Origin of the sequence: Sphaerotilus natans, from assembly GCF_900156335.1 — a bacterium.
GTDB lineage: Bacteria > Pseudomonadota > Gammaproteobacteria > Burkholderiales > Burkholderiaceae_C > Sphaerotilus > Sphaerotilus natans.
Map to the genome: position 1 here is coordinate 168,014 of NZ_FTMZ01000006.1, position 49,270 is coordinate 217,283.

Annotated in this window: 48 protein-coding genes (1 of these 48 only partly in view); 32 read left to right on the top strand and 16 right to left on the bottom strand. The window is 69.4% G+C overall.

Annotated elements, in window-relative coordinates; all coding sequences use genetic code 11:
* The 6 genes from BW996_RS07955 to BW996_RS07980 all read left to right on the top strand — a co-directional run.
* Positions 1–597, top strand: partial view of a TRAP transporter substrate-binding protein gene (locus tag BW996_RS07955; RefSeq protein WP_037484665.1) — the 3' portion only. 372 nt of this gene lie to the left of the window's left edge; 597 of the gene's 969 nt are visible here — the last part of the coding sequence; the start codon falls outside the window, past its left edge; it ends in the stop codon at positions 595–597.
* Positions 598–613: 16 nt separating this feature from the next.
* Positions 614–1,102, top strand: a complete 489-nt coding sequence (locus BW996_RS07960) for a TRAP transporter small permease (RefSeq protein WP_037484667.1) — start codon at positions 614–616, stop codon at positions 1,100–1,102.
* Entirely contained in the window at positions 1,093–2,385 is a 1,293-nt protein-coding gene (locus BW996_RS07965) for a TRAP transporter large permease (protein WP_037484669.1), read from the top strand. Before BW996_RS07960 ends, BW996_RS07965 begins: the two co-directional genes overlap by 10 nt.
* Positions 2,386–2,407: 22 nt before the next feature.
* Positions 2,408–3,238, top strand: a complete 831-nt coding sequence (locus BW996_RS07970) for an NAD-dependent epimerase/dehydratase family protein (RefSeq protein ID WP_175619099.1) — start codon at positions 2,408–2,410, stop codon at positions 3,236–3,238.
* A 1-nt stretch (position 3,239) separates the two neighbouring features.
* On the top strand, positions 3,240–4,202 hold the full coding sequence (locus BW996_RS07975; protein WP_037484671.1) for an SMP-30/gluconolactonase/LRE family protein: 963 nt from the start codon (positions 3,240–3,242) through the stop codon (positions 4,200–4,202).
* Positions 4,203–4,346: 144 nt separating this feature from the next.
* Entirely contained in the window at positions 4,347–5,309 is a 963-nt protein-coding gene (locus tag BW996_RS07980; protein WP_051632200.1) for a sugar kinase, read from the top strand.
* A gap of 19 nt (positions 5,310–5,328) precedes the next feature.
* Here the strand turns inward: BW996_RS07980 and BW996_RS07985 are convergent, their stop codons facing one another.
* Together BW996_RS07985 and BW996_RS07990 are read right to left on the bottom strand one after the other, a co-directional pair.
* Positions 5,329–6,336: a porin gene (locus tag BW996_RS07985; protein ID WP_037484673.1), complete on the bottom strand. Its 1,008-nt coding sequence runs from the start codon at positions 6,334–6,336 to the stop codon at positions 5,329–5,331.
* Between the two features lie 271 nt (positions 6,337–6,607).
* Entirely contained in the window at positions 6,608–6,979 is a 372-nt protein-coding gene (locus BW996_RS07990) for a cupin domain-containing protein (protein WP_051632201.1), read from the bottom strand.
* Between the two features lie 201 nt (positions 6,980–7,180).
* Between BW996_RS07990 and kduI the strand changes: the two genes are divergently transcribed.
* From kduI to BW996_RS08050, 12 genes are all read left to right on the top strand, one after another.
* Complete coding sequence (kduI, locus tag BW996_RS07995; protein WP_037484675.1) at positions 7,181–8,017, top strand: 5-dehydro-4-deoxy-D-glucuronate isomerase; 837 nt, start codon at positions 7,181–7,183, stop codon at positions 8,015–8,017.
* Positions 8,018–8,153: 136 nt separating this feature from the next.
* Positions 8,154–8,924 carry a 2-dehydro-3-deoxy-D-gluconate 5-dehydrogenase KduD gene (gene kduD, locus BW996_RS08000; RefSeq protein ID WP_037484677.1) on the top strand — a complete coding sequence of 257 codons (771 nt, stop codon included), beginning with the start codon at positions 8,154–8,156 and terminating at the stop codon, positions 8,922–8,924.
* A 62-nt stretch (positions 8,925–8,986) separates the two neighbouring features.
* On the top strand, positions 8,987–9,871 hold the full coding sequence (locus tag BW996_RS08005) for a carbohydrate ABC transporter permease (protein WP_037484679.1): 885 nt from the start codon (positions 8,987–8,989) through the stop codon (positions 9,869–9,871).
* Positions 9,868–10,779: a carbohydrate ABC transporter permease gene (locus tag BW996_RS08010; protein ID WP_051632202.1), complete on the top strand. Its 912-nt coding sequence runs from the start codon at positions 9,868–9,870 to the stop codon at positions 10,777–10,779. The genes BW996_RS08005 and BW996_RS08010 overlap by 4 nt, the downstream gene beginning before the upstream one ends.
* A 32-nt stretch (positions 10,780–10,811) precedes the next feature.
* On the top strand, positions 10,812–11,960 hold the full coding sequence (locus tag BW996_RS08015; protein ID WP_037484681.1) for an ABC transporter ATP-binding protein: 1,149 nt from the start codon (positions 10,812–10,814) through the stop codon (positions 11,958–11,960).
* A gap of 72 nt (positions 11,961–12,032) precedes the next feature.
* Entirely contained in the window at positions 12,033–13,328 is a 1,296-nt protein-coding gene (locus BW996_RS08020; protein ID WP_051632203.1) for an ABC transporter substrate-binding protein, read from the top strand.
* Positions 13,329–13,347: 19 nt separating this feature from the next.
* Positions 13,348–14,703: a pectate lyase family protein gene (locus BW996_RS08025; RefSeq protein WP_206539526.1), complete on the top strand. Its 1,356-nt coding sequence runs from the start codon at positions 13,348–13,350 to the stop codon at positions 14,701–14,703.
* Positions 14,704–14,730: 27 nt separating this feature from the next.
* On the top strand, positions 14,731–15,879 hold the full coding sequence (locus BW996_RS08030) for an oligogalacturonate lyase family protein (protein ID WP_037484683.1): 1,149 nt from the start codon (positions 14,731–14,733) through the stop codon (positions 15,877–15,879).
* 25 nt (positions 15,880–15,904) lie between these two features.
* On the top strand, positions 15,905–17,410 hold the full coding sequence (locus BW996_RS08035; RefSeq protein ID WP_076458828.1) for an MATE family efflux transporter: 1,506 nt from the start codon (positions 15,905–15,907) through the stop codon (positions 17,408–17,410).
* Positions 17,407–18,255: a DNA-binding transcriptional regulator KdgR gene (gene kdgR / locus BW996_RS08040; protein ID WP_051631385.1), complete on the top strand. Its 849-nt coding sequence runs from the start codon at positions 17,407–17,409 to the stop codon at positions 18,253–18,255. Before BW996_RS08035 ends, kdgR begins: the two co-directional genes overlap by 4 nt.
* 67 nt (positions 18,256–18,322) lie before the next feature.
* The gene (gene ilvD, locus BW996_RS08045) at positions 18,323–20,182 is read left to right on the top strand and encodes a dihydroxy-acid dehydratase (protein ID WP_037476971.1); all 1,860 of its coding nucleotides are present in this window, start codon (positions 18,323–18,325) and stop codon (positions 20,180–20,182) included.
* Positions 20,183–20,216: 34 nt separating this feature from the next.
* Positions 20,217–20,555 carry a YnfA family protein gene (locus BW996_RS08050; RefSeq protein ID WP_037477009.1) on the top strand — a complete coding sequence of 113 codons (339 nt, stop codon included), beginning with the start codon at positions 20,217–20,219 and terminating at the stop codon, positions 20,553–20,555.
* 9 nt (positions 20,556–20,564) lie between these two features.
* Here BW996_RS08050 and BW996_RS08055 read toward each other — a convergent pair whose 3' ends face one another.
* On the bottom strand, positions 20,565–21,758 hold the full coding sequence (locus BW996_RS08055) for an aldo/keto reductase (protein WP_037476973.1): 1,194 nt from the start codon (positions 21,756–21,758) through the stop codon (positions 20,565–20,567).
* Between the two features lie 16 nt (positions 21,759–21,774).
* Positions 21,775–22,632, bottom strand: coding sequence for an aldo/keto reductase (locus tag BW996_RS08060; RefSeq protein WP_037476974.1), 858 nt, complete (start codon positions 22,630–22,632; stop codon positions 21,775–21,777).
* Positions 22,633–22,772: 140 nt separating this feature from the next.
* Here BW996_RS08060 and BW996_RS08065 point away from each other — a divergent pair, with 140 nt between their 5' ends.
* Positions 22,773–23,732 (top strand): LysR family transcriptional regulator, encoded by a 960-nt coding sequence (locus BW996_RS08065; RefSeq protein ID WP_037476976.1) that lies wholly within the window; start codon positions 22,773–22,775, stop codon positions 23,730–23,732.
* A gap of 19 nt (positions 23,733–23,751) precedes the next feature.
* Here BW996_RS08065 and BW996_RS08070 read toward each other — a convergent pair whose 3' ends face one another.
* The 4 genes from BW996_RS08070 to BW996_RS08085 all read right to left on the bottom strand — a co-directional run bounded on the left by BW996_RS08070 (position 23,752) and on the right by BW996_RS08085 (position 26,799).
* The gene (locus BW996_RS08070) at positions 23,752–24,750 is read right to left on the bottom strand and encodes a PDR/VanB family oxidoreductase (RefSeq protein ID WP_037476977.1); all 999 of its coding nucleotides are present in this window, start codon (positions 24,748–24,750) and stop codon (positions 23,752–23,754) included.
* Positions 24,747–25,775, bottom strand: coding sequence for a Rieske 2Fe-2S domain-containing protein (locus BW996_RS08075; RefSeq protein WP_037477012.1), 1,029 nt, complete (start codon positions 25,773–25,775; stop codon positions 24,747–24,749). The genes BW996_RS08070 and BW996_RS08075 overlap by 4 nt, the downstream gene beginning before the upstream one ends.
* Positions 25,776–25,883: 108 nt before the next feature.
* Positions 25,884–26,393, bottom strand: coding sequence for a MarR family winged helix-turn-helix transcriptional regulator (locus BW996_RS08080; RefSeq protein ID WP_051631392.1), 510 nt, complete (start codon positions 26,391–26,393; stop codon positions 25,884–25,886).
* A 13-nt stretch (positions 26,394–26,406) separates the two neighbouring features.
* Positions 26,407–26,799 carry a winged helix-turn-helix transcriptional regulator gene (locus BW996_RS08085; RefSeq protein ID WP_076458838.1) on the bottom strand — a complete coding sequence of 131 codons (393 nt, stop codon included), beginning with the start codon at positions 26,797–26,799 and terminating at the stop codon, positions 26,407–26,409.
* Positions 26,800–26,880: 81 nt separating this feature from the next.
* Here BW996_RS08085 and BW996_RS08090 point away from each other — a divergent pair, with 81 nt between their 5' ends.
* Positions 26,881–27,744: an SDR family oxidoreductase gene (locus BW996_RS08090; RefSeq protein ID WP_037476980.1), complete on the top strand. Its 864-nt coding sequence runs from the start codon at positions 26,881–26,883 to the stop codon at positions 27,742–27,744.
* Here BW996_RS08090 and BW996_RS08095 read toward each other — a convergent pair.
* From BW996_RS08095 to iolG, 5 genes are all read right to left on the bottom strand, one after another.
* Complete coding sequence (locus BW996_RS08095; protein WP_051631386.1) at positions 27,717–29,171, bottom strand: FAD-binding oxidoreductase; 1,455 nt, start codon at positions 29,169–29,171, stop codon at positions 27,717–27,719. The two genes, BW996_RS08090 and BW996_RS08095, sit on opposite strands and share 28 nt — an antisense overlap.
* A 37-nt stretch (positions 29,172–29,208) precedes the next feature.
* Entirely contained in the window at positions 29,209–29,994 is a 786-nt protein-coding gene (locus tag BW996_RS08100) for an SDR family oxidoreductase (protein WP_037476982.1), read from the bottom strand.
* Positions 29,995–30,038: 44 nt separating this feature from the next.
* Positions 30,039–31,079: a Bug family tripartite tricarboxylate transporter substrate binding protein gene (locus BW996_RS08105; RefSeq protein ID WP_051631387.1), complete on the bottom strand. Its 1,041-nt coding sequence runs from the start codon at positions 31,077–31,079 to the stop codon at positions 30,039–30,041.
* A 91-nt stretch (positions 31,080–31,170) separates the two neighbouring features.
* Complete coding sequence (locus BW996_RS08110) at positions 31,171–32,217, bottom strand: Gfo/Idh/MocA family oxidoreductase (protein WP_037476983.1); 1,047 nt, start codon at positions 32,215–32,217, stop codon at positions 31,171–31,173.
* Positions 32,218–32,234: 17 nt separating this feature from the next.
* Positions 32,235–33,230 (bottom strand): inositol 2-dehydrogenase, encoded by a 996-nt coding sequence (gene iolG, locus BW996_RS08115; protein ID WP_037476985.1) that lies wholly within the window; start codon positions 33,228–33,230, stop codon positions 32,235–32,237.
* Between the two features lie 267 nt (positions 33,231–33,497).
* Here iolG and BW996_RS08120 point away from each other — a divergent pair, with 267 nt between their 5' ends.
* Both BW996_RS08120 and BW996_RS08125 read left to right on the top strand, forming a co-directional pair.
* On the top strand, positions 33,498–34,337 hold the full coding sequence (locus BW996_RS08120; protein WP_037476986.1) for a TIM barrel protein: 840 nt from the start codon (positions 33,498–33,500) through the stop codon (positions 34,335–34,337).
* A 25-nt stretch (positions 34,338–34,362) separates the two neighbouring features.
* Entirely contained in the window at positions 34,363–35,529 is a 1,167-nt protein-coding gene (locus BW996_RS08125) for a LacI family DNA-binding transcriptional regulator (protein WP_241461787.1), read from the top strand.
* Here the strand turns inward: BW996_RS08125 and BW996_RS08130 are convergent.
* On the bottom strand, positions 35,478–36,371 hold the full coding sequence (locus BW996_RS08130; RefSeq protein WP_051631389.1) for a MurR/RpiR family transcriptional regulator: 894 nt from the start codon (positions 36,369–36,371) through the stop codon (positions 35,478–35,480). The genes BW996_RS08125 and BW996_RS08130 overlap by 52 nt on opposite strands.
* Positions 36,372–36,491: 120 nt before the next feature.
* Positions 36,492–37,547, bottom strand: a complete 1,056-nt coding sequence (locus BW996_RS08135; protein WP_037476988.1) for a LacI family DNA-binding transcriptional regulator — start codon at positions 37,545–37,547, stop codon at positions 36,492–36,494.
* Between the two features lie 147 nt (positions 37,548–37,694).
* Between BW996_RS08135 and BW996_RS08140 the strand changes: the two genes are divergently transcribed.
* The 6 genes from BW996_RS08140 to BW996_RS08165 all read left to right on the top strand — a co-directional run bounded on the left by BW996_RS08140 (position 37,695) and on the right by BW996_RS08165 (position 44,384).
* The gene (locus BW996_RS08140) at positions 37,695–39,218 is read left to right on the top strand and encodes a sugar ABC transporter ATP-binding protein (protein WP_051631390.1); all 1,524 of its coding nucleotides are present in this window, start codon (positions 37,695–37,697) and stop codon (positions 39,216–39,218) included.
* Positions 39,219–39,265: 47 nt separating this feature from the next.
* Positions 39,266–40,285 (top strand): ABC transporter permease, encoded by a 1,020-nt coding sequence (locus BW996_RS08145; protein WP_241461788.1) that lies wholly within the window; start codon positions 39,266–39,268, stop codon positions 40,283–40,285.
* Positions 40,286–40,389: 104 nt separating this feature from the next.
* Entirely contained in the window at positions 40,390–41,307 is a 918-nt protein-coding gene (locus tag BW996_RS08150) for a sugar ABC transporter substrate-binding protein (protein ID WP_076458829.1), read from the top strand.
* Positions 41,308–41,493: 186 nt separating this feature from the next.
* Entirely contained in the window at positions 41,494–42,444 is a 951-nt protein-coding gene (locus tag BW996_RS08155; RefSeq protein ID WP_037476993.1) for a sugar phosphate isomerase/epimerase family protein, read from the top strand.
* A 21-nt stretch (positions 42,445–42,465) separates the two neighbouring features.
* Complete coding sequence (locus BW996_RS08160) at positions 42,466–43,482, top strand: Gfo/Idh/MocA family protein (protein WP_037476995.1); 1,017 nt, start codon at positions 42,466–42,468, stop codon at positions 43,480–43,482.
* Between the two features lie 14 nt (positions 43,483–43,496).
* On the top strand, positions 43,497–44,384 hold the full coding sequence (locus BW996_RS08165) for a MurR/RpiR family transcriptional regulator (RefSeq protein WP_051631391.1): 888 nt from the start codon (positions 43,497–43,499) through the stop codon (positions 44,382–44,384).
* Positions 44,385–44,414: 30 nt separating this feature from the next.
* Here the strand turns inward: BW996_RS08165 and BW996_RS08170 are convergent, their stop codons facing one another.
* Positions 44,415–45,458, bottom strand: coding sequence for a LacI family DNA-binding transcriptional regulator (locus tag BW996_RS08170; protein ID WP_076458830.1), 1,044 nt, complete (start codon positions 45,456–45,458; stop codon positions 44,415–44,417).
* 155 nt (positions 45,459–45,613) lie between these two features.
* Between BW996_RS08170 and BW996_RS08175 the strand changes: the two genes are divergently transcribed.
* From BW996_RS08175 to BW996_RS08190, 4 genes are all read left to right on the top strand, one after another.
* Positions 45,614–46,543, top strand: coding sequence for a TIM barrel protein (locus tag BW996_RS08175; RefSeq protein WP_037476999.1), 930 nt, complete (start codon positions 45,614–45,616; stop codon positions 46,541–46,543).
* A gap of 36 nt (positions 46,544–46,579) precedes the next feature.
* Positions 46,580–47,755, top strand: a complete 1,176-nt coding sequence (locus tag BW996_RS08180; RefSeq protein ID WP_037477001.1) for a Gfo/Idh/MocA family protein — start codon at positions 46,580–46,582, stop codon at positions 47,753–47,755.
* A gap of 124 nt (positions 47,756–47,879) precedes the next feature.
* A complete protein-coding gene (locus tag BW996_RS08185; RefSeq protein WP_037477003.1) occupies positions 47,880–48,899 on the top strand; it encodes a Gfo/Idh/MocA family protein in 1,020 nt (339 codons plus the stop codon).
* A 98-nt stretch (positions 48,900–48,997) separates the two neighbouring features.
* Positions 48,998–49,270: sugar phosphate isomerase/epimerase family protein (locus tag BW996_RS08190; protein ID WP_139330797.1), on the top strand; the 273-nt coding region annotated here is incomplete at its 3' end.

The following is a 49,270-nucleotide window of genomic DNA, read 5'->3' on the forward strand; positions in this document are numbered from 1 at the left end:
GAGATCCTGAAGTCCTGCGAGGAGCAGGGCTTCGTCGGTCTGGCCTTCTACGACTCGGGTGCGCGCTCGCTCTACGCCAAGAAGCCGATCCGCACGGTCGCCGACGTCAAGGGCATGAAGGTGCGCGTGCAGCAGTCGGACCTGTGGGTGGCGCTGGTCGGCGCGATGGGGGGCAACGCCACGCCGATGCCCTTCGGCGAGGTCTACACCGGCCTGAAGACCGGCCTGATCGACGCGGCCGAGAACAACGTTCCTTCGTACGACAGCGTCAAGCACTACGAATCGGCCAAGTACTACTCGAAGACCGAGCACTCGATGGCGCCCGAGATGCTGCTGATGTCGAAGATCGTCTGGGACAAGCTGCCCAAGGCCGATCAGGACCTGGTGCGTGCCGCAGCCAAGGAGTCGGTCGCCTTCCAGCGCCGCAAGTGGGACGAGCAGGAGGCGAAGTCGCTGGCTGCGGTCAAGGCCGGCGGCGCCGAGATCATCGAGGTCGACAAGAAGTCCTTCCAGGCGGTGATGGGCCCGGTCTACGACAAGTTCATGACCACGCCCGACCTCAAGCGCCTGGTCAAGGCCATCCAGGACAGCAAGTAAGGCGAGGCGCAGGACCATGTACACCAAGTTCTGCGCCGGGCTGTCCCGGCTCAGCCTGATGCTGGCGGTCGCCGGCCTGATCGCCGTGGTGCTGTGCGTGCAGTACCAGGTGATCGGTCGCTACGTCTTCAACGACACCCCGACCTGGGCCGAGGCGCTGTCGATGCTGCTGGTGCTGTTCGTCACCGCGTTCGGGCTGGCGGTGGGCGTGCGCGATGCCGGCCACATCGGGCTCGAATCGATGGTGGCGCTGCTGCCGCAGGTCTGGCGTCATCGCATCGAGCTGCTCATCCACGCGCTCGTCGGTCTGTTCGGTGCGCTGATGGTGCACGGCGGGTGGCGCTGGATGGCGGCCAAGTGGGGCGAGAAGAAGCCGATGCTGCCGGTGCCTGACGGCATCGACTATCTGCCACTGGTCATCGCCGGCGTGCTGATCGTGCTGTTCTCGATCGAGCACATCATCGCGCTGCTGCGCGGAGAGGACGTGGTGCCCGCATGGAACTGACCATTCTCGCGGTGAGCTTCACCGTGCTGCTGCTGCTGGGCGTGCCGGTGGCCTTCGCCATCGGCCTGTCGTCGGTGGCGACGATCCTGGCGGCGGGCCTGCCGATCGCCGTCGTCTTCCAGAAGATGGTCGGCGGCATGCAGGTCTTCAGCTTCCTGGCCATTCCCTTCTTCGTCTTCGCGGGCGAGCTGATGCTCTACGGCGGCATCGCCGAGCGCATCGTGCGCTTCGCCAACAGCCTGGTTGGCCATGTGAAGGGCGGCCTGGGCATGAGCAACGTGCTGGGCTGCACCATCTTCGGCGGCGTGGCCGGCTCGCCGCTGGCGGACGTGTCCGCGATCGGCTCGGTGATGATCCCGCTGATGAAGAAGGACGGCTACGACGCCGACTATGCGGTCAACGTCACCACCCACGCGGCGCTGGTCGGCGCCATCATGCCGACCTCGCACAACCTCATCATCTTCACGCTGGCGACGTCGGGCATCGCCTCGGTCAGCGTGCTGAGCCTGATGCTGGCCGGGCTGGTGCCCGCCATCCTGCTGACGCTGTGCAATCTGGCAGCAGCCTACTGGGTGGCGGTCAAGCGCGGCTATCCGGTGCGGCCGGGCGGCTTCGGCGGTTGGGCGGCGGTGCTGGCGGCCTTCCTGGCCTCGCTGCCGGGGCTGCTGGTGGTGGTGATCATTCTCGGTGGCATCCTGTCGGGCGCGTTCACCGCGACCGAGTCGGCCTCGATCGCGGTGGCCTGGGCCCTGCTGATCACGACGCTGGTCTACAAATCGCTCACCTGGGACAACTTCCTCAAGGCCTGCGCCAAGGCGTGCAAGACCACTGGCGTGGTGCTGCTGCTGATCGGCATCTCGGCGGCCTTCGGCTACTTCATGGCCCTCTACGAGGTGCCGCAGAAGACGGGCGAGCTGATGCAGTCGATCTCGACCGAGCCGTGGGTGATCTTCCTGATGATCAACCTGCTGCTGTTCGTGCTGGGCACCTTCCTGGACATGGCCGCGACCATCCTGATCTGCACGCCGATCTTCCTGCCCATCGCGATGCAGTTCGGCATGGACCCGGTGCAGTTCGGGATCATCATGCTCATCAACTGCGCGCTCGGCCTCAACACCCCGCCGGTGGGCTCGGTGCAGTTCGTCGGCTGCGCCATCGGCGGCATCTCGGTCGGGCAGGTGATGCGCACCATCGGGCCGTTCTACGGCGCGCTGGCGGTGTGTCTGCTGCTGGTGACCTATGTGCCGGCCTTCTCGCTGTGGCTGCCCGGCCTCTTCAAGTGATCGCGTCCCAGGAATTCCCCCGATGCTGAGTTGTCCTGTTTCCCCGATCCGCTTCGGCCGGATCCTGCTGACCGGTGCGGCCGGCTATCTCGGCCGCGAGATGCGCCCTCGCCTGAAGGCCTACTGCGACCAGCTGCGCCTGAGCGACCGCGAGCCGATGGCTCCGGCCACCGAGGGCGAGGAGACGATCGTCGCCGACCTGGCCGACCGCGCTGCGGTGCTTGCGTTGCTCGAGGGCGTCGATGCGGTCGTGCATCTCGGCGGCGTCTCGACCGAGCAGACCTGGGAGGCCATTCTCGACGGCAACATCGTCGGCATGGTCAACCTCTATGAAGCCGCGCGCCGCCATGGCGTCCGGCGCATCGTCTTCGCCAGCTCCAACCATGTCACCGGCTTCTATCGCCAGGACGAGGTCATCAGCCCGCGCGACCCGGTGCGCCCGGACGGCTTCTACGGCCTGTCCAAGGCCTTCGGCGAGAACCTGGCCCAGCTCTACTGGGACCGTCACGGCATCGAGACCGTCAGCATCCGCATCGGCTCCTCGCTGCCGGCACCGACCACGCGGCGCATGCTGGCCACCTGGCTGAGCCTGGACGACACCGAACGGCTGATCGTCACGGGGCTGACCGCGCCGGTCGTGCGCCACACCGTCGTCTACGGCATGAGCGACAACGCCACGAGCTGGTGGGACAACACCTCGGCCCGTCATCTCGGCTACCGTCCGCAGGATCGCTCCGAGGTGTTCCGGCATCAGCTCGAAGCCGCCCAGCCGGTGCTGGACCGCGACGATCCGGCCGTCGTTCACCAGGGCGGCAAGTTCGTCCAGGACGGTCCCTTCTTCCGGGGCGAGTGACATGACGGAGCCGCTGTCGCTGCGCTATCCCGATCCCGCCATCGAGATCCTGCACCCGGATTTCCTGAAGCTGCGTCTCTACAGCGCCAGTGTCGAGCGGCTGGCCACCGGGCTGCGCTGGGCCGAAGGACCGGTGTGGTTCGGCGACGGGCGCTTTCTGCTGCTGTCGGACATTCCGAACGACCGGGTGCTGCGCTGGGACGACTGCTCCGGCGCGGTGAGCGTGTTTCGCCAGCCTGCGAACAACGCCAACGGCCACGCGCGCGACGCGCAGGGGCGGCTGCTCACCTGCGAGCACCTGAGCCGTCGCGTCACGCGCACCGAGCATGACGGCCGCCTCACCGTGCTGGCGGATCACTTCGAGGGCGCCCGGCTGAACTCGCCCAACGACATCACGCTGTGCCGCCGCGACGGCGCGGTCTGGTTCACCGACCCGGATTTCGGGCTGCACGGCCACTGGGAAGGCGAGCCCGGCACGCCGGAGCGACCGCACGCGGTCTACCGGATCGACGCGGCGAGCGGGCGCATCGACTGTGTGCTCGACGATCTTGCGGGGCCGAACGGGCTGGCGTTCTCGCCGGACGAGTCGGTGCTTTACGTGATCGAAAGCCGCGCCGCGCCGCACCGTCTGATCTGGGCCTGGGACCACGCCGCCGACGGCACGCTGTCGAACAAGCGACTGCACGTCGATGCCGACGGGCCGGGAGCGCTGGACGGCATGGCTGTCGACGTGGCCGGCAATCTCTGGTGCGGCTTCGGGACCAGCGGCGCACCCGGCACCGAGGCCGCCGCTCTGGACGGCGTGCGCGTCTACGACCCGACAGGTCGCCCGATCGGCCACATCCACCTGCCCGAGCGCTGCGCCAACCTGTGCTTCGGCGGTGCCAAGGGCAACCGGCTGTTCATGGCCGCGAGCCATTCGCTGTACGCGCTGTACGTCAACACCACGGGTGCGGTGCGTTGAGCAGAGCCTGACGCATTTCCCTCGGCGCCTGCTGCCGGTCCTGTGCCCTGGCCCTGCGCCGGGGCATTTTCGTCGTGAAGCCGCTTGCTGCTGCTGCACTCGCTCTTTAAAATGAAATCATGTTTCATTGAATTTGGAATAAACATGATTTCCCCGCAATCCCAAGCCTTCCGTGCGGTGCTGTTCGGCGAATGCATGCTGGAACTGCAGGGCCAGGCCTTCGGCGCGATGCAGCAGTCGTTCGGCGGCGACACGCTGAACACGGCGGCCTACCTGGCGCGCTGCAGCGCCAGCACCGGACTGGCGGTGGATTACGCCACCGCGGTCGGCGAAGACCCGCTGAGCACGGAGCTGCTGCGGCGCTGGGCGCAGGAGGGCATTGGCTGCACGCTGGTGCACCGGCATCCCCGGCGGCTGCCGGGCCTCTACCAGATCCAGGTCGACCCGCAGGGCGAACGCACCTTTCTCTACTGGCGCGACCAGAGTGCCGCGCGGGCCTACTTCGACGAGGCGCTCACTCCGCTGGAGGCGGCGGCCGACACGATCGACCTGCTCTACTTCAGCGGCATCAGCTTGGCGATCCTCGACGGCGACGGCCGCGACCGGCTGATCGCGCTGGCCGAGCGGCTGCGCGCACGCGGCGCACGGGTTGTCTTCGACAACAACTATCGGGCCCGCCTGTGGCCGGACCGCTCGATTGCGCAAGCCTGGTACGACCGCGCCTACCGCACGAGCACGCTGGCCTTGCTGACGCTGGACGACGAGATGCTGCTGCGCGGACTGAGCGGCGAGGCGCAAGGCCTGGACTTCGCCCATGCCCTGCCGGTCGAGGAGGTGGTGGTCAAGCGCGGGGCGCAGCCGAGCTGCGTGCGCATGAATCGCCAGGGCTGGACCGAGGTGCCGACCGTGCCGGTGGAGAGGGTTGTGGACACGACGGCCGCAGGCGATTCCTTCGGTGCGGGTTATCTGGCCGCCCGGCTCCAGGGGCTGGCGCCGGCCGAAGCGGCTGCGGCGGGCAACGCGCTGGCCGCCCGTGTCATCCAGCACCGCGGCGCCCTGATTCCCCATGCGGCGATGGCCGACCTGTGCGGCCGGCCATCGGTGTGAAACACACCGGCCGTGTGGATCAGAAGTTGTAGCGCACGGCGGTCTCGTACTGCATCACCCCGTTGTCCACGGTGCCCTTGCGATAGCCATGGTGCGCCAGTGACAGGTTCAGCGACACCTGCTTGCTCAGCGGGTAGTGGTAGCCCAGACCCAGTCGGCGTTCGGCTGCACTGCCCAGCGCCGCGTTGTCATCGCGCTTCTGCCACGACACGCGCACTTGGCCTGGCCCGGCCGGAATCTGCGCTCCCAGCGTGAGAACGGTCTGCTCGCCGTTGTTGGCCACGTTCAGGTCGCTGGACTTCGCCCAGATGCCCATCAGCTTGACCACCTTGAAGTCATACGTGCCGGCCAGTGCCAGGGTCTTCCAGTCGTCGGTGGCACTGGCGTCGGTCTGGTAGGTGACCGAAGCCAGAACGGGGCCCTGAATGTAGTCGGCCTGAATGCCGGACACCCGCTTGCGCTGGGTCGCCGAGGCTTCGGACACCGCAGCGCCGAACGAGAACCCGCTCCAGCGCGGTGCCTGGTAGTACACAGTGTTGTCCCACTTGGCGACCAGCTTCGCGCCACGGCTGCCGTTGGAGGCCAGGCTGTCCCCCCCAAAGGCTTCGTAGCGGCCGGCGATGCCGTTGTTGTCGCCAGGCGAGCTGATGCGGCCCAGCGTGATCGAGCCGAACTGCTTGTGCCCGATGCCGACGAAGGCCTTGTCCTTCCACATCACGCCGTCCTGCACGCCGGTATCGGCCTTGAAGCGGTGTTCCAGGTTGAAGAAGGCGCTCAGACCGCCGCCCAGATCTTCCGTGCCCCGGAATCCCAGACGGGCGGTGGAGCTGTCCTGCACCATGGCCTTGGTGTCTTCGCTGCTCTTGATGTCCTGGGCGTAGCGGCCTGCGCCCAGATCAACACGGCCATAAACGGTGACATTGCTGCCGCTGTTGGCGGATTGAGCCAAGGCAGGCAGGGCGGCGGTCAGTGCCAGCGGCAGAGCGAGCAGGGTCAGGCGGGCCGTGGGGCGAACGAAGAGGGTCATGGTCTGTCTCCAGAATCAATCGATGAATGAATCGACGGCGGATGCGCTGCAGGGCACGCACGCAGTCAAGCGCCGGCAGCGATCCAGGGCGAAGCCCGGGCGAAGGTCGTCCTGAAGCCGGAGGGCCTCATGGGACAGTCCATCGGGGGCGAGGGGGATGCGCCGTGGCGTCAGACCACAGACCAGGCCTCCGCGCCGGCACCCAGCAGGGATGCCGGACACTCACACCCGCAGCAGGCGGGATGGAGCGAGCGGAAGCGGGAAACCCGCGTCAGGCGAAGAAGTCGTCCCGCCGCGGTGAAAACATGTCGATGAGCTGGCTGGCGGGCTCCAGGGCGATGGCCTCATGCCAGACGGTCTTGGGGGCGACAAAAGCATCCCCGGCGCGCAGGACGCGGCGTGTCTGCCCCACCAGCACGTCGAACGAACCGGTCAGGACGTACACCACCTGATCGTGCAGCTCGTGCGCGTGGGCCGTGCCGACACCGGCGCCCTGCTCGAAGCGCACCACAGCGCCCAGCAGTTCGGGTGTGTGTCCCAGGATCTTGCGTTCGATGCCAGGCGCCACCTGTTCCCAGGGGTGGTCTCCATCCAGGAAGAACGCAGGTGCAGGGTCGATGGACGGGGTGTCAGGAGGGTTCATGGTGTCAGCTTGATCAGCTTCGTTTTCAAAACGACGTTCCAAAAAAATTGCAATTTGCTTGCATGGGTGGCATTATAAAGGACATGGAAAAAAATGAAACAGCAGTTCATTAATAAAAGAGCGCTGTTTCTGGAAAACACCGAGTCATCGACTGACGACCACTTCACCCCGCGCACGGGGCATCTCGACAAGGAAACGATCTTGGACATCCGCCAGCCCATCCACAGCGACCACGCCAAGACCCTGGACACCACCGGCCTGCGCCAGCAGTTCCTGCTGGACACGGTGTTCCAGCCCGGCGGCATGACGCTGACCTACAGCCACATCGACCGCATCATCGTGGGCGGCATCCAGCCCGCCGAGGCGCCCGTGGTGTTCTCGCCCGAGCTCGGCAAGCACACCGGCACCGAGTTCTTCCTGGCCCGCCGCGAGATCGGCCTGATCAACATCGGCGGCGACGCGGTGGTGACGGTGGATGGCATGCGCTTCGAGGTGCTGCGCGAGGAGGCCCTCTACATCGGCGCCGGCGCGCGCGACGTGGCCTTCGAGAGCGTGAGCGCTGCCGATCCGGCCAAGCTCTACTTCAACAGCGCCCCGGCCCACACGAGCTACCCGACGCGCAAGATCACGCTGGAGCAGGCCTCGCCCGAGACGCTGGGCGAACCGAAGACCAGCAACCGCCGCACGATCTACAAGTACATCGTCCCGAACGTGCTGCCGACCTGCCAGCTGCTGATGGGCATGACCAAGCTCGAAGAAGGCAGCCTCTGGAACACCATGCCCTGCCACACGCACGAGCGGCGCATGGAGGTGTACTTCTACTTCAACATGAAGTCCGACGCTGTGGTCTTCCACATGCTGGGCCAGCCGCAGGAGACCCGCCACCTCGTGGTGCGCAACGAGCAGGCCGTGATCAGCCCGAGCTGGTCGATCCACTCCGGCGTGGGCACGCAGGCTTACACCTTCATCTGGGGCATGGTGGGCGAGAACCAGGTGTTCCCGGACATGGACCACGTGAAGATGACCGAGCTGCGCTGAGCCTGCGCGGTCCCTCCCGCGCCCCAGGCCCCTGACGGGCCGCCCCGAACCCGATCCTCCGACCTGTCGCCGGTGGCCTGATGCCGCTGCGAGGGGGCGGTCTTGTCCGAAAGTCCCTCGAGCCATGACTTCCGCCATGTCTTCCACCTCCGCCGCCGCCTTCGACCTCACCGGCAAGGTCGCCCTCGTCACCGGCTGCGATACCGGCCTGGGTCAGGGCATGGCCCTGGCCCTGGCCCGGGCTGGCGCCGACATCGTCGGCGTCAACATCACCGAGCCCAGGGACACCATCGTCCGCATCGCCGAGACGGGCCGTCGCTTCATCGACGTGCGTGCCAACCTGTCCGATCTGTCGGTCATTCCCGATGTGCTCGGCCAGGCGGTCGCGGCGCTGGGTCGCATCGACATCCTGGTCAACAACGCCGGCATCATCCGCCGCGAGGATGCGCTGAAGTTCAGCGAGAAGGACTGGGACGACGTGATGAACCTGAACGTGAAGACGGTGTTCTTCATGGCGCAGGCCGTCGCGCGCCAGTTCATCGCGCAGGGCTCAGGCGGCAAGATCATCAACATCGCCTCGATGCTGTCCTTCCAGGGCGGGGTGCGTGTGCCGTCCTACACCGCCTCGAAGAGCGGCGTGATGGGCATCACCCGCCTGATGGCCAACGAGTGGGCTGCGCACGGCATCAACGTCAATGCCATTGCCCCGGGCTACATGGCCACCAACAACACCGCGCAGCTGCGGGCCGACGAAAACCGCAACCAGGCCATCCTGGAGCGCATCCCGGCCGGCCGCTGGGGCACGCCGGACGATCTGGCCGGCCCGGTGGTGTTTCTTGCCTCCCGCGCCGCGGACTATGTCAACGGCTACACCCTGGCCGTGGACGGTGGCTGGCTGGCGCGCTGACGCCTGTTCGACAAACGCGCAGCCCCGTCCTCGCCGGCGTGCGGCTGCCAGGAGACAAGATCATGTACGAGAACAAGCGACTGGGCTTCCTGTTCGTGCTGCCCTTCGTGCTCGGCGTGCTGATGTTCAAGCTCTTCCCCTTCGTGATGAGCTTTGCGCTGAGCTTCACCGAGTACGACGTGATGAATCCCCCGGTGTGGATCGGCACCGAGAACTACGAGCAGATGCTCACCAAGGACCCGCTGTTCGGCAAGTCCCTGGGCGTCACGCTGTTCTTCGTGGCGATGGCCGTGCCGCTGCGCGTCGGCTTTGCGCTGTTCATCGCCCACGTGCTGAACTTCAAGCTGCGCGGCATCAACTTCTTCCGCTCGGCCTTCTACCTGCCCTCCATCCTGGGCGGCTCGATCGCGGCGGCGGTGCTGTGGCGCTTCCTGTTCGCGCAGCACGGGCTGGTGAACATCGTGCTGGGCAAGCTGGGCCTCGAGCCGATCGCCTGGCTGGCCGACGAGCACTACTCGATCTGGACCGTGATCCTGCTGTTCACCTGGCAGTTCGGCTCGGCGATGGTGATCTTCCTGGCTGCGCTGCAGAACGTGCCGATCTCGCTCTACGAGGCCGCCGAGATCGATGGTGCGAGCAAGACGCAGCAGTTCTTCCGCATCACCGTGCCGCTGATCACGCCGGTGATCTTCTTCAACCTGATCATGCAGATGGTGCACGCCTTCCAGGAGTTCAACGGCCCTTACATGATCACCGAGGGCGGCCCGCTGCACTCGACCTACCTGCTGTCGCTCTACATCTACGACCAGAGCTTCAAGCTGTTCAACCTGGGCTACGGCGCGGCGCTGTCGTGGGTGCTGTTCGCCATCGTCGGGTCCTTGAGCGCGCTGTCGTTCTTCACCTCGAAGTACTGGGTCTTCTACGCCGGTGAAAAGGACCACAAATGAATTCCGCTGCCCTGAACCCCGCGGCTGCCTCGGACCGCGTCGCCTCCGACCGCGAGGCCCGTCTCACCCTGCGCCGCGAGCGCCTGGCCGCCCTCACCCGCTATGTCGTGCTGTGCGCGGTGGGCGTGGTGATGCTCTATCCGATGATCTGGCTCATCGGCGCCTCGTTCAAGACGAACGCCGAGATCTTCACCGAGATCGGCTTCATCCCCTCGCAGCTGGACTTCACCGCCTATCTCAAGGGCTGGAAGACCAGCACCGAGTACACCTTCGCCACCTACTTCCTGAACTCGTTCCTGATCACCATCCCGCGCATCATCGTCACGGTGATCTCGTGCGTGCTGGTGGCCTATGCCTTCGCGCGCTTCGAGTTCTGGGGCAAGAAGTTCCTGTTCTCGGTGATGGTGGCCACGATGATGCTGCCGCTGATCATCCTGCGCCTGCCGCAGTACCTGATGTTCAAGGAGTTCGGCTGGCTGGACACCTACCTGCCGATGATCGTGCCCTCGGCTTTCGCCACCGACACCTTCTTCGTCTTCATGCTGGTCCAGTTCCTGCGCGGCATCCCGCGCGACATGGAGGAGGCCGCGCAGATCGACGGCTGCAACGCGCTGCAGCTGCTCTGGCACATCATCGTGCCGCTGTTGAAGCCCGCCATCATCAGCGTCATCGTCTTCCAGTTCATCTGGACGATGAACGACTTCATGGGCCCGCTGATCTACCTCTCCACCGTGGAGAAATATCCGGTCTCCCTGGCCCTGAAGATGAGCATCGGCGCCACCGAGGAGGTCGAGTGGGCCTCGGTGCTGGCGATCTCGGTGGTGGCCCTGCTGCCCTCCGTCGCCGTCTTCTTCGCCGCCCAGCGCCACTTCATCGAAGGCGCCTCCAGCAGCGGCATCAAGGGCTGAAGCGCCCGCCCCCATTCCTCAGGAGACAAGTCATGGCCCAAGTCAGCCTCAAAGGCATCGAGAAGGTTTACGGCAACGGTTTCAAGGCCGTGCACGGGGTGGATCTGGACATTCACGACGGCGAGTTCATGGTGTTCGTCGGCCCCTCGGGCTGCGCCAAGAGCACGCTGCTGCGCATGGTGGCGGGGCTGGAGTCCATCAGCGGCGGCGAGCTGCGCATCGGCGGCACGGTGGTGAACAACCTGGCGCCCAAGCAGCGTGGCATCGCGATGGTGTTCCAGAACTACGCCCTCTACCCGCACATGAAGGTCTACGACAACCTGGCCTTCGGCTTGAAGCTGGCCGGCACGCCCAAGGCCGAGGTGGACGCCCGGGTGCGCGACGCCGCCCGGCTGCTGGAGATGGACCATCTGCTGGAGCGCTATCCCAAGCAGCTCTCGGGCGGTCAGGCCCAGCGCGTGGCGGTGGGCCGTGCCATCGTCAAGAAGCCGGGCGTGTTCCTGTTCGACGAGCCGCTCTCCAACCTGGACGCCAAGCTGCGCGCCAACATGCGGGTGCGCCTGACCGAGCTGCACCGCACGCTGCGCGAGCAGGGCCGCGCCTCCACCGCCGTCTATGTCACGCACGACCAGGTCGAGGCGATGACGATGGGCGAGCGCATCTGCGTGCTCAAGGACGGCACCATCCAGCAGGTCGATGTGCCCACGGCGCTCTACAGCCGTCCGGCCAACGCCTTCGTGGCCGGCTTCATCGGTTCGCCGGAAATGAACATCCGCGAGGCCCGCGTGGTCGGCGGTGACGCCGGGGCCGTGGTGGACGTGGGGGGCGTGGCGCTGAAGCTGCCAGCCCGCCATGCCGAGCGTCTGGGCGTCTGGCGCGATCGCATGCTGCGCTTTGGCATTCGCCCCGAGCACATCGTGGCCGATCTGAACGCCCCCGGCGTGGCCGGTACGCCCGACCTGGTCGAGGTCGAGGGTGTGCTGCGCTTCGTCGAGCACATGGGCAGCGAGGTGTATGTGCACTTCGACCTGGGCGGTGTGCCCTTCACCAGCCGCGTCGGCGCCGAGCTGCTGGGCGGCGTGGACGCCAAGCCGCGCGGTGCCCTGCATCGCTTCGGCTTCCTGATGGGTCAGAGCCACGCCTTCGAACCCGAGGGCAGCGGCCGCAACCTGCTGCTGTGAGGCCGTCCCGCTTTCGCCTTGCCCTTCCCCTTGCCTTCACACCCAGAACATCCCGTCTTGGAGACACATGCCATGCAACGCCGCTTTTGCCTGAAGTCTGCTGCTGCCGCCGCCCTGGTGCTGGCGGGCTCTTCCGCTTTGGCCCAGGAGGCCACCTTGCGTTTTTCCTGGTGGGGAGGCGGCGAGCGCCATGAGACCACGCTCAAGGCGATTGCCGCCTTCGAGGCCAGGAATCCCGGTGTCAAGATCAAGGGCGAGTACATGGGCTTCGGCGGCTACCAGGAGCGCCTGACCACCCAGATCGCCGGCGGGCAGGAGCCTGACATCATGCAGATCAACTGGGCCTGGCTGGCGACCTACTCGAAGAACGGCGAGGGCTTCTACGACCTGAACCAGTCCAAGCCGCACCTGGCGCTCAAGGAGTTCTCAGCGGAGGAACTGCGCATGGGCACGGTGGCGGGCAGGCTCAACGGCCTGCCGACCTCCTACACCGCGCGGCTGTTCGTGTGGAACAAGGCGGCCTTCGAGCGCGCCGGCATGAAGCTGCCCGCCACCTGGGACGAGCTGTTCGCCGCCGGCAAGGCCTTCCAGGCCAAGAACGGCGACAAGGCCTATGTCATCGACGGCGAGCTCTACGACATGATCCTGCTGTCGCAGACCTACATTTACCAGAAGCACGGCACCCCCTATGTGGACCCGACCGCCCCCAAGGTCGCCATGAGCCCGCAGGCCGTGCTGGAATGGGTGCAGACCTACAAAAAGCTGGTCGATGGCAGGACCGCCACGCCGCTGCCCTACCGCGCCAGCCTGGGCGGGGCCGAAAAGCCCACCGAGCAGCAGCCCGACTGGGTCACCGGCACCTGGGCCGGCAACTACACCTGGGACTCGGTGCTGCGCCTGCGCGCCAGCACGCTGAACAAGGACCAGAAGCTCGACATCGGGGACTTCCTCACCGTGCCCGGCGCCAAGAACTCCGGCATGTTCGGCCGCCCGTCGCTGCTGTTCGTGGTCAGCAAGCGCAGCAAGCACCCTGAGGTTGCCGCCAAGTTCATCAACTTCATGCTCACCGACCCCGAGGCGGCCCGCATCCTGGGACTGACCCGCGGCGTTCCGGCGGCCGACAGCCAGTACAAGGTGCTGGTGGACGAAAAGCGCATCGACCCGCTGGAGCAGAAGGCCTTCGCCCAGATCAAGGCGGCCAAGGACGCCGGCAAGATCACTCTGCCGTCGCCGCTGTTCGAATCGCCGCGCATGCAGAAATTCATGCGCGAGGTCTTCGAGCAGCTGGCCTACGGGAAGATCACCGAGCAGCAGGCCGCCACTCGCTTGCTGGACGAGGGCAATGCGCTGCTGGCGCGTCTGAAGTGAGCCCCGAGGAGTCCCCACCATGCAACGACGTCAATGGATGGGCACCTGGGGTGCCCTGAGCGCCAGCCTGTGGCTGTCGGCCTGTGCCGGTCTGCCCGGCGGCAGCGCCTCCGCCCCCGCCCCGCTGGACCCTGCCCGCGTGGCCCAGGCCCGTGAAGGCCTGGCCGACAACGACGGCTGGGCGGCTGCCCAGGGTGGCACCTGGGGCGGCGCTGATGCCAGGCCCGAACACGTCTTCACCGTGCGCACCCGGGCCGAGCTGGTCCGGGCCCTGGGCTTGGGCGGCAGCGCCCCGGCCAGCACGCCCAAGATCGTGCAGATCGCCGCGATGATCGATCTGATGACCGACGACGCCGGCCGGCCGCTGAGTGAAGCGGACTTCCGCGACCCGGCCTTCAGCTGGGAGGCCTACCTCCAGGCCTACGCCCCGGCCACCTGGGGCAAAAACAAGCCCGAAGGCCCGCAAGAGGCGGCGCGCGCGCGCTCGGCCCAGCGGCAGGCGGCCCAGGTCATCGTCAAGGTGCCGTCCAACACCACCGTGATCGGCGTCACCGCCGATGCCGGCTTCAAGAACGGTGGCCTGATGGTCGAGAACGCCGAAAATGTGGTGATCCGTCACCTGCGCTTCGAGGACGCCTACGACCTCTTCCCCGAGTGGGATCCGAAAGACGGCCCCGACGGCAACTGGAACAGCGAGTACGACACCCTGGCGCTGCGCGGCGCCAGCCAGGTCTGGGTCGACCACAACACCTTCAGCGACGGGGCCCGGCCGGACGCGCGCGAGCCGGTCTGGTTCGGCCGCCAGGTGCAGCACCACGACGGGCTGCTGGACATCACCCTGGCCTCGACCAACGTCACCGTCTCGTGGAACCACTTCAAGGCCCACGACAAGACCAACCTGGTCGGCGGCAGCGACAGCCTCAAGACCGACGACGGCAAGCTCAAGGTCACCTTCCACCACAACTGGTGGGACGGGGTGGGCCAGCGCACCCCGCGCGTGCGCTGGGGCGAGGTGCATGTCTACAACAATCTCTACACCGTGCCCGCCACGGTGGCGCCGGACGACATCCGCTACGGCTACTCCATCGGCGTGGGCGTGAACTCACGCATCGTCAGCCAGGCCAACGCCTGGGAGGTGCCCGACAGCGTGCCCGCCCCCCAGCTCGTCAAGCTGTGGAAGGGCGAGACCTTCACCGACAGCGGCAGCACCCGCAACGGCCAGCCCGTGGATCTGTTCGCCGCCCTCCAGGCCGCCAACCCGAGCGCCAAGCTCAGCCGCGATGTGGGCTGGACGCCCTACCTGATGGCCCTTCCAGTGGAAAGCGCTGCCAGCGCCGCCGCCCGCGTGCGCGCCGGCGCTGGTGCCGGCCGCTGATCCCCTTGTCCCACTTTCCGTGTCGCCATGAGCAAAGCCACCGTCCGACAGCTCGCCTTCCAGATCGAGACCGACCCCGACACCGGGACGCGCGTCACCCGCCTCACCCCTGAGGATGTGACCTGCCACCGCAACTACTTCTACCAGAAGTGCTTCACCAACGACGGGCGCCGTCTGATCTTCGGTGCGGAGTTCGGCCCGGGCCCCGACTGGCATTACCACCTGCTCGACCTGGACAGCCAGACCGCGCTGCAGCTGACCGACCAGCCGGGGGAGAACACCTTCGGCGGCTTCCTCAGCCCGGACGACCGTCACCTGTATTTCGTGCGGCAGCAGCGCAACTTCGTGCGGCTGGAGCTGGCCACGCTGCGCGAGGAGGTGGTCTATGTCGTGCCCGAGGGCTGGGTGGGCTACGGCACCTGGGTGGCCAACTCGGCCTGCACCAAGGTGGTGGGCATCGAGATCGCCGCCGAGGACTGGTTTGCCTTGAGCGACTGGCAGAAGTTCAACGAGATGTTCGAGCGCCAGCCCCGCTGTCGCCTGTTCAGCATTGATCTGGCCACAGGCGCACGCCAGGTGATCCTGGAGCAGAAGGGCTGGCTCGGCCACCCGCAGTACCGCCCGTTCGACGACCGCACCGTCGCCTATTGCCATGAAGGCCCGCACGACCGCATCGACGCGCGCATGTGGTTCATCGACGAGGACGGCACGAATCGCCGCTGCGGCAAGCCGCACGAGAACGGCGAGAGCTGCACGCACGAGTTCTGGGTGCCGGACGGCTCGGCCATGATCTACGTCAGCTACCTGAAGGACAGCCCGGAGCGCTGGATCCGCTCGCTCGACCCGGTGACGCTGGCCGACCGGCCGCTGACGCAGATGCCGCCCTGCTCGCACCTGATGAGCAACCACGACGGCACGCTGATCGTCGGCGACGGCTGCGGCCACGCGGCGGCGGGCAACAACGAGATGCTGACGGGCGACCCCTACCTGCACCTGTTCGACCTGAAGGCCGGCACCACCCGCCGGCTGGCCCGCCACGACAGCTCCTGGGGCGTCTACAAGGGCGACCGCCAGGTCACGCACCCGCACCCGTCGTTCACGCCAGATGACCGCCAGGTGCTGTTCAGCTGCGACAAGCGCGGCGAGCCGGGGCTGTTCCTGGTGGATCTGGCCTGATCTTCGATCTCGCCCCGATCTTCGCGTGCCGGTGATCCATCGCCTGCGGGCAGCGCATCGGCAGGGCTGGCGCGGGCTGAGGCTGGTGCTGCGCCGGTGCTTTGGCCGGCCGATCGGTGCCTGGGCGCTGGCGGCCCCGCTGCTGGTGCAGGAGCTTGCGCTGGTGCTCGGCAGCGTGCTGATGACGCTGCTGGCGGCCCGGCTCGGCCCGGCTGCGGTGGCGGCGATCGGCTGGGTCGAGGTGCTGGGGCAGCTGCTGAACGCGCTGATGGGCGCCGTCGCGATCGGCACCACCGTCGTGACGGCGCAGGCGGTCGGTCGTGCCGGACGCTCTGCACGGCTGCACCGCATCGTGGCGCCGATCGCCGCCGATGCGCTGCGGCTGATGGGGCTCACCGGGCTGCTTCTGGCGCTGCTGCTCGGGCTGGGCCGCGAGCAGCTGATCGAGTGGGCGCTCGGCCGCAACGAGGTGGCGGTGCGCGATGCCGCAGGGCTGTATCTGGGCGCCCTGATCGTCGCCGACCTGCCGATGGCGCTGGTGCTGGTCGGCTGCGGCGTGCTGCGCGGTCTGGGTCACACACGGCAGACCCTGCACATCCAGCTGCTCATGGTCGCCAGCCAGGTGCTGCTGGCGGCCGGGCTGATGCACGGTGCCGGCTGGGGCGTCGAGGGCGCGGCGGTGGCGCTGGTGGTGTCCCGCGTGCTGGCCCTGGTGCAGGTGCTGCAGGCGCTGGAGCGGGTGCTGGGGGCCGGCAGGCTGGCCCGGCATGGGCGTCGCCGTGGTTGGAGGGCGCTCGGCAGCTCCCAGGTGCGAGGCATCGTGACGATCGGCGGACCGGCTGCGCTGGAAAGCCTGTTCTTCCATGTCGGCAAGATGCTGACGCAGACCCTGGTCGCCGGACAGGGCACGGCGGCGATGGCTGCCAATTTCATCGCGTTCTCCGTCGTCGGGCTGATCAACATTCCAGGCAATGCGCTGGGCAGTGCCGCCACCACGCTGGTCGGCCAGTCGATCGGTGCACGGCACCTGGCACGTGCACACGCGCTGGTGCGGCGCATCCACCGCAGTGCCGCAGCCGCCCTGTGCCTGCTGGCGGTGCCGATGGGCCTGCTCGCGTCGCCGCTGGCCAGTCTCTACACGCCGATGCCTGACGTGCAGGCGCAGGCGGCGCTTCTGATCCGCCTCAACGCGCTCTTCATGCCGGTCTGGGCCCTGTCCTTCGTGCTGCCTGCGGCCTTGCGCGGCGCAGCCGACACCCGCCACACGATGCACGTCGCCATCGCGAGCATGTGGCTGTGCCGGGTCGGACTCGCGCTGACCTTCGTGCATGTCACCGGCTGGGGGCTGACAGGCATCTGGCTCGGCATGTTCGCGGACTGGTGCCTGCGGGGGCTGCTGTTCTGGCGGCGCAGCCGGGGGCGCGCCTGGCTGACGGTCGGATCGCCTGAAACGTGTCGATGCGTGAGCCGGGTTTGCCGCCACAATCCAGTCCAGATGAAACACGATCCCGACGGAAACAAAACATCATGACGTCTGCCCACGACACGCCTGACTCTCGCCATGCACCCGAATCGGTGGCTGCGGTCCTGAAGGTCTTCACGATCCTGCAATCCCTTGCCGATCGCAGCGAGACCAGCCTGTCCGAGCTGTCGATTCGACTGTCCATGCCCAAGGCCACGGTCTATCGTTTCCTGCAGACGATGAAGAGCCTGGGCTATGTGCGTCAGGAGGAGGATTCCGAGCGCTACGGCCTGACGATGAAGCTGTTCGAGATCGGCAGCAAGACGCTGCGCTATCCCGATCTGATCGAGATCTGCAAGCCGCACATGCACCTGCTGTCGGAGCGCACCGGCGAGACCGTTCACCTGGGCACGCTGATCGACAGCGAGATTCTCTACGTCCACAAGGTGGACTCGCGCCACATGCTCGGCATGTACTCGCGCGTGGGCCGGCGCGCACCGCTGCACTGCACCGCGATCGGCAAGGTCCTGATGGCCTGGGAAGAGCCCGTGCGACGCGATGCGGTGCTGGCGGGTGCCGAGTTCAAGCGCTTTCGCGACAAGACGATCTGCGACCTGCCGTCCTATCTGCAGGAGCTTGAAAGAACCCGTGCCCAAGGCTTCGGCGAGGACCGCGAGGAGTTCGACGAGCACATCCGCTGCGTCGCGGTGCCGCTTTTCGGCCCGCACGGCGCCCCTGTGGCGGGGATGAGCGTCTCGTTTCCGACCTTCCGGTTCAGCGAGGAACTCGCCCGGGAGACGGTCGAGCTGCTGACACAGGCGAGCCGCGACGTTTCCGCACAGCTCGGCTGCGCCGCCTGGCCGCTTCAGCCGTCGGCGCGGTTCCCCTCGTCGACGCACATGCGCTCGGAGTAGGCGAAAATCTACAGTCCTGTCCTTACGCTCTGATGCCCTGCGCACAGAGCTGCCCGAAAGAGCTGCCATGCCCGCCTACCGTTCGAAGACCTCCACCGCCGGCCGCAACATGGCCGGAGCCCGTTCCCTGTGGCGCGCCACCGGCATGAAGGATGACGACTTCTCGAAGCCGATCATCGCCGTGGCCAACAGCTTCACCCAGTTCGTGCCGGGTCACGTCCACCTGAAGGACCTGGGCCAGCTGGTCGCACGCGAGATCGAGGCCGCCGGCGGCGTGGCCAAGGAATTCAACACCATCGCGGTGGACGACGGCATCGCGATGGGCCACGACGGCATGCTGTACTCGTTGCCCAGCCGCGACCTGATCGCCGACTCGGTCGAGTTCATGGTCAACGCCCACTGCGCCGACGCGCTGGTGTGCATCAGCAACTGCGACAAGATCACCCCGGGCATGCTGATGGCCGCCATGCGCCTGAACATCCCGGTCGTCTTCGTCTCCGGCGGCCCGATGGAGGCCGGCAAGGTGCGCCTGGCGGTGCCGGGCACGCAGACCGTGCAGATCAAGAAGCTCGACCTGGTGGACGCCATGGTCATGGCGGTGGACAGCAAGGTGTCCGACGCCGATCTGGCCGAAGTCGAGCGCTCGGCCTGCCCGACCTGCGGCTCGTGCTCGGGCATGTTCACCGCCAACTCGATGAACTGCCTGACGGAAGCCCTGGGCCTCTCCCTGCCCGGCAACGGCACCGTGCTGGCCACGCACGCCGACCGCGAGCAGCTGTTCAAGCGCGCCGGCCGTCTGGCGGTCGATCTGTGCAAGCGCTACTACGAGCAGGACGATGCCAGCGTGCTGCCGCGCTCGATGGGCTTCAAGGCCTTCGAGAACGCGATCACGCTCGACATCGCGATGGGCGGCTCGACCAACACCATCCTGCACCTGCTGGCCATCGCCCAGGAAGCCGGCATCGACTTCACGATGGCCGACATCGACCGCCTCTCGCGCGTGGTGCCGCAGCTGTGCAAGGTCGCGCCCAACACCAACAAGTACCATATCGAGGACGTGCACCGCGCCGGCGGCATCATGGCCATCCTGGGCGAGCTGGCCCGCGCCGGCAAGCTGCACACCGACGTGCCGACCATTCACGCGCCGACGATGGCCGACGCGCTGGCCCAGTGGGACATCGCCGGCCAGCCCAGCGACGAGGTCAAGACCTTCTACATGGCCGGCCCCGCCGGCATCCCGACGCAGGTCGCCTTCAGCCAGGCCACCCGCTGGCCCAGCCTGGACCTGGACCGCGCCGAGGGCTGCATCCGCTCCGACGAGCATGCCTTCTCGAAGGAAGGCGGCCTGGCCGTGCTGCGCGGCAACATCGCGGTCGACGGCTGCGTGGTCAAGACCGCCGGCGTCGACGAGTCCATCCTGGTGTTCGAGGGCTCGGCCTACGTGACCGAGTCGCAGGACGAGGCGGTGGCCGACATCCTGGCCGACAAGGTCAAGGCCGGCGACGTGGTCATCGTGCGCTACGAAGGCCCCAAGGGCGGCCCGGGCATGCAGGAAATGCTCTATCCCACCAGCTACATCAAGAGCAAGGGCCTGGGCAAGGCCTGCGCGCTGCTGACCGACGGCCGCTTCTCGGGCGGCACCTCGGGCCTGTCCATCGGCCACTGCTCGCCGGAAGCGGCGGCCGGCGGCGCGATCGGCCTGGTGAAGAACGGCGACCGCATCCGCATCGACATCCCCAACCGCACCATCAACGTGCTGGTCAGCGACGAGGAACTGGCCGCGCGCCGTGCCGAGCAGGACGCCAAGGGCTGGAAGCCGGCCCAGCCGCGCCCGCGCCAGGTCTCGGCCGCGCTGAAGGCCTACGCGCTGCTGGCCACCTCGGCCGACAAGGGCGCGGTGCGCGACCTCTCCAAGCTGGAAGGCTGAGGCCGGGACCGGCGCGTCGACGGCCATGGCGACGCTGGAACTGCTGCGCACCGCGCTGCTGTTCGGCCTGACGGCGGTGGCCGAGATCGTCGGCTGCTACCTGCCGTGGCTGTGGCTGCGGCAGGGGCGCAGCGTCTGGCTGCTGCTGCCGGCCGCGCTGAGCCTGGCGCTGTTCGCGTGGCTGCTGACGCTGCACCCCGGCGCCTCGGGGCGCACCTACGCGGCCTATGGCGGCGTCTACATCGTCGTGGCGCTGCTGTGGCTGCGCTGGGTCGATGGCGTCGTGCTGACTCCCACCGACTGGATCGGCGCGGGCATCAGCCTGACTGGCATGGCGGTGATCGCGCTGGGCGGCAGCGCCAAGGTGGGCTGAAGCCGAGCTTCAGGGCTTGGGCGGTGCCTCCACGCCCGACATCAGCGCCACCGCCGGCGGCAGGCGATCACCCTGGATGCGGATCGCGCCCAGCGCGGCATCCAGCTCGGCTCGCTCGGCCGGCGTGAAGCGCAGCTCGGCCGCGCCGAGATTCTGGTGCAGATGGGCGGCGTTGGTGGTGCCCGGGATCGGCACGATCCAGGGCTTGCGCGACAGCAGCCAGGCCAGCGCCACCTGGGACGGCGTGGCGCTCTTGCGCTGCGCCCAGTCACGCACCAGATCGACCAGCGCCATGTTGGCGGGCAGCACCTCCGGCGCAAAGCGCGGCGAGATCGCACGAAAGTCCGTCACCGGAGCCGTCTTGAAGCGAGAGTCTGCCTGTACGCCGCCCGCCAGGAAGCCCATGCCCAGCGGGCTCCAGCAGACGAAGCCGATGCCCAGTTCCTCGCACAGCGGCAGCACGGCGGCTTCGGGCCCGCGCCAGAGCATCGAGTACTCGTTCTGGATCACCGCCATCGGGTGCTCGGCATGCGCCCGGCGCACGGTCTGCAGGCCCGGCTCGGACAGGCCGTAATGCCGCAGCTTGCCGGCGCGGATCAGGTCCTTGAGCGTGCCGACCACCTCCTCGATCGGCACCTGGGGATCCACGCGGTGCTGGATCAGCACATCGATGCGGTCGGTGCGCAGGCGCTTCAATTGCGCCTCGACCACGGCACGGATGTGCTCGGGGCGGCTGTTGAGCCGGCCTGGGCGTCGCTGGCCAGAGACGGGATCGATGTCGAAGCCGAACTTGGTCTCCAGCACCACGCGGTCGCGCCGGCCCTGCAGCGCCTCGCCGACGATCTCCTCCGACAAAAAAGGGCCGTAGGCCTCGGCGGTGTCGATGAGCGTGACGCCTCGGTCCACCGCCTCATGGATCAGGCGGATGGCCGAGGGACGGTCGAAGGCGCTGCTGTACGAGTCCACCACCACGCCCGGCGCGGTGCCCTGGCGCCACTGGCAGCCCAGGCCGACAGGGAAGACCTCCAGCGGCCCGAGACGCCGACGGGCACCGACAGCGGCCGATGTGGCGGTCGTGGCTGCGCTGGCGCAGGCCGAGAGCAGGCTGGGTGCGACGCCCAGCAGGGCGGCGGTGGCCAGCAGCTGGCGGCGCGGGGCGTCGACGGCGTCGGAAGAAGAGGAGCGGTCGGTGTACGAAGTCATGATCGGTCTTTCGGGCTCAGCGGTCCAGGTCCAGGCGGCGCTCGCTCATCCACTTCACGATGGCCGGGTCCCGGTGCGAGAAGAAGCTGCTCTGGCCGGTCTCCAGCGTGGCGATGCGCGCCATGTCCTCGCTGTCGAGCTCGAAGTCGAAGATCGCCAGGTTCTCGGCCATGCGCTCCGGGCGAACCGACTTGGCCAGCACCGCGAGGCCGCGCTGCACCCCCCAGCGCAGCACCACCTGCCCGATCGACTTGCCGTGCCGGCGGCCGATGTCGCCCAGAAGCTCGTTCTGGAACAGGCCGTTGCGCCCCTCGGCGAACGGGGCCCAGGCCTGGACCTGCACGCTTTGACCGTGCATGAACGCCACGCTCTCGGCCTGCTGGTGGAAGGGGTTGACCTCGATCTGGTTGACCGCCGGCTTCAGCGTGTTGAAGGCGATCAGGTCCATCAGCCGATCGGGTGCGAAGTTGCTCACGCCGATGGCGCGCAGCTTGCCCGCTTGCACGGCATCTTCCATCGCACGCCAGGCGCCGTGCACGTCGCCGAAGGGTTGGTGGATCAGGAAGAGGTCGAGGTGGTCCAGCCCGAGACGGCGCAGCGAGGCGTCGATCGCCTGGCGTGCGCGCGCCTCGCTGGCGTCCTGGACCCAGAGCTTGCTGGTGATGAAGAGCTGGTCGCGCGGCACGCCGCTGCGTCGCACGCCTTCGCCCACCGCCGCCTCGTTCTGGTACGAGGCCGCGGTGTCGATCAGGCGGTAGCCGGCGGCGATCGCGTCGACGACGCTGCGGCTGCATTCGGCCGGGTCGGTGATCTGGAAGACGCCGAAGCCGGCGAGCGGCAGACGCAGTCCGTTGGCGAGGGGGAGGTTGTCCATGGCGGGGCTCCTGATGAGGGGTGTCCTGAGGTTGGCGCCAGTCTAGAAATTCGATTGATCACGCAGAAGACGCGAAACACTTGCTGGATTGACAATTCAAATCCGACAATCCGCCGCTACCCCGACCCCCAGGGCGCCCGATGGCCATCAACGAGCTGCGCACGATTTCCGTCTTCGTCACCACCGCCGAGCTGGGCAGCCTGCGCAAGGCTGCTGTCGCGCTGGGCATCAGCCCGCAGGCGGCCAGCCAGGCGCTGGCGCAGCTGGAGCAGCACCTGGGCGTGCGGCTCTTCCACCGCACCACACGCTCGATGGCGCTGACCGACGAGGGTCAGCGCTTCCTGGACGAGGCGCGGCCTTCGCTGGCGGGCTTGCAGCGCGCGGTGCACGCGATCCGGCATGCCCGCGAGGACATCGCCGGGCCCTTGCGCATCGTGGGACCGCGCGCCACCTTTGCGCCCCTGCTGTGGCGGCTGCTCGACGAGTTCTGCGAGCGCCATCCGCAGGTGGTGCCCGACGTGCAGCTCGAGGACCGGGTCGGCAACTGGGTGGAGGATCGGGTCGATGTGGGTTTTCGCCTCGGCCTGTCGCCGCATGACGGCGTGATCGCGCGGCGGCTGTTTCAGGTGCAGATGGTGGTGTGCGCCGCGCCAGCCTACCTGCGCCGGCATGGCATGCCCGACAGCCCGGCCGCGCTGCCTGACCACCGCTGCGTCGTCTACCGCCATCCGGTCTCGGGCCTGCTGATGCCGTGGCGCTTCCAGATCGACGGCGAGGAGCGCGACCAGCCGGTGCTGCCGGCGCTGTGCACCAACGACGAGATGCTGGAGCTGCAGGCGGTGCTGTCGGGCCGGGTGATCGGGCAGATCGCCGGCGTGACCGCGGCGCCCCACATCCGCGCTGGCCGGCTGGTGCCGCTGCTGGTCGAGCTGATGCCCGACCGCTACAGCTACTTCGTCTACTACGGCAGCCGCAGTGCCCAGCCTGTGCGGGTGCGCGCCTTCATCGACCTGGCGATCGAGCGGCTGTCGGCGCCGGGCGAGCATGTGCTCGACGCACAGGAGCTGCGTGCCGCGCAGGCCCGCGGCGGGAGGGCCTGAGCCGGGGACGGCCGTCCGCTCACAGGTCCAGCACCAGCCGACCCGACTTCGCCCGCGAGCAGCACGGCAGGAACTGATCGCCCGCGGCCTGCTCCTCGGGCGTGAGGTACTGGTCGCGGTGGTCGGGCTCGCCGGAGATCACCCGCGTCAGGCAGGTGCCGCAGACGCCCTCGCCGCAGGAGGTGAGGATCTCGATGCCCTCGGCGCCGAGCGCCTCGACCACCGTCTGGTCGGCGCGCACGCTGATGACGCGGCCGCTGTGCGCCAGCTCCACCTCGAAGGCCTCGTCCTCCTCGACCGGGCCGCCGTTGCCCCCTTCCTGCGCCGGATCGGCCGCGAAGCGCTCCCAGTGCAGGCGCGACTCGGGCCAGCCCTGGCGGCGCGCCTCGGCCAGCGCCGCGTCGATCAGGCCCGCCGGCCCGCAGACCTGCAGCGCCGTGTCCGGCGGCTGCGCGGCCAGGAGCGCGGGCAGGTCCAGGCGCTGCGCCGGCTCGCCGTCGTCCAGGTGCACGACCGCATCAGTCGCGCCCGGCAGATCGCGCAGGCCCGCGCCGAAGGGTACCCGCGCCGCCGAGCGGCAGGCCAGGTGCAGCGCGAACGGCCGCGGGCCTTGGGCCAGCACCGCCGCCATCGACAGCAGCGGCGTCAGCCCGATGCCGCCGGCCAGCAGCAGCACCCGGGGCGCCTGCGCATCCAGCGGGAAGCGCGCCTTGGGCGGACCGATCTGCAGCCGCGTCCACGGCAGCAGCAGGTCGTGCACCGCCACCGAGCCGCCGCGCGACGCGGGCTCGCGCAGCACCGCGATGCGGTAGCGGCGCCGGTCGGCCGGGTCGCCGTAGAGCGAGTACGGCCGGATCATGCCGCCGGGCAGGAACAGCTCGATGTGCGCGCCGGCCTCGAAGGCGGGCAGCTCGCCGCCCTCGTCGTCGACCAGATCGAGCGCAACGATGTCCTGCGCGATGCGCTCGCGCCGATCGACGCGCACCCAGCGCCGGGCGGGGGTCGGGGCGCCGCTCATGCGCGCTCCGCCGCGACCAGGCGCTCGATCACGCGCCGGGCCTGCACGCCGCCGGCGTCGATGTTGAGCATCAGCAGGCGCCGTTCGGGGTGCTGCTGCAGGTTGAGCTGCTGGCGCTCGAGCATCTCGCGGTCCTCGGCGAAGATGCGGCCCTGGCCTTCGCGGATGGAGGCGGTCAGCTCGGCGTCCTCGCTGCGGAAGCGCCGCGCCATGCCCCAGAAATACCAGATGCTGGTCTCGGTCTCGGGCGTGATGAAGTCGGTCACCACCGAGGACGCCTTGGCCTCGGCCGGCGCGTCGAAGCCGCCCTGGCCGGCCAGCGCCACGCCGACGTCGATCAGGATCTGGCTCGGCGGCAGGAAGCGGCAGATCTGCCAGCGGTCCACAGCCGCGCTGTCGTCCAGGCCGTTGGCGCGCATCGCCATCTTCCAGAACGGCGGCGCCTGGATGCCGTTCATGAAGCGGCTGGTGATGACCTGGTCGCCCTCGGTGCGGGTGCTGCAGGGCGTCTCGTCGATCTCGGGCTGGCCGATGCTGGTGGCGTGCACATAGGTTTCGTGCGTCAGGTCCATCAGGTTGTCGATCATCAGCCGGTAGTCGCAGGCGATGTGATAGAGCCCGCCGCCATGCGCCCAGCCGGGCTCGTCGACCCAGGGCAGGCGCGGCAGCGGCGTGTCCTCGGCCTGCGCGGCCTCGCCCGGCCAGACCCAGACGTAGCCGCCGTGCTCGCGCACCGCGAAGCGCTTCAGGCAGGGAAAGCCGCGCACCCGCTGGCCCGGCATCGCCACCGTGCGGCCGTCGCCGCCCATCTCCAGGCCGTGGTAGCCGCAGACCAGCCGGCCGTCGCAGACCCGGCCCAGCGACAGCGGCGCGCCGCGGTGCGGGCAGAAGTCCTCGACTGCCGCGACCCGGCCGTCGGCCCCGCGCCAGAAGACCAGCGCCTCGCCGCAGATGCGGCGTCCCAGCGGCCGGCCCTCGATCTCGTCGGGCGTGGCGGCCACATACCAGGCGTTCTTCGGAAACATCGTGCTGCGCTCCTGATCCTTGTCGATCACTTTGATTCAGTGTGCTGAATGATGATCCCACGCTGCGCCGGAACCGCTCGTGGTTTACCCCGAATTCAAGACGTCAATTCAGTCGGACGCGGGAAACTCCGGCATCGGCTCCTGCACCGGTACCGCACCGGCCAGCAGCTTGCGCAGCAGCCGCATCAGTTCCTGCTGCTCGCCGGGCTCGAGCGCGTTCATCAGCGTCGCCTGCATGGTCACCATCGGCGCACGCAGGCCGGCCAGCAGCGCCTGGCCCTCGGGCGTCAGGTAGAGCGCACGCTGGCGCCGCGCCAGCAGCTCGCGCACGATCCAGCCCTTGCGCTCCAGGCGCACCGCGGTCTCGGCGGTGGTCGAGGTGTCGAGCGCGATCTCGGCCGCCAGCGTCACCTGGTCGATGCCGGGGCGGGCTTCGAGCGCCCGCAGCACCGCGTACTGCACCGGCGTGACATCGCGGCCGAGGTTCTCGTGGAACAGCGCCACCGCGAGCTGATGCGCGCGGCGGATCAGGTGGCCGGCCTGGTCGGTCAGTGCGATGTCATCAGCGGGCCTGTCAGCAGGGCCGTCGGCAGGAGAGGCGGAGGTCGGGATCGTCATGGCGGCCGACACTCTAGCCCAGTCGCGCCGGCTGAGCCCCCGACTTCCGCCTGGCCTGCTCGATCACCGGCATGCTGCCCTCGATCCAGTCCGCGAGATCCTGCACGCGTTCGGCCACCTCGCGGCCCAGAGGCGTCAGGCTGTACTCGACATGCGGCGGCACCACCGGATGCGCCACGCGCAGCACGATCGCGTCGGCCTCCAGCGCCTGCAGCGTCTGCGCCAGCATCTTCTCGCTGACACCGCCGATGACGCGGCGCAGGTCGCTGAAGCGGTGCGTGCCGCGGCGCAGCGCCACCAGCACCAGCACGCCCCAGCGGCTGGTCACATGGCGCAGCACCTCGCGCGAGGGGCAGGCCTCGGCAAACAGGTCGCCGCGCAGCAGCGGCTCGTCGCTTGTCGACATCGTCACTTACCTTTTTGTATGTACTTACGGAAAGTTAGCTCAGGAGGCACCATGGCGTCCATCGATTCCTTGGAGAAACTCATGATCGTCATCACCGGTGCCACCGGCCAGCTCGGCCGTCTCGTCATCCAGTCGCTGCTCGAGCGCGGCGCCTCGCCCGCATCGCTGGTCGCGGCGGTGCGCCAGTCGGCGCGCGCCGCTGACCTGGCCGCGCTGGGCGTGCAGGTGCGCCAGGCCGACTACGAGCAGCCCGAGACGCTGCAAGCCGCCTTTGCCGGCGCCGAGAAGGTGCTGCTGATCTCGTCGAACGCGCTGGGCCAGCGCACCGCGCAGCACCGCGCGGTGATCGACGCGGCCCGCGCAGCCGGCGTGGCCCTGCTGGCCTACACCAGCGTGCTGCGCGCCGACACCTCCGCGCTCGGCCTGGCCGCCGAGCACCGCGAGACCGAGGCGCTGATCGCCGCCTCCGGCCTGCCGCATGTGCTGCTGCGCAACGGCTGGTACACCGAGAACTATCTGGCCAGCGTGCCCGCGGCGCTGCAGCATGGCGTCTTCCTGGGCAGCGCGGGCGCTGGCCGCATCGCCTCGGCCGCCCGCGCCGACTATGCGGCCGCTGCCGCCGCGGTGCTGCTGGCCCCGGTGGCCGAGCAGGCCGGCCGGGTGCACGAGCTGGCCGGCGCGCCCGCCTGGACGCTGGCCGAGTTCGCCGCCGAGCTCAGCCGCCTGAACGGCCGCAGCATTCCCTACCAGGACCTGCCGCCGGCCGAATACCAGGCCATCCTGGCCGGCGCCGGCCTGCCGGGGCCGCTGGCCGCGCTGCTGGCCGATTCGGACGCCTGCGCCGCGCGCGGCGCGCTCGACGGCAGCGACGCGGCGCTGCAGGCGCTGATCGGCCGTCCGGCCACGCCTTGGGCCGCTCAGCTCGCCGCGGCGCTGGCCGCCTGATCGGGCCGGGCCAGCACCTTGCCGGGATTCAGCAGGCCCTGCGGGTCGAGCGCGGCCTTGATGCGCGCCATCAGCCGCAGCTCCTGCGCGCTCTTGTAGCGCGCGACCTCGGCGATCTTGAGCTGGCCCACGCCATGCTCGGCGCTGACCGAGCCGCCCAGCGCATGCACCGCGTCATGCACGCAGGCGTAGATCTCGTCCTGCCGGGCGGCGATCGCCGCGTCGTCGAAGCCGGGGCCGCTCAGCACGTTGTAGTGCAGGTTGCCGTCACCCAGGTGGCCGAAGGGCATGACGCGCAGGCCGGGAAAACGCGCGGCCAGCCGCGCGCCGGTCTCGCGCACGAACTGCGGGATGCGCGAGATCGGCAGCGCCACGTCGTGCTTCAGGCTGCGCCCGGCCTGGGCCTGCGCCAGCGTGATGCTCTCGCGCAGGTGCCAGAGCGCGCGCCCGTGCGCCAGGCTCTCGGCGATGACCGCGTCCAGCGCCTCGCCGGCCTCCAGCGCCGTGCCCAGCACCGCCTCGAAGCGCTCGCGGCCGTGCTGCTCGCTCTCGGCGTCGGACATTTCCAGCAGCGCGAACCAGGGCGCCTGCGCGCCCTCGCCGGTGAAGGGCAGACGCTGCGGCGGGAAGGTGCGGGTGACCAGGGCCAGGCCGTCGGCCGACATCAGCTCGAAGCCGGTCAGCGCCGCGCCGAAGCCCGAGCGTGCGCGCGACAGCAGGGCCAGCGCCGATTCGAGGTCCGGCACCGCCAGCATCGCGGTGCAGCGCGCCGCCGGCAGCGGGTGCAGCTTCAGCGTCGCGGCGGTGATGAGGCCCAGCGTGCCCTCGCTGCCGATGTAGAGGTCGCGCAGGTCGTAGCCGGTGTTGTCCTTGCGCAGCGCGCGCAGGCCGTGCCAGACCTCGCCCTCGGCGTCGACCACCTCCAGGCCCAGGCAGAGCTCGCGCATGTTGCCGTAGCGCAGCACCTGGGTGCCGCCGGCATTGGTGGCCAGGTTGCCGCCGATCGTGCAGCTGCCCTCGGCCGCCAGGCTCAAGGGGAACAGCCGCCCGGCCGCCTGCGCGGCCTGCTGCACCGTCTGCAGCAGGCAGCCGGCCTCGACCGTCATCGAGTCGTTGTCGGTGTCGATCTCGCGGATGCGGTCGAGCCGCGTCAGCAGCAGCACGATGGCGCGGCCGCTGGCGTCGGGCGTGGCGCCGCCGCACAGGCCGGTGTTGCCGCCCTGCGGCACGATCGGCACGCCGGCAGCCGCACAGCAGCGCACCACCGCCGCCACCTCGGCCGTGCTGCCCGGTCGCACCACCGCGCGCGCGGCACCGCGGAAATGGCCGCGCCAGTCGGTCAGGAAGGGCGCGGCCGCCTCGTCGCCCAGCACCTGGGCGTCGCCGACGAGGGCGCGCAGGCTCTGCAGGAAGTCGTCGTGGCTCATCGGATCGGATGCATGTCGGGTGGATGTCGGGTGAGTTTCAGTGGCTGGCGATCAGGCCGCCGTCGACCCGCAGCTGCGAGCCGGTGATGTAGGAGGCGCCGGCGCTGGCCAGGAAGGCCACCGCGTGGGCGAACTCGGCCGGCGTGCCGGTGCGCCCGGCCGGAATCGTGGCGCGGCTGGCCGCCTCGACCTCGGCCAGCGTGCGGCCCTCGCGCTGCGCCTTCGCGCCGTCGAGCACCGTCAGCCGCGGCGTGGCGATGCGCCCGGGAATGACGATGTTGACGGTCACCCCCTCGGCGGCGACCTCGCGCGCGAGCGTCTTCGACCAGCCCACCAGCGCCATGCGCAGCGCGTTCGACAGCGCCAGGTTGGGGATCGGCGCCACCGTGCCGGACGAGGTGCTGGTGATGATGCGGCCCCAGCCGCGCGCGCGCATGCCCGGCAGCACGCCCGCGGTGATCGCCATCACCGAGGCCACCATCGCGCGGAACTGCGTCTCGAGCTGCGCGGCGTCGAAATGGCTGGCCGGCGTCGGCGGCGGCCCGCCGGTGTTGTTGAACAGGATGTCGATCGGGCCAGCCTCGGCCTCGATCGCGGCCAGATGGCCGGCCACCGCGTCCAGATCGCCCAGGTCCCAGACGCGGGTGGTGGCGCTGGCGCCGATCGCCTGCAGCCGCGCCAGCGTGGCCTGCAGCGGGCCGGCGCTGCGCCCGGCCGCGACGACGCGCACGCCCTCGCGCGCCAGCGCCTCGCAGACCGCCGAGCCCAGGCCGCCGCCGGCGCCGAGAACGAGCGCTGTGCGCCCGGAAATGCCGTAGTCCATGGTGTTTGGGGGCGTCGATGCGCCGTTCGTGTCTCAGGTCGTGTTCAGTCCGACATGATGCCGCCGTCGCGCACCAGTCGCTGCCAGCGGGTGATCTCCCGGGCCAGCAGCTGCGCATGGGCCTCGGCGCCGGCAGGGGGCAGCGTCAGGCCCTCGGACTGCATCGCGCGCTGCATCTCGGCCGAGGCCATCACCCGGCGCAGGGCCGCTTCCAGACGCTCGATCACCGGCGCCGGCGTGCCGCGCGCCACCATCAGGCCGGACCAGCTCAGCACCTCGAAGCCGGGCAGGCCGCTCTCGGCCAGCGTCGGCACCTCCGGCAGCAGCGGGTGGCGCCGTGCGCTGCTGACGGCCAGCGCGCGCACCCGGCCGGCACGCAGATCGGCCAGCGCGCTGTCGAGATTGACAAACAGCAGGCCGACCCGGCCGTCGACCAGATCCTGCAGCAGCCGCCCGCCGCCCCGGTAGGGCTGGCCGGCCAGCGGCAGCGCGCTGCAGCCGGGCTGGGTCATCGGGCAGCGGGCGGCCTCGCGGCGCAGCAGCTCCATCGCCATGTGGCCGGACGAGGCCGGGGTGTAGGCGTACTGGATCGGGTCGGGCCGGCGGCGTGCCTCGGCGATCAGGTCCTCGAGCCGGCGCAGCGGCGAGTCGGCCCGCACCAGCAGCACGTTGGCGCCGACATGCAGCAGCCCCAGCGCGATCAGGTCCCGGCGCGAGTCGTAGCCCGGTGGCGCAGGCAAGGCATGTGCGATCGCGTTCTGGCCGATGCCGCCCAGGATCAGGGTGTAGCCGTCGGCCGGCTGGCGCAGGACCTGCGCCACGCCGACGCTGCCGCCAGCTCCGCCGATGTTGTCGACCAGTATGCGCTGGCCGATCTCCCGGCCGAGCAGATCGGCCACGCGCCGGCCGATGCGGTCGCTGGTGCCGCCGACCGGAAACGGCACCACCAGGCGCAGCGGCTCGCGCTCCGGCCAGACCGCTTCGCTGCCCTGGGGCTGCGCATGCGTCGCCACCGTCGCCAGGGGCGACAGCCACAGCGACAGCATCGACAGCGCAGGCAGGTTCAGACAGGCACGACGGCGCACGGACAGCTCCGGCAGATGGGGCTGTCGATGCTAGCTGGAACCCGGAGGTATCAAATCGACCGTCCGGGGGGCGCTTCAGCTTTTCCTGTCTTCAGACCGCCTCGGGCAAGCCGCTGCGCAGCGAACGCGTGATCGCCAGACCGATGCGGGTGGCCTCCAGCGCGTCCGACAGCGTCAGCGTCAGTGCACGCTCGCCACGGCAGGCGGCGACGAAGTCGACCATCTCCAGCGCGAAGGCCTCGCGGAAGCGCTCGAAGAAGTCGGGCAGCACGTCGTGGTGCACGCCCAGCGCGCTGCGCCGCTCGGTGCGGTCACGCGCCGCGCCGAAGCCGATCTGCAGCGTGCCCTCGGTGCCGATGACCTCGGTGGTGGTCTCGTGGCCGTGCGGCAGCGTGCGGCTGGCGTAGAAGACGGCGCGGGCACCGCCCTCGAACTCGACGATGGCCAGGCCGTTGTCGACGTCGCCGCAGTCGGCCAGGCCGGGGTGCAGCGCGATGGTGCCGCTGGCGAAGGCCCGCAGCGCCTTCGGCCGGCCCAGCATCCAGCGCGCCAGGTCGATGTCATGGACGCTGCAGTCCATGAAGATGCCGCCCGAGGTCGGCGCGAAGCGCACGAAGAAGCCCTGCGGATCGTTCTGGTCGCAGGTCTGCGAGCGCACCAGGAAGGGCCGGCCGATGCGGCCCGCCTCGATGTCCTCGGCGGCGCGGCGGTAGCTCGGGTCGAAGCGGCGCACGAAGCCCACCATCGCGACCTGCTGCGGATGCTCGGCGGCGACCGCCAGCACGCGCTCGCAGTCCTCGACGTTCAGGGCCAGCGGCTTCTCGACGAAGACATGCTTGCCCGCGCGCAGCGCCGCGATGGTCTGATCGGCATGCAGCGAGGTCGGCGTCACCAGCACCACCGCGTCGATGGCGGGGTCGTTGACGAAGGCCTCGAAGTCGGCGTGCAGGTGCTCGGGCGCGATGCCGAACTCGGTGGCCGCCAGCTCCAGCTCGGCGGCGACCGGGCTGCAGGCCGCGACCAGATCGACATGGCGGGTCGAGAAGGCCAGCGCCTCGGCGTGGCGGCGACCCAGCCGGCCCAGGCCGGCGATGCCCACGCGCAGGCGGCTGGACGAAGAAACCGTGTTGTGCGTCATCGTGCGTCCCGCAGGGATCAGAGCTTGACCGGCTGGCCGCTGGCGGCGCTCTCGGCGGCGGCGTCGGCCAGGATCTGCGCCTTCACGCCGTCATGCACCGTGGTGCGGAAGGCCGCGCCGGTCTGCAGGCATTCGAAGAAGTGCTCGATCTCCAGGCGGTAGGCGGCGGCGTAGCGCTGCAGGAAGAAGGCCTCCGGCTTGTCGGCCTTGATGCCGCTGGCGTCCCACTGGCGCACTTCGCTGGGCGCGTGGTTGCCGGCCTGCAGCATGCCGGCGGAGCCCAGCACCTCGAAGCGCTGGTCGTAGCCGTAGGCGGCGCGGCGGGTGGTGTTGATCTGGCAGAGGCGGCCCTGCTTCGTGCGGATCGTCACCGCGGTCGAGTCGAAGTCGCCGGCGGTGCCCACGGCCGGGTCGGTCAGCACCGAGCCGGTGGCGCTCAGCCACGCGGCCTCGTCGCCGTCGCCGCAGAGGATCCAGCGGAACACGTCGAAGTCGTGGATCAGCATGTCGCGGAAGATGCCGCCCGAGGCCTTGATGTAGTCCACCGGCGGCGCGCCCGGGTCACGGCTGGTGACGACCAGCATCTCGGGGTTGCCGATCTCGCCGGCGTCGATGCGGCGGCGCACCTCGTTGAAGGTCGGGTCGAAGCGGCGCTGGAAGCCGATCATGCAGGCCACGCCGGCGGCGCGCACCTTCTCGCCGCACTCGACGGCGCGCGGCACCGACAGGTCCACCGGCTTCTCGCAGAAGATGTGCTTGCCGGCGGCCGCGGCGCGGGTGATCAGGTCGGAGTGCGTCGTGGTCGGCGAGCCGATGACCACCGCGTCGATCGAGGGATCGCGCAGCGCGTCGTCCATCGTCGCGACCTGCGCGCCGAGCTGCTGCGCGAGCTGCGCGGCGCTGTCGCCGAACGGGTCGCAGACGTACTTGAGGCTGACGCCGGGCAGACGGGCGAGGTTGCCGGCGTGGATGCGGCCGATGCGGCCGGCGCCGAAGACGGCGACATTCTTCATGGATGGATCTCCGGGGACGGAACAGGACAGAGACGGGTCGGCGGATGGCACCGGTGCGCGGCTGATGGCTCGGGACCGTGTGCGTTGCGGGTGACTATAGCGGCGAACCCTCAGCGATGAAAATGAATTTTCATTGGTGTTTTCCATTGGAAAAGTGTTTCGTGCTGCCGGTGCCTCTTCGATGACCATTTCAGGTCAATGCAGGCGGCCCGCAGGGCGATGACGGCTTCTAGAGTCCGCTCCGACCCCAACGCAAGGAGACTGTCCATGAGCACCCCGATCCACTTCGCCATCAACCGCATCAGCGCCCCGCGCCTGGGCTTTGCCGAGTTCGCCGCGATGTCGCGCCGCCTGGGCGTGAGCGCCATCGAGATCCGCAACGACCTGCCCGGCGTCGAGCTGCGCGACGGCATGCCCGCCGGCGATGTCGGTGCGATCGCCAAGGCCCACGGCCTGACCATCCGCTCGATCAACGCGCTCTACCCCTTCGACGTCTTCAACGCCGAGCGCGCCGCCCAGGCCACCGAGCTGGCCCGCTACGCCCAGGCCTGCGGCGCCGAGGCGCTGGTGATGTGCCCGCTCAACAGCCTGGAAGACCGCCGCAGCACCGAGGAGCGCTACGCCGATCTGGTCGCCGCGCTGCGCGGCCTGCGCCCGATCCTGCAGGCGCACGGCCTGGTCGGCCTGGTCGAGCCGCTGGGCTTCGAGGAATGCTCGCTGCGCCACAAGTCGGTGGCGGTGCGCGCGATCGAGGAGGTCGGCCATGACGGCACCTTCCTGCTGGTGCACGACACCTTCCATCACCACCTCGCCGGCGAGGACGCCTTCTACCCCGAGTACACCGGCCTGGTGCATGTCTCCGGCGTCGAGGACGGCGGCCTGGGCGTGAACCAGATGCGCGACGGCCACCGCGTGCTGGTCGGCCAGGACGACCGCCTGGGCAACCTGCCGCAGCTGCGCCGCCTGATCGACCTGGGCTACACCGGCTTCGTCTCCTTCGAGCCCTTCGCCGAGTCGGTGGCCGCGGCCACCGACATCGAGGCGCAGCTGGCGGCCAGCATGGCGCACATCCGCGACGGCGTTGCCGCGCTTGCCGTCACCGCCTGAGTCGTGGCATGAAGGCGGGATGAGCGTGCCTTCACCCTCCCCCGCCCCGACCGTCGCACCGCGCCGCAAGCGCAGCGCGCGCTTCGTCGAGATCGCTGCCGCCGCGGGCGTCAGCGAGACCACCGTCAACCGCGTGCTCAACGAGCGCGGCAGCGTCTCGCCCGAGACCCGCGCGCGGGTGATCGCGGCCGCCCGCCAGCTGGGTGTGCCGCGCGTGCTGCCCGATCCGCGCCACGGTCTGACCCGCTTCGACGTGGTGATGGCGCGCAGCACCACGCCCTACGCGCACCGGCTCGACCTGGCGCTGCAGCGCATCCAGCAGATGCTGGACCCGCGCATCCTGATCCATCGCCACATCGTCGACGGCGACGACGAGCACCGGGTTCTGGCGCTGCTGGCCGGCAGCGCGCACCGGCGCGACGGCCTGATCGTGGCGCTGCGCGACAGCCCGGCGGTGCGTGCGGCGCTGCAGCAGCAGCTCGCGCGCGGCGTGCCGGTGGTGGCGCTGATGAGCGGCATCGGCGCGCTGGAGGGCGTGCGCTATGCCGGCATCGACAATGTCGCGGCCGGGCGCACCGCCGGGCATTTCCTGGCCCGGCTGGCGCGGCGTCTGCCCGGTCGGGTGCTGATCCTGACCAACCGGCTGGATTTCCGCGCCCACGCCGAGCGGGTGCGCGGCTGCATCCAGGCGCTGGCCGAGCGCCAGCCGCAGTTGCAGGCGCTGGCGCCGGTGGAGTGCGGCGACGATCCCGCGCTGGGCCGCATCGCGCTGGAGGCGGCGCTGCACCACGCGCGCCGCGACGGCGTGCCGCTGGTCGGGCTCTACCACAGCGGCGCCGGCTCGGACGGGCTGGCGCGGGTGCTGCGCCAGCTCACGCCGCCGGAACGCCCGGTCTGGATCGGCCACGAGCTCAGCGACGAGCACCGCCCGCTGCTGCGCCTGGGGCTGATGGATCTGGTGATCGACCAGGACCCGGACGGCCAGGTTGCCGCCAGCCTGCACCATCTGTTGCACGCTACCGGCCATGTCGAGCAGCCGGGACCCGGCGCGCCCAACGAGTTCCGCCTGTTCGGTCCGGAAAACCTGCCCGGCGAAGGCAGCTATCTGGACGCGCCGCTGAAGGCGCCGGTCGAGCGGCTTCAGGCCAGCGGGTCGGTGCCGCCGCGTGCGGCCAGCGTCGTCGGCCGGTAGGACAGCTCCAGCCGGAAGGCCAGCGCGACGAACAGGCTCTGCGCCAGGCCCATCGTCGCGGTCAGCGAGCGGAAGCCGAAGGTCGCGCTGTCCTGCACCAGCAGGGTGGCGGTGGCCTCGCGCGCCAGCGGGCTCATGCGGCTGTCGGTGATCGCGATCAGCCGCGCGCCGCGCTCGACCGCCTGCTGCGCCACCTGCACCGTCTCCTCGGCGTAGGGCGCGTAGGAGATCGCGATCATCACGTCGCCCGGACGCACCGAGCGCATCTGGCCCTCGTGCATGCTGCCCAGCGCGGTGACCAGGCCGATGCGCTTGTCGGTGTGCTGCAGCGCGTAGTCGAGGTAGACCGCGGCCGGGAAGGAGCGTCTCGAGCCGGCGATCCAGATCGCGTCAGCCTGCACCATCAGGTCGACCGCCCGCGAGAAAGCCTCCTCGTCGAGCGCCTGCTGCAGCTCCTGCATGCCGGCGATGCTGCCGCGCAGAAACTCGTGCGCGATCTCCGCCTCGCTCAGGCTGCCCGAGCCGGACTCGATGACATCGCGCAGCCGGCGGCTGTAGTTGCGGCTCGGCGCGATCTGCGCGGACAGGCCCTGGCGAAAGAGCTTCTGCATCTCGGTGAAGCCGCTGAAGCCGAAGTGCTTGGCGAAGCGCACCACCGCCGAGGGCTGCACCCCGCACTGCGCCGCCACGTCCTGGATGCCTTCAAGCCCGAGGTGGTCGCGGTGCGCCTCGACATGGCGGGCGATCAGCTTGAGCTGGCGGCTGAGGTTCTCGTACTCCGCGGTGATGCGGTGCAGGAAGGCGGCCACGTCGGTCGGCGGCGGCATCGGGGCGGCGGTCATGGTCGCTGGACTTTCTTCGTCGGGGTGCATCGATGCGGCATCGTCCTCAATCTGGCACTGAAATAGAACGAGGATTTCCCTTGGTGGATGCTGTGGAAACGGTTTTCTTTTCGAGAGGCATCAGACGCTTTCTGGCGTCCAGGTTTCGATGGGAATGACGACCTGCTGCAGGCCCAGCTCGGGCTGCGCCAGCACCGCCAGCATGCGCTCGACCAGGCGCTGGGCCAGCAGCGGGCGCGGATGCGACAGCACCACATGCAGATGGCCTTCCTGCAGTCCCTGGCGCGACACTGCGGTCAGCTCGTGGCAGGCGCCGATCACCTCGTCCCATTCTCGGGTGCGCGCGCGCTCCTCGCGCAGCGACTGCAGCACGCCTTCGACCCCGCCGCCGATCACGTAGAAGCCGACCAGATCGGGCTCGCGCTGCAGCAGGTCGCGCAGGCATTCGCCGGCCATGCGCTCGTTCTCCAGCGTCACCAGCGCCTCGAGCACCTCGAAGCGCGGCCCGTGCTCGCGCACATAGGAGCGGAAGCTCATCTCCGCCAGCTCCTGCCCCTGGAAGCGGTGGCTGCCGACGAACAGGGCCAGCTTGCCGGGGCGCCGCGTGAGCCGTGTCATGAACCAGGCGGTGGTGCGCCCGACGCGGCGCCAGTCCATGCAGGCGTAGCCGCTGCGCGCTGGCGCGCTGATGTCGTGCAGCAGCGAGAACACCGGCACGCCACGGGTGCGCAGCCGCTCGATGGTTGCGCTCACCTGCGGGTGGTCGGCCGCGACCACCGCGATCGCATCGGCCCGCTCGGCCATGGCCTCCATGCGCGCCGACACGACATCGGGCGAGATGTCGTCCATGTAGTCCACCAGCGCCTGCCCCTTGATGCCGGGCGCGCCGTCGACCGCCTCGGTCAGGCAGCGTGCGAGCGAGCGGTAGAGCTGGGGCTCGGAATGCTGCAGCAGAAAGCCCAGCGTGCGCCGCGGCACCGCGCTGCGCACCCGCTCCCCGATCACGCCCGAGGCGCGGAACCCCAGCGCCTCGGCCGCCTGGCGCACCCGCTCCGCGGTGTCGGAGCGCACCGGGGCGCGGGCATTGAGCACCCGGTCGACGGTGGACAGGCTCAGGCCCGACTCGCGCGCGACATCCGCGATGGTGGCCCGTCGGCCGGGGGTGAACCCTGACATTTTTCTTTCATCCTTTCATTCGTGAATGAAAGTCTATGACAGTTTCATCCGTGCCGTGCGACAGAAACCACTTTCCAAAAACTAACATCCACCCACGATGACAGGAGACAAGACCATGAGCCGCAATGACCGCCTGACGGAGCCCGCATGCTGATGCCCGTCGCCCAGAACGAGGTCGTCCTGGAGATGGCCGGCATCGTCAAGACCTTCCCCGGCGTCAAGGCGCTCGACGGCGTGAACCTGAAGGTGCGCGCGGGCACGGTGCATGTGCTCGTGGGCGAGAACGGTGCGGGCAAGTCCACGCTGATGAAGATCCTCAGCGGCGAGCACGCCATCGACGGCGGCTCGATCCGCTTCAAGGGCCGCCCGCTCGACAGCCAGAACACCCGCGCGGCCCTGGAGATGGGCATCGCGATGATCCACCAGGAGCTCAGCCCGGTGCCGGAGATGACGATCGCCGAGAACGTCTTCCTGGGCCGCGAGCCGATGCGCGCCGGCCTGCTGCGCGGCTTCGTCGATTTCGAGCGCATGAACCGCGAGACGCAGACGCTGCTCGACCGCCTGGGCCTGCGCTACCGCGCCGAGCAGCCGATGGGCACGCTGTCGATCGCCGGCATGCAGCTCGTCGAGATCGCCAAGGCGATCTCGCGCCAGGCCGCGCTGCTCATCATGGACGAGCCCACCTCGGCGATCAGCGACACCGAGGTCGAGATGCTGTTCCGCCAGATCGAGGACCTGAAGGCGCGCGGCGTGGCGATCATCTACATCTCGCACAAGATGGAGGAGATCTTCCGCATCGCCGACGACATTACCATCATCCGCGACGGCCAGCATGTCGATGCCGGCCCGGCCTCGGCCTATGACGAGCAGCGGCTGATCGCGCTGATGGTCGGGCGCAGCATCACCTCGATCTTCCCGAAGGAAGACGTGCCGATCGGCGACGTGGTGCTGGAGGTGCGCGGGCTGACGCGGCGTGGCGTCTTCCGCGACGTCAGCTTCCAGGTGCGCCGCGGCGAGATCCTGGGGCTGTCAGGCCTGGTGGGCGCGGGCCGCACCGAGGTGGTCCGGGCGATCTTCGGCCTCGATGCGGTCGATGCCGGCGAGATCGTCCTGGAGGGCCGGCCGCTGACGCTGCGCCACCCGGCCGAGGCGATCGGCCACGGCATCGCGATGGTGTCGGAGGACCGCAAGGCCGAGGGCCTGGTGCTGTGCCGCTCGGTGCGCGAGAACATCTCGCTGGCCAACCTGCAGCGCTTCACCCAGGGGCCGCTGCTGACGCCCGCCCAGGAGGAGGCGAAGTGCGAGGAGATGCGCGCGATGCTGCAGATCAAGTGCGCCAGCCTCGACACGGTGGCCGGCACGCTCAGCGGCGGCAACCAGCAGAAGATCGTCATCGCCAAGTGGCTGCTGGGCGACCTGAAGGTGCTGATCCTCGACGAGCCGACCCGCGGCATCGACGTGGGCTCCAAGTCCGAGATCCACCGCCTGATGACGCGCTTCGCCCGCGAAGGACTGGCGGTGATCATGATTTCCTCGGAACTGCCCGAGGTGCTCGGCATGAGCGACCGGGTGGTGGTGATGCGCGAGGGCCGGGTGGCCGGCGAGATCGAGCGCGCCCGGGCCACGCAGGAAAACATCATGACGCTGGCCACCGGCGGCACGCTGCACTGAGCGTGCCCGGCTTTTCCCGACACATCAAGAACGACCAGGAGACGACCGTGAGCAACGGCATCCAGACCCCCTATTCCCAATCCTTCGCCGACAACACTGGCTTCTTCGCCCGGCTGCGCCGGATGAGCTTCTCGGAGATCTACCGCCGATACGGCACGATCCTGATCTTCATCGGCATCTTCGTGCTCGCCTCGCTGCTCGACGAGAACTTCCTGACGGCACCCAACCTGACCAATGTGCTGCGCCAGGTGGTCGTGGTGAGCCTGCTGGCCTGCGGCGTGACCTTCATCATCATCCTGGGCCACATCGACGTCTCGCTGGGCTCGGTGGTGGCGCTGACCGGCACGATCGCCGCCAGCGTGATGTCGCTCACCGGCAATCTGGGCCTGGCGGTCGCCGCCGGCCTGGGCATGGGCGTGGTCACCGGCCTGCTCAACGGCTGGATCATCACCACCTTCAAGATCCCGTCGTTCATCATGACGCTGGCGATGACCACCGTCGCCCGCGGCGCCATCCTGCTCTACACCGAAGGTGCGCCGATCTCGGGCCTGGGCGACTTCGCCATCATCGGCCAGGGATTCGTCGGCCCGGTGCCGATCTCGGTGATCATCCTGGCGGTGGTGGCCGTGGCCTGCTGGGTGCTGCTCAACCGCACCAGTTTCGGTCGGCATGTCTATGCGGTTGGTGGCAATATCCGTGCCGCCCACGCCTCGGGCATCCACACCGACAGCGTGCTGCGCAAGGCTTTCGTGCTCAATGGCTTGCTCGCAGCGATTGCAGGCATCGTTCTGATGTCGCGCATCAACTCCGGCCAGCCTGCGGCCGGCGTGGCCTACGAGTTCGACGCGATCACCGCTGTCGTGGTGGGCGGCACCAGCCTGATGGGCGGCACCGGCACCATCACCGGCACGCTGATCGGCTCGCTGATCATCGGCGTCATCAACAACATCCTCAACCTGATGAACGTCAGCTCCTACTGGCAGATGATCGTCAAGGGTCTGATCATCGCCGTGGCGGTGATCCTCGACGTGAAGACCAAGTCGGCGGGCGCCGGGCGCAAGGCCTGAGTCCCCTCCCCATCCCCTGCATTCCCAGAATTCCCGCGGCCTGACCTCGGGAAGACCGGGCCAGGTGGCCCGGAGACAACCCACCGATCCCAGGAGACATCACCATGAAGCGCATCACCCTCAAGACCCTCGCCCTGGCCGCCGTGCTGGCCACCGTGCCGGGCCTGTCGGCCGCGGCCGGCAAGTTCGTCGTCGGCTACACCAACCTGGCCGACACCGACGTGTTCACGATGAGCCGCAAGACCGCCTTCGCCGAGGCGGCCAAGGCCTCGCCGGAGCTCAGCGTGCTGTTCGCCGACGCCAACGGCGATGTCAGCCGCCAGCTCGACCAGATCGACAACTTCATCGCCAAGAAGGTCAACGCGATCGTCATCGTGCCAGTCGACTTCCAGGGCATCGTCCCCGGCATCGAGAAGGCCAACAAGGCGGGCATTCCGGTGATCGCGCTGGGCATCAAGGCCGCCGGCGGCACCTACACCTTCGTGGGCTCGCAGAACGTCGATGCGGGCCGCATGCAGGGCGAGTTCATGGTCCGCGTGCTGCCGAAGAACGCGCAGATCGTCTACCTGCAGGGCCAGCCGGGCCTGTCGCACTCGAAGGAGCGCCAGGAAGGCTTCCTGGCGGCGCTCTCCGGCCGCAAGGACGTCAAGGTGCTGGCCAACCTGCCGGCCAACTACGACCGCGCCGAAGGCATGAAGGTCACCGAGGACTGGATCCAGCGCTTCCCGAAGTTCGATGCGCTGATCGCCGCCAATGACCAGATGGCGCTGGGCGCGCTGCAGGCGCTCAAGGCCGCCAACCGCAAGGGCGTGATGATCTCCGGCATCGACGGCACCAAGGACGCGCTGGCCGCGATCCAGGCCGGCGAGATGTCGCAGTCGATCTTCCAGAACGCCCGCGGCCAAGCCGAAGGCGCCTACAAGGTCGTGAAGATGGCGATGGAGGGCAAGCCGCTGCCCAAGGAGATGCTGATTCCCTTCGAGTCGATCGTCAAAGAGAACGTCACGAACTACATGAAGTGACGCGTCCGGTGATGCCGCAGCCGGGTTCGCCCGCCTGAGCGCGCATCCCCGTCCATCCCCCCGAAGACCGCCGCTGCAGGCCCGCCTTGAGGCAGGGTCGGGCGACAGCCTGGCCTGAATCGGGCTTGCGCCGCGGTCTTTGCCGTGTTTTCCCCCGTTGTTGATTCCTGGCCAGGAGGCCGAACCATGAACAAGATGAGCCTGGTGACCGATGTGCTCGGCCACCTCCCCTTCGAGCCGATGCTCGACACCGTCGCCGGTCTCGGCTTCGAGGCGGTCGAGCTGGGCTGCGGCAACTGGTCGAAGGCGCCCTTCGTGCCCCTGGACGAGCTGCTGGAGAGCCGCGCCGCGCGCGACGCCTACCTCGGCGCCATCCGTGCCCGCGGCCTGGAGATCTCGGCGCTGAACTGCTCGGGCGAGCAGCTCGCCCCCAATGCCAAGGGCGAGGCGCACAAGGTCGTCGTCGAGAAGACCTTCCGCCTGGCCGAGCTGCTGGGCGTGAAGACCATCGTCATGATGTCGGGCTGCCCCGGCGCCAACCGGCACGACACCTCGGTCAACTGGATCATCAGCAGCTTCTTCCCCGAGCACGAGGCCATCCTCGACTACCAGTGGAACGAGGTGTTCTTCCCGTACTGGGAAAAGACCGCCCGGCTCGCCAAGGACTGCGGCATCGAGCGCGTGGCGCTGGAGAACCACCACTACAACCTGGTCTACAACCCGGCCACCGCCAGGAAGATGCGCGCCGTGATCGACCCGGTGGTGGGCGTGAACTTCGACCCCAGCCACCACATGTGGATGGGCGGCGACCCGATCGCGGCGCTGCGCGAGTACGGCCGTGAGCTGATCCATTACATGCACGCCAAGGATGTGCGCATCGAGCGCGGCATCGCTGGCGCGCAGACGCTCATCGACACCACCTGGATGATGGACCCGACGAAGCGCGCCTGGAACTACGTCGCCCTCGGCCACGGCCACGACGTGCAGTGGTGGAAGGAGTACTACGCGGTGATGCGCTACATCGGCTACGAGGGCCCGGTCAGCCTGGAGATGGAGGACCTGTCCATGTCGCCGCTCGACGGCGTGAAGAAGTCGGTGCACACCCTCAAGCTCGCCCTGCCGCGCGCCTTCGACTGATCCGCCCTGGAGACCGCCATCATGACCCTGCGTATCGGCATCATCGGCTGCGGCGCCATCGGCCAGGACCACGCCCGCCGCCTGCACTTCAAGCTCCAGGGCGCCACGGTCGTCGCCCTGAACGACATCCACCGCGAAGCCACCGAGGCGTTCTCGGAAGCCTCGGGCATCCGCGCCCGCGTCTACGAGCACTATCAGGACCTCATCCAGGCGCCTGACGTGGACGCGCTGCTCATCGCCTCCTGGGGCCCGGCCCACGAGGAGCAGGTGCTGGCCTGCATCGACGCGGGCAAGCCGGTCTTCTGCGAGAAGCCGCTGGCCACCTCCGCCGCGGGCGGCCTGCGCATCGTCGAGGCCGAGGTCAAGGCCGGGCGCAAGCTGGTGCAGGTCGGCTTCATGCGCCGCTACGACGCCGGCTACCGCCAGCTCAAGCAGACGCTGCAGGCCGGCACCATCGGCGACGCGCTGATGGTGCACTGCGCGCACCGCAACCCGTCGGTGCCGGAGATGTACGTCGGCGACATGAACATCACCGACACGCATGTCCACGAGATCGACGTGCTGCGCTGGCTGCTCGACGACGACTACGTGAGCTGCCAGGTCATCGAGGGCCGCAAGAGCCGCCACGCCCACGCCGGCCTGCACGACCCGATCATGGTGCTGCTGGAGACCCGCCAGGGCATCCGCATCGACACCGAGATCTTCGTCGCCTGCCGATTCGGCTACGACATCCAGTGCCATGTCGTCGGCGAGACCGGTGTCGCCAGCCTGCCCGAGCCGATGAGCGTGCCGCTGCGCTCGCAGGGCCGCCAGGGCGGCGCCATCCTGATGGACTGGAAGATGCGCTTCATCGACAGCTACGACGTCGAGCTGCAGGCGTGGATCGACGACACGAGGAAGGGCCTTGTCACCGGCCCGACCGCCTGGGACGGCTACTTCGCCTCGGCCACCGCCGAGGCCTGCGTCGAGGCACGCCGCAGCAAGTCGATCGCGCCGGTGCGCATCGCCGAGCGCCCGGACTTCTACGCCCGCGCCTGAGATCGGGCCTCGCCATGGTGACCTCGTCCGTGCAGGCGCTGCGTGACCCGGTCGGCCGGGCCGAGGCCCTGCTCAAGCGCATCCGGCGCGAATTCCCGACCCTGAGCGGCCAGCTCCAGGCGATCGCGCAGCATGTCGAGCGTCACCATGAGCGGCTGGTGCTGCACGGCATCCGCGAGGTGGCCGAGCAGTGCGCGGTGCATCCGTCGGCGGTGGTGCGCTTCGCCCAGCGTTTCGGCTTCTCCGGCTACAACGAGCTGCGCCAGCAGTTCCGCGACAGCCTGGTGCTTCCCCGTCCTGCGACCGGCACGATCCCGCCAGCGGGGCGGGCGGCCACGGCCACGGACATCGCCGAGGCGGTGATCGAGGCCTCGATCGCGGCGCTGCGCGATCTGCGCCGCGACCTGCGCGGTCCGGAGCTGTGCGCCGCCGTCGAGTGCATCGCCGGCGCGCAGGCGCTGTGGCTGCTTGGCAGCGCGGGCGCCTTCCCGGTGGCGGTCAGCCTGGCCCAGGCGCTGCAGCAGCACGCCCGCGTGCCGGTGCAGCTGGTGCACCAGCTCGGCGGCATGCACCTGGGCCAGCTGCGCGGCGTGCGCGAGGGCGACGTGATGATCGTCGTCAGCCTGCGGCCCGACGCCCGCGAGACGCTCGAAAGCGCGCGCCTGGCGCGCGACCAGGGCGCGCGGCTGATCGTGCTCACCGACGACCCCTTCTGCCCGGTGGCCCGCCAGGGCGAGATCGTGCTGGTGCATGGCGACGCCGGCACGCCGGACAGCATCGGCCAGGCCTGCGCGATGGCCCTGGGCCACGCGCTGGTCCGTGCGCTGCGGCCATCCACGGGCGCGGCCGACGCGGGGCCGGCGGGCGTGGCCGCGCCGGCCCGGCCGCGCGCGGTCGGCTGAGGGCGGCGAGACATGGCGCCGCCGGTCCCCTCACACATCGGCCACGCTGTGCGTGGTGAAGGGCAGCAGCGACTGCACCTTGCCGCGGGGCGCGTCGGCCGCCAGCGCGTCGTGCATGTCCTGCACCAGCCGCAGCGCGATCCAGTCGCGCGGGTGCGACAGCACCAGCGTGGCATGGCCGTCAAGCAGCGCCTGGCGAGTGATGTCGGTCAGGTCGTGGCAGACCGTCTGCAGGCCCGGCGGGCGCTGCTGGCCGGCCAGCCCGCGCAGCACCCCCTCGATGCCGCCGCCCGCCACATAGACGCCGACCAGGTCGGGATGGCGGTGCAACAGCTCCAGCGTGGCCTGCTCGGCCAGCGCCACGCTCTCCAGGCTGACCAGCGTCTCCAGGATGCGGAAGTCCGGCGCGTTCTCGCGCAGCCAGGCGCGGAAGCTGGCCTCGCACTGCTCCTGGCACAGGTAGCGGTGGCTGCCCAGGATCAGCCCGACCGGGCCGGGCTGGCGGCACAGCCGCGCCATGGCCCAGGCGGCGGTGCGGCCGACCTTGCGGTGGTCGATGCCCACATGCCCGGCCAGCTCCGGCGAGGGCAGGTCCGAGATCAGCGCGAAGACCGGCGTGCCGCGCGCGCTGGCGGTCGTGATCGCCGCGGCGATGCGCGGATGCTCGGCCGCCACCAGCGCCACCGCGTCGCAGCCTTGCGCCAGCTCCAGCAGCGCCTCGGCCACCCGCTCGGGCGAGAGGTCGGCCAGGTGGACCACCCGTGCCTCCGCCTGGCTGGCGCGGGCCGCGCCCTCCAGCTCGCGGCCGAGCTCGCGGTAGAAGCCGATCGCCCGGTCCTGCAGCAGAAAGCCCAGACGGCGCCGGGCCGCGGGCTCGGCCAGCCGGCGGCGGATCAGCGCGGTGCGGTGGAATCCCAGCCGCTCGGCCGCCGCCAGCACCCGCTGCGCGGTGTCCTCGCGCACCGGCGCGCGGCGGTTGATCACCCGGTCCACGGTCGCCACGCCCACGCCGGCCTCGCGGGCCACGTCGTTCATCGTCGGCGCGGCGGTGTCGCGCGGCAGGGCGGATTTCATGATGGATCTATCAAGCCAGTCGGAGATCTGGATGATAGATGCCGATGCGAACCGCAGGCCACCATCTTCCTTGTCTCCAGAGGAAAAAGAAGAATCCTCGTCACCGCGGATCTGAAAAGGTCCATCACGAGAACCATCATCTGGAGACCCGATTCATGGCGATGAGAATCCACGGCGCCCCCTGCAGCTGGGGCGTCGACGACCCGAAGAATCCGCACCTGCCGCCCTGGGCGCGGGTGCTCGACGAGGCCCGCGAGGCCGGCTACGCCGGTCTGGAGCTGGGCCCCTACGGCTACATGCCGCTCGACGTCGGCGTGCTGGGCGCCGAGCTGCAGCGGCGCGGCCTGCACCTGGTGGCCGGCACGATCTTCGACGACCTGGTGTCGGCCGACAACCTGCCCGCGCTGCTGCGCCAGGCCGACGAGATCGGCGCGCTGCTCAAGGCGCTGCCGCCGCCGGCCTCGGAGCCGGGACAGCGCCGGCCCGCGCCCTATCTGGTCATCATCGACTGGGGCCACCGCGAGCGCGATCTGGCCGCCGGCCGCTCGGACGCCGCGCCCCGCCTGTCCGACGCCGACTGGGCGCGCATGGTCGATCACATCCGCCAGATCGCCGATCTGGCGCGCGAGCGCCACGGCATCCGCAGCGTCATCCACCCGCACGCCGGCGGCTCTATCGAGTTCGCCGACGAGATCCGCCGCATCGCCGCCGACATCCCCGACGCCACCGCCGGCCTGTGCCTGGACACCGGCCACCTGCATTACTCCGGCATGGACCCGGTGGCCTGGCTGCGCGAGTTCGCCCACCGGCTGGACTACGTGCATTTCAAGGACGTCGATGCGGCGCGCCACCGCGAGGTGCTGGCCGGCGCGCCGGTGCCCTTCTTCGAGGCCTGCGCCCGTGGCGTGATGTGCCCGATCGGCCAGGGCTCGCTCGACTACCCCGCCATCCGCGCGGTGCTGCAGGAGATCGGCTACCAGGGCCACATCACCGTCGAGCAGGAACGCGATCCGCGCCAGGCCGACACCAGCCTGCGCGACGTGCGCATCAGCCGCGACTTCCTGCGCGGCATCGGCTTCCAGTGATGTCCAAGACCCACGATACCGATACGGAGACTCACCATGATCCACGGTGAAATGGAACTCGCCGCCCCGCTGCGCTGGGGCATGGTCGGCGGCGGCCGCGGCAGCCAGATCGGCTACATCCACCGCTCGGCGGCGCTGCGCGATGCCAATTTCCAGCTGGTGGCCGGCGCCTTCGACATCGACCCGGTGGCGGGCCGCGACTTCGGCGTGCGCCTGGGCGTGGCGCCCGAGCGCTGCCACGACAGCTACCACGCGCTGTTCGAGGCCGAGGCGCGCCGCCCCGACGGCATCCAGGCCGTCTCGATCGCCACGCCCAACGGCACGCATTTCGAGATCTGCAAGGCGGCCCTGGAGGCCGGGCTGCATGTGGTGTGCGAGAAGCCGCTGTGCTTCACCACCGCCGAGGCGCTGGAGCTGCAGGCGCTGGCCCAGGCGCGCGGGCGCGTGCTGGGCGTGACCTACGGCTACGCCGGCCACCAGCTGATCGAGGAGGCACGCGCGCGCATCGCCGCCGGCGAGCTCGGCGAGATCCGCATCGTGCAGATGCAGTTCGCCCACGGCTTCCACTGCGCGCCGGCCGAGCGCGAGAGCGCCGCCACCCGCTGGCGGGTCGATCCGAAGATGGCCGGCCCCAGCTACGTGCTGGGCGACATCGGCACGCACCCGCTCTACCTCTCCGAAGTGATGCTGCCGGGCCTGGAGATCGACGAGCTGCTGTGCTCGCGCCAGAGCTTCGTGCCGGGCCGCGCGCCGCTGGAGGACAACGCCTTCACGATCATGAAGTACACCAGCGGCGCGGTGGGCTATGTCTGGTCGTGCGCGGTCAACGCCGGCTCGATGCACGGCCAGAAGATCCGCGTCATCGGCAGCCGCGCCAGCCTGGAGTGGTGGGACGAGCAGCCGAACCAGCTGCGCCTGGAGGTGCAGGGCGAGCCGGTGCGCATCCTCGAGCGCGGCATGGGCTACCTGGACGCGGCCGCGCGGGCCGAGGACCGCATCGGCGGCGGCCACCCCGAGGGCCTGTTCGAGGCCTGGAGCAACCTCTACCGCCGCTTCGCGCTGGCGATGGACGCCACCGACCGGGGCGACGCCGCGCGCCTGGCCTCGCTGCGCTACCCGGACGTGCATGCCGGCGTGCATGGCGTGCGCTGGGTCGAGCGCTGCGTGCAGTCGGCCGACCAGGGCGGCGTCTGGGTGCGCTGGAGGGACTGAGGCGGCCGCGGCCGGGATGACCAGATCTGGTCCACGCCGGAATGGAAATCCATTTCCGTTCTGGAGATGCTTGAGGCCACGGTTCACCCCACGCGACACCCGCGAAACCCCTCAAGGAGACATCATGACCCTGCGTATCGGCATCATCGGCTGCGGCGGCATCGGCCAGGAACACGCCCGTCGGCTGCACTTCAAGCTCGCTGGCGCCCAGGTCGTCGCGATCAACGACATCAATGTCGCCGCGGCGACCCAGTTCTCGGAAATGTCGGGCATCAAGGCCCGCGTGCTCGACACTTATCAGGCCGTCATCGACGCGCCGGACGTGGATGCGCTGGTCGTCGCCTCCTGGGGCCCGGCGCACGAGGAGCAGGTGCTGGCCTGCATTGCCGCGGGCAAGCCGGTCTTCTGCGAGAAGCCGCTGGCCGTCACCGCCGAGGGCGCGCGCCGCATCGTCGAGGCCGAGGTCCAGGCCGGCAAGAAGCTGGTGCAGGTCGGCTTCATGCGCCGCTACGACGCCGGCTACCGCGCGCTGAAGGCCACGCTGGACGCCGGCACCGTCGGCGACGCGCTGCTGGTGCACGCCGCCCACCGCAACCCGGCGGTGCCGGAGATGTACGTCGGCGACATGAGCATCACCGACACCTTCATCCACGAGATCGACGTCTTCCGCTGGCTGCTGAACGACGACTACGTCTCGGTGCAGGTCATCGAGGGCCGCAAGACCCGCAACGCCCACGCCGGCCTGCATGACCCGATCACCGTGCTGCTGGAGACCCGCCAGGGCATCCGCATCGACACCGAGATCTTCGTCGCCTGCCGCTTCGGCTATGACATCCAGTGCCATGTCGTCGGCGAGACCGGCGTGGCCAGCCTGCCCGAGCCGATGAGCGTGCCGCTGCGCTCGAACGCGCGCCAGGGCTCCGGCCTCCTGATGGACTGGAAGCTGCGCTTCATCGACAGCTACGACGTCGAGCTGCAGGACTGGATCGAGGCCACCGTGCGCGGCGAGGTCAACGGCCCCGACGCCTGGGACGGCTATGTCGCCAGCGTCACCGCCGAGGCCTGCATCGAGGCGCGCAAGACGAAGCAGATCCTGCCGATCGCGCTGCCCGAGCGCCCCGCCTTCTACAGCCGCCAAGGCTGATCGAGACAGGCCGGACCGCGGGGGCCGGCCTGCCGCCCTGTCCTTCACGACCCCCGCATCGCCCCCGTCCCACACCGAACATTCCAGGAGACCCGCCCATGAAGATCGCCCTCGACCCCTACATGATCCGCCACCTGCCGCTGACCGAGCTGCCCGCGGCGGTGGCCGAGCTCGGCTACGACCAGATCGAGCTGTCGCCACGCAGCGACTTCCTCGACTGGTGGGTGATGCCGCGCGCGACCCAGCCGCGCATGCGCGAGTTCAAGGCCGCGATGCGCGCCGCCGGCGTGGGCCTGGCCTCGGTGCAGCCGATGTACCGCTGGGCCAGCCCCTTCGAGGACGAGCGCCAGTGGGCGGTGCGCTGCTGGAAG

What these genes read in the sequence shown, in the direction of transcription:
- BW996_RS08090 (WP_037476980.1), top strand. Translation starts at nt 26,881, where the DNA reads ATGATCGTCATCACCGGTGCCACCGGCCAGCTCGGCCGTCTCGTCATC.
- BW996_RS07985 (WP_037484673.1), bottom strand. Translation starts at nt 6,336, where the DNA reads ATGACCCTCTTCGTTCGCCCCACGGCCCGCCTGACCCTGCTCGCTCTG.
- BW996_RS08150 (WP_076458829.1), top strand. Translation starts at nt 40,390, where the DNA reads ATGAAGCGCATCACCCTCAAGACCCTCGCCCTGGCCGCCGTGCTGGCC.
- BW996_RS07970 (WP_175619099.1), top strand. Translation starts at nt 2,408, where the DNA reads ATGCTGAGTTGTCCTGTTTCCCCGATCCGCTTCGGCCGGATCCTGCTG.
- BW996_RS08075 (WP_037477012.1), bottom strand. Translation starts at nt 25,775, where the DNA reads ATGTTTCCGAAGAACGCCTGGTATGTGGCCGCCACGCCCGACGAGATC.
- BW996_RS08055 (WP_037476973.1), bottom strand. Translation starts at nt 21,758, where the DNA reads ATGACTTCGTACACCGACCGCTCCTCTTCTTCCGACGCCGTCGACGCC.
- BW996_RS08085 (WP_076458838.1), bottom strand. Translation starts at nt 26,799, where the DNA reads ATGTCGACAAGCGACGAGCCGCTGCTGCGCGGCGACCTGTTTGCCGAG.
- BW996_RS08095 (WP_051631386.1), bottom strand. Translation starts at nt 29,171, where the DNA reads ATGAGCCACGACGACTTCCTGCAGAGCCTGCGCGCCCTCGTCGGCGAC.
- kdgR (WP_051631385.1), top strand. Translation starts at nt 17,407, where the DNA reads ATGACGTCTGCCCACGACACGCCTGACTCTCGCCATGCACCCGAATCG.
- BW996_RS08065 (WP_037476976.1), top strand. Translation starts at nt 22,773, where the DNA reads ATGGCCATCAACGAGCTGCGCACGATTTCCGTCTTCGTCACCACCGCC.
- BW996_RS08015 (WP_037484681.1), top strand. Translation starts at nt 10,812, where the DNA reads ATGGCCCAAGTCAGCCTCAAAGGCATCGAGAAGGTTTACGGCAACGGT.
- BW996_RS08180 (WP_037477001.1), top strand. Translation starts at nt 46,580, where the DNA reads ATGATCCACGGTGAAATGGAACTCGCCGCCCCGCTGCGCTGGGGCATG.
- BW996_RS08005 (WP_037484679.1), top strand. Translation starts at nt 8,987, where the DNA reads ATGTACGAGAACAAGCGACTGGGCTTCCTGTTCGTGCTGCCCTTCGTG.
- BW996_RS08170 (WP_076458830.1), bottom strand. Translation starts at nt 45,458, where the DNA reads ATGAAATCCGCCCTGCCGCGCGACACCGCCGCGCCGACGATGAACGAC.
- BW996_RS08165 (WP_051631391.1), top strand. Translation starts at nt 43,497, where the DNA reads ATGGTGACCTCGTCCGTGCAGGCGCTGCGTGACCCGGTCGGCCGGGCC.
- BW996_RS07990 (WP_051632201.1), bottom strand. Translation starts at nt 6,979, where the DNA reads ATGAACCCTCCTGACACCCCGTCCATCGACCCTGCACCTGCGTTCTTC.
- kduD (WP_037484677.1), top strand. Translation starts at nt 8,154, where the DNA reads ATGTCTTCCACCTCCGCCGCCGCCTTCGACCTCACCGGCAAGGTCGCC.
- ilvD (WP_037476971.1), top strand. Translation starts at nt 18,323, where the DNA reads ATGCCCGCCTACCGTTCGAAGACCTCCACCGCCGGCCGCAACATGGCC.
- BW996_RS08130 (WP_051631389.1), bottom strand. Translation starts at nt 36,371, where the DNA reads ATGACCGCCGCCCCGATGCCGCCGCCGACCGACGTGGCCGCCTTCCTG.
- iolG (WP_037476985.1), bottom strand. Translation starts at nt 33,230, where the DNA reads ATGAAGAATGTCGCCGTCTTCGGCGCCGGCCGCATCGGCCGCATCCAC.
- BW996_RS08020 (WP_051632203.1), top strand. Translation starts at nt 12,033, where the DNA reads ATGCAACGCCGCTTTTGCCTGAAGTCTGCTGCTGCCGCCGCCCTGGTG.
- BW996_RS08155 (WP_037476993.1), top strand. Translation starts at nt 41,494, where the DNA reads ATGAACAAGATGAGCCTGGTGACCGATGTGCTCGGCCACCTCCCCTTC.
- BW996_RS08135 (WP_037476988.1), bottom strand. Translation starts at nt 37,547, where the DNA reads ATGTCAGGGTTCACCCCCGGCCGACGGGCCACCATCGCGGATGTCGCG.
- BW996_RS07960 (WP_037484667.1), top strand. Translation starts at nt 614, where the DNA reads ATGTACACCAAGTTCTGCGCCGGGCTGTCCCGGCTCAGCCTGATGCTG.
- BW996_RS08110 (WP_037476983.1), bottom strand. Translation starts at nt 32,217, where the DNA reads ATGACGCACAACACGGTTTCTTCGTCCAGCCGCCTGCGCGTGGGCATC.
- BW996_RS08060 (WP_037476974.1), bottom strand. Translation starts at nt 22,632, where the DNA reads ATGGACAACCTCCCCCTCGCCAACGGACTGCGTCTGCCGCTCGCCGGC.
- BW996_RS08100 (WP_037476982.1), bottom strand. Translation starts at nt 29,994, where the DNA reads ATGGACTACGGCATTTCCGGGCGCACAGCGCTCGTTCTCGGCGCCGGC.
- BW996_RS08120 (WP_037476986.1), top strand. Translation starts at nt 33,498, where the DNA reads ATGAGCACCCCGATCCACTTCGCCATCAACCGCATCAGCGCCCCGCGC.
- BW996_RS08030 (WP_037484683.1), top strand. Translation starts at nt 14,731, where the DNA reads ATGAGCAAAGCCACCGTCCGACAGCTCGCCTTCCAGATCGAGACCGAC.
- BW996_RS07975 (WP_037484671.1), top strand. Translation starts at nt 3,240, where the DNA reads ATGACGGAGCCGCTGTCGCTGCGCTATCCCGATCCCGCCATCGAGATC.
- BW996_RS08010 (WP_051632202.1), top strand. Translation starts at nt 9,868, where the DNA reads ATGAATTCCGCTGCCCTGAACCCCGCGGCTGCCTCGGACCGCGTCGCC.
- BW996_RS08175 (WP_037476999.1), top strand. Translation starts at nt 45,614, where the DNA reads ATGGCGATGAGAATCCACGGCGCCCCCTGCAGCTGGGGCGTCGACGAC.
- BW996_RS08025 (WP_206539526.1), top strand. Translation starts at nt 13,348, where the DNA reads ATGCAACGACGTCAATGGATGGGCACCTGGGGTGCCCTGAGCGCCAGC.
- BW996_RS07965 (WP_037484669.1), top strand. Translation starts at nt 1,093, where the DNA reads ATGGAACTGACCATTCTCGCGGTGAGCTTCACCGTGCTGCTGCTGCTG.
- BW996_RS08185 (WP_037477003.1), top strand. Translation starts at nt 47,880, where the DNA reads ATGACCCTGCGTATCGGCATCATCGGCTGCGGCGGCATCGGCCAGGAA.
- BW996_RS08140 (WP_051631390.1), top strand. Translation starts at nt 37,695, where the DNA reads ATGCTGATGCCCGTCGCCCAGAACGAGGTCGTCCTGGAGATGGCCGGC.
- BW996_RS08160 (WP_037476995.1), top strand. Translation starts at nt 42,466, where the DNA reads ATGACCCTGCGTATCGGCATCATCGGCTGCGGCGCCATCGGCCAGGAC.
- BW996_RS08070 (WP_037476977.1), bottom strand. Translation starts at nt 24,750, where the DNA reads ATGAGCGGCGCCCCGACCCCCGCCCGGCGCTGGGTGCGCGTCGATCGG.
- BW996_RS07980 (WP_051632200.1), top strand. Translation starts at nt 4,347, where the DNA reads ATGATTTCCCCGCAATCCCAAGCCTTCCGTGCGGTGCTGTTCGGCGAA.
- BW996_RS08080 (WP_051631392.1), bottom strand. Translation starts at nt 26,393, where the DNA reads ATGACGATCCCGACCTCCGCCTCTCCTGCCGACGGCCCTGCTGACAGG.